The 41,664-nt window shown below is 60.7% G+C and carries 39 protein-coding genes; 21 read left to right on the top strand and 18 right to left on the bottom strand.

Annotated elements, in window-relative coordinates; translation table 11 throughout:
- The first annotated feature begins 160 nt into the window (after window positions 1-160).
- Together ACHHRT_RS11330 and ACHHRT_RS11325 are read left to right on the top strand one after the other, a co-directional pair.
- Window positions 161-973: a SagB/ThcOx family dehydrogenase gene (locus ACHHRT_RS11330; RefSeq protein WP_395499885.1), complete on the top strand. Its 813-nt coding sequence runs from the start codon at window positions 161-163 to the stop codon at window positions 971-973.
- Window positions 974-985: 12 nt separating this feature from the next.
- Window positions 986-2,479: an SDR family oxidoreductase gene (locus ACHHRT_RS11325; protein ID WP_395499884.1), complete on the top strand. Its 1,494-nt coding sequence runs from the start codon at window positions 986-988 to the stop codon at window positions 2,477-2,479.
- Window positions 2,480-2,553: 74 nt separating this feature from the next.
- On the opposite strand, the gene ACHHRT_RS11320 is transcribed toward ACHHRT_RS11325, so the two are convergent.
- Together ACHHRT_RS11320 and ACHHRT_RS11315 are read right to left on the bottom strand one after the other, a co-directional pair.
- Entirely contained in the window at window positions 2,554-2,925 is a 372-nt protein-coding gene (locus ACHHRT_RS11320) for a GGDEF domain-containing protein (protein WP_395499883.1), read from the bottom strand.
- Window positions 2,925-3,407: a c-type heme family protein gene (locus tag ACHHRT_RS11315; RefSeq protein ID WP_395499882.1), complete on the bottom strand. Its 483-nt coding sequence runs from the start codon at window positions 3,405-3,407 to the stop codon at window positions 2,925-2,927. Before ACHHRT_RS11315 ends, ACHHRT_RS11320 begins: the two co-directional genes overlap by 1 nt.
- 80 nt (window positions 3,408-3,487) lie before the next feature.
- Here ACHHRT_RS11315 and ACHHRT_RS11310 point away from each other — a divergent pair, with 80 nt between their 5' ends.
- From ACHHRT_RS11310 to ACHHRT_RS11300, 3 genes are all read left to right on the top strand, one after another.
- Window positions 3,488-6,604 carry an eCIS core domain-containing protein gene (locus ACHHRT_RS11310; RefSeq protein ID WP_395499881.1) on the top strand — a complete coding sequence of 1,039 codons (3,117 nt, stop codon included), beginning with the start codon at window positions 3,488-3,490 and terminating at the stop codon, window positions 6,602-6,604.
- Between the two features lie 739 nt (window positions 6,605-7,343).
- The gene (locus ACHHRT_RS11305; RefSeq protein ID WP_395499880.1) at window positions 7,344-7,781 is read left to right on the top strand and encodes an ADP-ribosylglycohydrolase family protein; all 438 of its coding nucleotides are present in this window, start codon (window positions 7,344-7,346) and stop codon (window positions 7,779-7,781) included.
- Between the two features lie 12 nt (window positions 7,782-7,793).
- A complete protein-coding gene (locus ACHHRT_RS11300; protein WP_395499879.1) occupies window positions 7,794-8,894 on the top strand; it encodes an amidohydrolase family protein in 1,101 nt (366 codons plus the stop codon).
- Window positions 8,895-8,916: 22 nt separating this feature from the next.
- On the opposite strand, the gene ACHHRT_RS11295 is transcribed toward ACHHRT_RS11300, so the two are convergent.
- From ACHHRT_RS11295 to ACHHRT_RS11265, 7 genes are read right to left on the bottom strand one after another with little or no spacing between them, the layout of a single operon-like run.
- The gene (locus ACHHRT_RS11295; protein ID WP_395499878.1) at window positions 8,917-9,507 is read right to left on the bottom strand and encodes a DUF6448 family protein; all 591 of its coding nucleotides are present in this window, start codon (window positions 9,505-9,507) and stop codon (window positions 8,917-8,919) included.
- Window positions 9,508-9,531: 24 nt separating this feature from the next.
- On the bottom strand, window positions 9,532-10,782 hold the full coding sequence (gene dsrP / locus ACHHRT_RS11290; protein ID WP_395499877.1) for a sulfate reduction electron transfer complex DsrMKJOP subunit DsrP: 1,251 nt from the start codon (window positions 10,780-10,782) through the stop codon (window positions 9,532-9,534).
- Window positions 10,783-10,814: 32 nt separating this feature from the next.
- Window positions 10,815-11,777, bottom strand: a complete 963-nt coding sequence (locus tag ACHHRT_RS11285; RefSeq protein WP_395499876.1) for a 4Fe-4S dicluster domain-containing protein — start codon at window positions 11,775-11,777, stop codon at window positions 10,815-10,817.
- A 7-nt stretch (window positions 11,778-11,784) separates the two neighbouring features.
- Window positions 11,785-12,411, bottom strand: a complete 627-nt coding sequence (locus ACHHRT_RS11280) for a cytochrome C (RefSeq protein WP_395499875.1) — start codon at window positions 12,409-12,411, stop codon at window positions 11,785-11,787.
- Between the two features lie 17 nt (window positions 12,412-12,428).
- Window positions 12,429-13,085, bottom strand: a complete 657-nt coding sequence (locus tag ACHHRT_RS11275) for a hypothetical protein (RefSeq protein ID WP_395499874.1) — start codon at window positions 13,083-13,085, stop codon at window positions 12,429-12,431.
- The gene (locus tag ACHHRT_RS11270; RefSeq protein ID WP_395499873.1) at window positions 13,085-15,403 is read right to left on the bottom strand and encodes a molybdopterin-dependent oxidoreductase; all 2,319 of its coding nucleotides are present in this window, start codon (window positions 15,401-15,403) and stop codon (window positions 13,085-13,087) included. The genes ACHHRT_RS11275 and ACHHRT_RS11270 overlap by 1 nt, the downstream gene beginning before the upstream one ends.
- On the bottom strand, window positions 15,400-15,660 hold the full coding sequence (locus ACHHRT_RS11265; protein WP_395499872.1) for a hypothetical protein: 261 nt from the start codon (window positions 15,658-15,660) through the stop codon (window positions 15,400-15,402). The genes ACHHRT_RS11270 and ACHHRT_RS11265 overlap by 4 nt, the downstream gene beginning before the upstream one ends.
- Window positions 15,661-16,011: 351 nt before the next feature.
- Here ACHHRT_RS11265 and gdhA point away from each other — a divergent pair, with 351 nt between their 5' ends.
- From gdhA to ACHHRT_RS11240, 5 genes are all read left to right on the top strand, one after another.
- A complete protein-coding gene (gene gdhA, locus ACHHRT_RS11260) occupies window positions 16,012-17,346 on the top strand; it encodes an NADP-specific glutamate dehydrogenase (RefSeq protein ID WP_395499871.1) in 1,335 nt (444 codons plus the stop codon).
- 74 nt (window positions 17,347-17,420) lie between these two features.
- Window positions 17,421-20,135 carry a PEP/pyruvate-binding domain-containing protein gene (locus ACHHRT_RS11255; RefSeq protein ID WP_395499870.1) on the top strand — a complete coding sequence of 905 codons (2,715 nt, stop codon included), beginning with the start codon at window positions 17,421-17,423 and terminating at the stop codon, window positions 20,133-20,135.
- Between the two features lie 12 nt (window positions 20,136-20,147).
- Window positions 20,148-21,281 (top strand): class II glutamine amidotransferase domain-containing protein, encoded by a 1,134-nt coding sequence (locus tag ACHHRT_RS11250; RefSeq protein WP_395499869.1) that lies wholly within the window; start codon window positions 20,148-20,150, stop codon window positions 21,279-21,281.
- Window positions 21,242-22,897: a glutamate synthase-related protein gene (locus ACHHRT_RS11245; protein ID WP_395499868.1), complete on the top strand. Its 1,656-nt coding sequence runs from the start codon at window positions 21,242-21,244 to the stop codon at window positions 22,895-22,897. Before ACHHRT_RS11250 ends, ACHHRT_RS11245 begins: the two co-directional genes overlap by 40 nt.
- Window positions 22,898-22,916: 19 nt before the next feature.
- On the top strand, window positions 22,917-24,944 hold the full coding sequence (locus ACHHRT_RS11240) for an FAD-dependent oxidoreductase (protein WP_395499867.1): 2,028 nt from the start codon (window positions 22,917-22,919) through the stop codon (window positions 24,942-24,944).
- A gap of 17 nt (window positions 24,945-24,961) precedes the next feature.
- Here the strand turns inward: ACHHRT_RS11240 and ACHHRT_RS11235 are convergent, their stop codons facing one another.
- The gene (locus ACHHRT_RS11235) at window positions 24,962-25,147 is read right to left on the bottom strand and encodes a hypothetical protein (RefSeq protein ID WP_395499866.1); all 186 of its coding nucleotides are present in this window, start codon (window positions 25,145-25,147) and stop codon (window positions 24,962-24,964) included.
- Window positions 25,148-25,311: 164 nt separating this feature from the next.
- Here ACHHRT_RS11235 and ACHHRT_RS11230 point away from each other — a divergent pair, with 164 nt between their 5' ends.
- Window positions 25,312-25,788 carry a hypothetical protein gene (locus ACHHRT_RS11230; RefSeq protein ID WP_395499865.1) on the top strand — a complete coding sequence of 159 codons (477 nt, stop codon included), beginning with the start codon at window positions 25,312-25,314 and terminating at the stop codon, window positions 25,786-25,788.
- 102 nt (window positions 25,789-25,890) lie between these two features.
- The gene (locus ACHHRT_RS11225) at window positions 25,891-26,304 is read left to right on the top strand and encodes a PA2779 family protein (RefSeq protein ID WP_395499864.1); all 414 of its coding nucleotides are present in this window, start codon (window positions 25,891-25,893) and stop codon (window positions 26,302-26,304) included.
- 51 nt (window positions 26,305-26,355) lie between these two features.
- Here the strand turns inward: ACHHRT_RS11225 and ACHHRT_RS11220 are convergent, their stop codons facing one another.
- Window positions 26,356-26,604 (bottom strand): hypothetical protein, encoded by a 249-nt coding sequence (locus ACHHRT_RS11220; protein WP_395499863.1) that lies wholly within the window; start codon window positions 26,602-26,604, stop codon window positions 26,356-26,358.
- Between the two features lie 141 nt (window positions 26,605-26,745).
- On the opposite strand from ACHHRT_RS11220, the gene ACHHRT_RS11215 reads away from it, so the two are divergent.
- Window positions 26,746-27,795: an Lcl C-terminal domain-containing protein gene (locus ACHHRT_RS11215; RefSeq protein ID WP_395499862.1), complete on the top strand. Its 1,050-nt coding sequence runs from the start codon at window positions 26,746-26,748 to the stop codon at window positions 27,793-27,795.
- Between the two features lie 48 nt (window positions 27,796-27,843).
- Here ACHHRT_RS11215 and ACHHRT_RS11210 read toward each other — a convergent pair whose 3' ends face one another.
- Window positions 27,844-28,536: a response regulator transcription factor gene (locus ACHHRT_RS11210; RefSeq protein WP_395499861.1), complete on the bottom strand. Its 693-nt coding sequence runs from the start codon at window positions 28,534-28,536 to the stop codon at window positions 27,844-27,846.
- Window positions 28,537-28,859: 323 nt separating this feature from the next.
- Between ACHHRT_RS11210 and ACHHRT_RS11205 the strand changes: the two genes are divergently transcribed.
- The 4 genes from ACHHRT_RS11205 (at window position 28,860) to ACHHRT_RS11190 (ending at window position 33,790) form a co-directional block, all read left to right on the top strand.
- Window positions 28,860-30,014: a hypothetical protein gene (locus ACHHRT_RS11205; RefSeq protein ID WP_395499860.1), complete on the top strand. Its 1,155-nt coding sequence runs from the start codon at window positions 28,860-28,862 to the stop codon at window positions 30,012-30,014.
- A 567-nt stretch (window positions 30,015-30,581) separates the two neighbouring features.
- The gene (locus ACHHRT_RS11200) at window positions 30,582-32,336 is read left to right on the top strand and encodes a CehA/McbA family metallohydrolase domain-containing protein (protein WP_395499859.1); all 1,755 of its coding nucleotides are present in this window, start codon (window positions 30,582-30,584) and stop codon (window positions 32,334-32,336) included.
- A 215-nt stretch (window positions 32,337-32,551) separates the two neighbouring features.
- Window positions 32,552-32,785, top strand: coding sequence for a hypothetical protein (locus ACHHRT_RS11195; protein WP_395499858.1), 234 nt, complete (start codon window positions 32,552-32,554; stop codon window positions 32,783-32,785).
- A gap of 228 nt (window positions 32,786-33,013) precedes the next feature.
- Window positions 33,014-33,790, top strand: coding sequence for a diguanylate cyclase domain-containing protein (locus ACHHRT_RS11190; protein ID WP_395499857.1), 777 nt, complete (start codon window positions 33,014-33,016; stop codon window positions 33,788-33,790).
- 24 nt (window positions 33,791-33,814) lie between these two features.
- On the opposite strand, the gene ACHHRT_RS11185 is transcribed toward ACHHRT_RS11190, so the two are convergent.
- A complete protein-coding gene (locus tag ACHHRT_RS11185) occupies window positions 33,815-34,675 on the bottom strand; it encodes a glycosyltransferase family 4 protein (protein WP_395499856.1) in 861 nt (286 codons plus the stop codon).
- An 11-nt stretch (window positions 34,676-34,686) separates the two neighbouring features.
- The gene (locus ACHHRT_RS11180; protein WP_395499855.1) at window positions 34,687-35,571 is read right to left on the bottom strand and encodes a UDP-2,3-diacylglucosamine diphosphatase; all 885 of its coding nucleotides are present in this window, start codon (window positions 35,569-35,571) and stop codon (window positions 34,687-34,689) included.
- A 215-nt stretch (window positions 35,572-35,786) separates the two neighbouring features.
- Between ACHHRT_RS11180 and ACHHRT_RS11175 the strand changes: the two genes are divergently transcribed.
- The 4 genes from ACHHRT_RS11175 to ACHHRT_RS11160 all read left to right on the top strand — a co-directional run bounded on the left by ACHHRT_RS11175 (window position 35,787) and on the right by ACHHRT_RS11160 (window position 38,095).
- A complete protein-coding gene (locus ACHHRT_RS11175; RefSeq protein ID WP_395499854.1) occupies window positions 35,787-36,194 on the top strand; it encodes a diacylglycerol kinase in 408 nt (135 codons plus the stop codon).
- A gap of 84 nt (window positions 36,195-36,278) precedes the next feature.
- Window positions 36,279-36,485 carry a hypothetical protein gene (locus ACHHRT_RS11170; protein WP_395499853.1) on the top strand — a complete coding sequence of 69 codons (207 nt, stop codon included), beginning with the start codon at window positions 36,279-36,281 and terminating at the stop codon, window positions 36,483-36,485.
- A gap of 7 nt (window positions 36,486-36,492) precedes the next feature.
- Window positions 36,493-37,512, top strand: coding sequence for a polyphosphate kinase 2 family protein (locus ACHHRT_RS11165; protein ID WP_395499852.1), 1,020 nt, complete (start codon window positions 36,493-36,495; stop codon window positions 37,510-37,512).
- A gap of 28 nt (window positions 37,513-37,540) precedes the next feature.
- Window positions 37,541-38,095 carry a polyphosphate kinase 2 family protein gene (locus ACHHRT_RS11160; RefSeq protein WP_395499851.1) on the top strand — a complete coding sequence of 185 codons (555 nt, stop codon included), beginning with the start codon at window positions 37,541-37,543 and terminating at the stop codon, window positions 38,093-38,095.
- Between the two features lie 20 nt (window positions 38,096-38,115).
- Here the strand turns inward: ACHHRT_RS11160 and ACHHRT_RS11155 are convergent, their stop codons facing one another.
- The 4 genes from ACHHRT_RS11155 to ACHHRT_RS11140 form a co-directional block, all read right to left on the bottom strand.
- Window positions 38,116-38,616, bottom strand: a complete 501-nt coding sequence (locus ACHHRT_RS11155; protein WP_395499850.1) for a SixA phosphatase family protein — start codon at window positions 38,614-38,616, stop codon at window positions 38,116-38,118.
- Between the two features lie 44 nt (window positions 38,617-38,660).
- The gene (locus ACHHRT_RS11150; protein ID WP_395499849.1) at window positions 38,661-39,413 is read right to left on the bottom strand and encodes a ParA family protein; all 753 of its coding nucleotides are present in this window, start codon (window positions 39,411-39,413) and stop codon (window positions 38,661-38,663) included.
- A 2-nt stretch (window positions 39,414-39,415) separates the two neighbouring features.
- On the bottom strand, window positions 39,416-41,014 hold the full coding sequence (locus ACHHRT_RS11145) for a CHAD domain-containing protein (RefSeq protein ID WP_395499848.1): 1,599 nt from the start codon (window positions 41,012-41,014) through the stop codon (window positions 39,416-39,418).
- A gap of 120 nt (window positions 41,015-41,134) precedes the next feature.
- A partial coding sequence (locus tag ACHHRT_RS11140) for a HipA domain-containing protein (protein WP_395499847.1) occupies window positions 41,135-41,664 on the bottom strand: 530 nt, incomplete at its 5' end.

Below are 41,664 nucleotides of genomic sequence, written 5' to 3'. Positions count from 1 at the left end.
ATCCATAATTGATGTTGACATCATCAGTTACCAAAGGTAGACCATTACTATGATAATTTTTCCTATCCTTAACTTCTGACCAAGAGATAATCGAGCCACGGCCAAGCCGGAAGAGATGTATTAGTGTCAAAGCTCATCCTGGCCAGTCAGGAGGATTGTGATGATTGACGACCAACTGCGGGCCCACCGCTTGTTTTTGACCGACCATCTCCGCAAGCAGACCGATTTTTCCCAAACGGACCAGAGCCGGGGACTCCCCCCGCCACCGGTGCAGAAGCCGGTCCCTCCCGATGCCCGGAGAGTCTCGCTGCCCGATTCCACCCAATGGCAGGAATCCATCGGGCAAACGTCCCTGGTCGAGGCCATTGCCCGGAGGGAGAGCCGACGCCGGTTCGCCGAGGAGGAACTGACCCTGGCCGAGCTGTCCTTTCTGCTTTGGGCCACCCAGGGCGTACGCCGGATGCTCGGCCATGGTAACGCCCTGCGCAACGTGCCCTCGGCCGGGGCCCGGCACAGCTTTGAAACCTATCTGTTCATCCGCAACGTGTCGGACCTGGCCCCGGGACTGTACCGCTATCTGCCCCTGGAGCACGAACTGGTTCATCTCCGGAACGTGCCGGACATGGAAGCGGCCCTGACCCGTGCCGCCTATGGTCAGAAATTCGTTGGGCGGTCAGCGGTGACCTTTGTCTGGGCCTGCATTCCCGAGCGCATGGAATGGCGTTATGGCCTGACCGCCCACCGAGTGATCCTGCTGGACGCGGGGCATGTCTGCCAGAACCTCTATCTGGCCTGCGAGGCCGTGGCGGCCGGAACCTGCGCCGTGGCCGCCTACGACCAGGCGGAGATGGACCAGCTGCTGGGGGTGGACGGTGAGGAGGAGTTCGCGGTCTATGTCGCGCCGGTTGGGAAGAGGGGGGTACTGCCGTTCCTCAAAAAAGCGAAAAATATTTCGCGTTATCATGGGAGTTGAAGCGCCCCGACCATGTCTTGCCGCCCCCACTCTCACCCCAGGGTACTGATCACCGGCGCCACCGGCTATATCGGCCGGCGCCTCGAAGAGCGCCTGCTTGCCGATGGGAACTGCTCGGTCCGCCTGCTGGTCCGCAACCGCAGCAAGGTGCGGCCGGAGGTGGCCAGACGAACTGAAATCATCGAGGGCGACACTTTCAAACCGGCGGCCCTGGATAAGGCGCTGGCCGGGATCGATACCGCCTACTACCTGATCCACTCCATGGGCTCCGGACCAGACTACGACCGGCTGGACCGGCAGAGCGCGACCAACTTCCGGGGTGCCGCCATCCGGCAGGGGGTCCGGCGCATCGTCTACCTCGGCGGTCTAGGTGAGAAAGAGACGGCCAGCAAACACCTGCTGAGCCGGATCGAAACCGGCGAGATCCTCTCGGCCCGGCCGGATCAGATCCAGACCATCTGGTTCCGGGCAGGGGTGATAATCGGTTCAGGGTCGGCCAGCTTCGAGATCATACGCAACCTTGCGCAAAAACTGCCCCTGATGCTGACGCCCCGCTGGGTCAGCACCAGGACCCAGGCCATAGCGGTCAGCGACGTTCTCGCCTATCTTGCTGCCGCCCGCAGCCTGGAGCAGGATCAAAACCTGGTTGTCGACATCGGCGCCGAGCCGATGCGATTCCGGGACATGCTGACCCAGGCGGCGGCGGTCATGGGCCTCCGGCTTACCATGATCCCGGTACCGGTGCTCTCGCCCAAACTTTCCTCATACTGGCTGGTGCTTTTTACGCCGGTGCCCTTCCGCATCGCGGCGGCCCTGGTGGAGGGGCTCCGCTCGGAAACCCTGGTAAAAAACGATCTTGCCGGCCGCTATTTCCCCCAAATCAAGCCGCTCTCCTACCGCCGGGCGGTGGCCGGTGCCATTGCCGAAATCAAGAGGGATCAGGTGTTGAGCCGCTGGTGCGACAGCAGCGGCGGCTCAGCCTGCGACATTGCAAACCAGGACGACGTCGGTTCCGCCATCCTCCGCGACCGGCGAGAGGTGATTTTTACGGGTACCCCCGCCAGCCAGGTTTTCACTGCCGTTACCGCCATCGGCGGAGAACGGGGCTGGTTTACCTACAATTTTCTCTGGCGGCTGCGCGGCTTTCTTGATAAGGCGATCGGCGGCTACGGATTAAGCCGCGGCCGGCGCAGCGGCACCAGTTTGCGAGTCGGCGATGCCCTTGATTTCTGGAAAGTTGCGGACATTAAGCCGGGCAAAAGAGTGCTGCTCCTCGCCCAAATGCGGCTGCCGGGCAAGGCCTGGCTGGAGTTCGACATCCGGGAGGACAGGCTGGTTCAGACCGCCCATTTTTATCCGCAAGGTGTTTGGGGAAGGGTGTACTGGTACAGCGTACTGCCCTTCCACCACCTGGTTTTCCGCGACCTGGCCAAAAATATCGTCAAGCAAGCGCAGGGGATGAAACCAGACGCCGATCGGCAACCGCCAAATACTCCTTCGCCTTGATCGCCAACTGGAAGCAACAGGTCCCGGAAAACATGGATTAAGTGCATTGACAAAACCTTGGCCCTGCCCCCCCGTCACACGATGCGATTTCTGCCTCTCCGCTTGGCCTCGTATAGTTTGTCATCGGCCCGCCTGAGCAGGCTATCGACGGTGTCTTCATTCTCCAACCGGGCAACGCCACCGCTCATCGATATCGGCACCTGCTCCCCTTCGGCATAAATAGTCATCTGCATTGTCTTTTCTCGAATGCGCTCTGCCAGTTGACGGCGGTTATCCAATGTTGAACCCGGTAACACCAGCAGGAATTCTTCCCCGCCGTAACGGCAGACGATATCGTAATCCCGGACACTCTGCCGCAGCAGCTTGGCAAATTCCACCAGCACCTTATCTCCCACCAGGTGACCAAAGTTGTCGTTGATCTTTTTGAAATAATCCAGATCAATCATCAACACGCAAACTCCCGGCGCTGGCGGGATACCTCCTGCGCCAACAGCTGCAAGCCATAGCCACGATTGTACACACCGGTGAGAAAATCGGTAACCGCATATTCAAGGATCTTGCCCTCGGCTTGCTTGATATCCCGGATAAAATAACGGGCGATATAAGCGATAAGAATAACGACGAGAACCATAACCAGGAGCGCTGAGATAACGCTGTAAATCGTATACATATTTACTCGATTCCGAACATCAGTAGCCGGAATCGTAACACTGATACCGCCCCGGACATCTCCCACCGAGTAGCCCTGAGCGGCATGACAGCGCAGACAGACATCTTCGGTCGTCAGTGGGGCCATATAATGTTGACCCTCTTTATCTTCGAATGAAGAGACCTCCGCCAACCCCTCCGCGAAAGCCTTAAGGGCCTCGGCTTCAAACTGGTCGGGAATAATATAAGTGACAGCAATCGCAAATAGCAGCAAAATCAAAAATATATACCGCTTCACATGGCGCGTGCCGGAAGTTATACCAAGATCTGGTTAGTGGGGGTGGGGTTGGGCCATGGCATTTGCCCTTTAATTCTTTAAACAGCTCTAAGCTAAACACAAAGCGGATTTTCTGGCTGAATACGTTGACAGGCTGGCAGCCATTGCCACATGATGTAGAAGGTCCATACCGTCAACGCTACGGTCAATTTTCCTATTTTGCGGGATTTGAATCTTCAAAGCAGGCGATCATACACCCCATGCAGCTCTCGGTAAAAACAAAAAAAAATGAACGGCTAAAAAATCAAACGGTCGAGCCATCTTCTCCGCAGGAGAAACGTGGGGATGCTCCTGACCAAAACCCCTTCGTACCCGCCACCCCCATCTTTTTACGGCGATTGGCCGTTTCACCTCTGCCGCCGCCGATGCCCCGCCAAATCGAAGAGCGCGCGGACCAGGCTACAGGGCCCATCATGCTCAAAGCCATAATCGGCCACCCCGATGACGAGTATGAAAAGGAAGCCGAGCAGGTTGCCGGCACGCTGACGCGAGCCCCGGAGCCGCAAATATCCCGGGGCATCGCAGATGTGCAGGCCCAAGCATTCGGCAAGATGACAGCCTTACCCAAAGTGAATCAAGCGCTCCTGGTCAGGAGTGGCGGCAATCCGTTATCTGAACGCATCAGGGCAAAAATTGAACCGGTTTTAGACCATGATTTAAGCCATGTTCGGGTCCACGCGGATACCCAGGCCCAGGAAGCGGCCCGGGCCATTCACGCCAAAGCCTTCACCCACCATAACCACATTTTTTTGGGCAAAGGAGCGCGGGCGGACGATCTGGGTCTGATGTCGCACGAGGCGACCCATGTGGCGCAGCAGGGCTACGCCGGTGGACCGCCGGCCGCCGGTGCCCCCCCAATTCAACGCAGCCCCCTGTCGGACGAACTGGAGTTGTTGTGGGAAACGGAGGGCAAGGGGGCGCTGTTTGACCGGCTCCGTCGCCTATGCGTAACAGACCCCGATGTCCACCATTTTATCGAGCTCAACTTGGTGGGAGACGATCTCTGGCTGGCCCGCAACCTGCTGACCTATGGCGCCGAACCCCACTGGCCCATTCACCTGCGGGTGGAACGGGAGATGAAAGGCTGGGGAGACTCGGGCGGCAAAGGGGTGGTGTTCGACATCCTAAGGGGCGCCAACGGTACAGAGTCCGGCAACACGGACCTGACTCTTTCTCTTCTGACTGTTTTTGCCGGCCAACCCGATGACCTCTGGCTTTCGGAAAATCTTCAACAGTATGGCCCGGAGAATAATTGGCCGATCCATCTGCGGGTCGAGCGCGAGATGAAAGGCTGGGGAGACTCGGGCGGCAAAGGGGTGGTGTTCGACATCCTAAGGGTCGCCAACGGCACAGAGTCCGGTAACACGGACCTGACTCTTTCTCTTCTGACTGTTTTTGCCGGCCAACCCGATGATCTATGGCTTTCGGAAAATATTCAGCAGTATGGCCCGGAGAATAATTGGCCGATCCATCTGCGGGTCGAGCGGGAAATGAAAGGCTGGCCTGATTGCAGAGGTGAGAGTGGTGTTTATGAGGTTCTTCGGACAGCGAACGGTTCTGAGGCCGGGAATGCAGATCTCAGAGCGTCTCTCGACGTCATATTCACAGGCAAGCCTGAGGAACGATGGTACGCGAACCACTTGCAAGAGCATCGGTACGAAGATCAGAAGGCGGGAACCGGCGCACTCACTAGCCAAATGATAAGTGATATACGGAGGTCGTTGTTCCCAACTTCAACTTCGAGTACTGGCGCGTCGCTAGACTGGGATGGGGGAAGTGGGAGCACCCTGTCCGCCGCGGATAAAATCCGCGTACGTGCCGACCTTGTCACCCGGGTCCAGCAAGCAATGACCGTTCATCTCAACAACGCGATGACAGAGATCAATCAGATTGCGGCTCGTCCCCGACTCCCTATCTCGCAGTTTCAAGGTGTGGGCAATGCCGCCAAAAGGGTTGTCGATGATAGGTACGGTTCGTATACCACTGCGGCTGCTCCAACTCCTTCGCAACCGACCGGACTCACTGAGTTCCAAATGCGGACCTCGAATCCAGGTCAAACCCTTTTTGACGCATTCAATCCAACGCAGCGGAGTGTCGCAGGCTGCCCCATCGACGAGTTTGATCTCGCAAGGTGGATCGCTAATAATGATCGCCACTCTCGAAACGTCCAATCCAGCCATTACTTCGACCCAAATCGATCGGCCGAGGAGAGAATATTCCTCTGGGACGAAATCGTCGTTCCATTCGCTAGTCTGGCAGATAACGCGACGAAACTGCGACGGTATGATCAGTACGGATTCGGCATATCCACCGAACGTGGAATTGTAATGCCCACCGGCATAAGCGAGGGTTATTCAACAGCACCGGGAATCGCTGGCGCACCGTCCGAGGCGGTCCGCGCGACGAAGTGGTCCGGATGGAAACTGCTTGTTCACGAGTACCTTCATCGTTTAGAACACTCAGGGTTTACGCAAGCAGCGCGGAGAAATCCCAATCTAGTGGAGGGCTTCTGTGAAATGTTTACAAAAGAAGTTCTTCTCCATGAGATTCCTACCGCGCCAGCAAACGCCACTTTGATCGGTGAGGTTGAAGGAGGAATATACTCGCCAGCGACAACCGCCTCCCTTGTTGGTTCTTACAGGACTCCTTCGACATATGTTGAAAACTTGGCGCACGCGGAATACGTCCGCGACAATGCCATAGGTCCCGGTCATGGAGGAGAAAGCGCTGTAAAGGCGGCTTATTTCCTGGGCCATGTCGAACTTATCGGATTGGCTCAAACGGGCGGGATGTTGACACCCGCGCCGGGGAGCACCATCAACTCCGTGCGGATACCAACTGGCATTACGACTTTAGGCGAACTCTCCACCGCTTCAGGCCTTTCCACGGCAGAGATCACGAACGCCAATCCGACGCAATCCTTAACCGGCGCGCTACCCGCGACACTATCCCTCCCGGGGTGCAGAAACCACGTCGTCATCGCCTCAATCGATCCAGCAACGGGGGTCGAAACCATTGAATCGAAGGGCAGGGTCGCGATACAAAATGGGATTACTCCGATCGAGTTGGAACTAGCAAATCCAGGCGTATCTTGGACGGCTCTCACCGTCGGTACCGTTTTATTGATACCACGACACTAGCAGTAGTGCCATATCACGTAACATCGAGGGCACCGCATGCCATTAGTGCTGAGCAATAGACCGGCTGACAAGAGACAAAGACACTATGACCCCAACCTTTCAAGGCACACGAGACTAGAATCATGAAAGAACACCCGGCAGTTAAGGCTCTTCGCTCTTTTTCAGAGGGTGAACTGAACCAATGGTATGGTTTGCCCCCCGATAGTATGCGCGAACACGCCGAGGCAGCCTTGGGACCAAGCGCGGAGGGTCCCGATGGGACAGGGACGCTGGAGGGAGGATTAATTAATTTCAGGGACTACCATGCGACCGCATTTGCGCCATACGGCGTGACCATCTGGTGGGGAATTAAGGATACTATCGAAATGGTCCAGATAAATGAGCCGACTCTTACGCTCGAAGCGATCAGTGCGTTGGGCCCCCCGGAGCGTGTGGTGTCCTCTTTGCTCCATTCAGAGGGGGAGCAAATGGTGTTTGCTTATCGGGGGCTGACGATCCATATGGTGAGGAGACCCTTCCGTGTCTTGCGGCTTTACGGCTACGTGCCTCGATCGATCGATTCTTTCCTCGAATGGGCTTTTAGCCGCGTAACTATACGGAGGGAATTGCGCGGTAAGCTCCATGCAACTCCCCGTCGCTTTGTGAGGAGTTTTCGGAAATGGCCACAAGAATCTCCACCCACTGATGCGTATGAAACAGAGGGCAAGGGGGCGCTCTTTTCGAAATAGGAGGCAGATTATTGCTTGGAGCCATAGCCGGTGACATAATCGGGTCGATTTACGAACGCCGACCGATCAAGTATAAGGATTTCCCGCTCTTCGATGATCGATCCCGTTTCACCGACGACACCGTCTTAACGGTCGGGATAGCGGATGCCATTCTGACCGGCAAACCCTATTGGCAAGCCCTCTGGGAGATCGGCAGACGTTATCCCCGGGCCGGCTACGGCAGTTCGTTCACACGGTGGCTGCAATCCGCCGCGCCCCAGCCGTACAACAGCTGGGGCAATGGTGCCGCCATGCGGGTCAGCCCGGTCGGTTTCGCCTTCACCACGGAGGAGGAGGTCTTGCGCCAAGCGAAGATGACCGCCGAGGTTTCCCACAACCACCCCGAGGCGATCACCATGGAAGTGGGGGCCCGCCTGCCATCGGCAGTATTTGCTGATAGAACCAGCTAACCATCTGAATTGATGCCTGTAAACAATAACAAAACTCTTTTCATCGTGGCGGGGAGTTTTATCGACGGCCTGGGCGGGGCCGTGCGCCGGAATATCGCCTTGACCATAAGGGAGGGCATCATCACCGCCATCGCTCCCGCCGCCGAGCTGCCCTGCCGGGACCAGGCGATCATCACCGACTTGTCCCACTGCACCCTCTTACCGGCCCTGGCGGATTGCAGCCTCTCCCTGGCGCGCTCGCCGTCGGTGGACAAACGCGCCGCCCCGGCACAGGCCACCCTGATTAAACGGCATATCCACTACTGCCAGATTCATGGGGTGCTGGGGGTGGCCGACGGCGGGGCGCCAGCCGGCCGGGTGGAAGCGGCGCCGGGAGAGCTGGTCGAGATTCGCGCCGCCGGGGCTGACTTTCTCAAGATCGCCGGGTCGGCGGACATTGAGGAGGAGAACGCCTTCTCTCCCCGACTCACCCGAGCCGAGCTGGACCGCCTGCTGCAACAGCGGGGCGACCGCAAGGCGGTGGTGGTGGCCAATGGCCGCCCGGCGGTGGCCGAAGCGCTGGCCGCCGGTTGTGACGCCATCGAACAGGGCTACGGCATGGGCGAAGACAATCTACGCCGAATGGCGGCCGCCGGGGTGCTGTGGATTCCCGGCCTGCTGCGGGCCAAAAACGCTTTAGATGCCGCCCGCGGCGGCGGCGATGTCTGCTGCCGCTTCTCCCAGCGCTATGTGGCGCCGGGCAAGCCGCTCCCCGGCGCCGAGGCCCTTTGGCGGCAAACTCTGGCCGCACAACTGGCCCAACTGCGGCTGGCCAAGAAACTGGGGGTGAACACGGCGGTGGGGACCGGGGCCGGCAGCATGGGCATCATCCATGGCGAGGCGGTGGCCGAGGAGATCAAGCTGTTCATCAAGGCCGGCTACACGCTGACCGAGGCCATTGGCTGCGCCTCGACCAGCGGCGCCGCCTTCTTCGGCCTGCAACGGCCGGGCCCGCTGACGGTGGGCCGGCCGGCCACCTTCCTGATGACCCGGGGAACCCCCCAACAGTTGCCCCGCAAACTCTCCTACCTGGAAGGGCTCTATATTGACGGCGCCCCGTCAGCTTCACTATAAATTGCCGCCGAGCCGATTCAGCTCAATGGGCGTGCTCGCCGTGTACCACGGCCACGATGCCCTCAACAAAATGCACATACTGCACATAGGCCTCGACAAACTCGCGGCCCGCTTCCACGCTTTGGCCGGCCGTCTGTTTTTGAGCCAGGGCCCGGTTGAAACGCTCCCGCATTTCCTGGCCGACATGGTTGGCGACAACCGTTGCCAGTTCATCGACCGAACCTTCCTCCAGGGCGGCATCGGCCCGGGCGATGGGGCCGGGAATCTGGCCCGCCGGCTTTAACCCGGTGTACGGAGCCCCCTCTCCGGCCCGATGGATCCGCACCAGGGTTTCCAGGAAGTAGCGATCGGCCAACTCGCCGGCGGCGGAACTCAGCCCCCTGACCTGCAGGGTGCGGGCAAAAGCCTGGCGAATCTCCTCCTCATGTTCCGGCATCACCCATTTCAACAGGGCATCAGGATTCCCCTGTTCGAGGGCCTGCCGGGTCTCAAGGGCCACCGGGCCGTCCAGGGCGTCGCAATGGGCGGCCGCCGTTTGCGGCAACAACAGCGCGGTTGCCAGCCCCAGGGCCAGGGTCATCTTTTTCCAGCTTGCCATTTTTTTTGCTGCCATTTGCTCACACTCCTTAATTCATGATTAGGATTCGAAGGGCCGGTTGCGCTCCCGGTAACGGAGCAGAATGGCCAGGGCCGGCTTGATCAGGATGGTCACCACCAGCATGCCGGTGGCCAACACGCCGACGGTCACCATGATCTCGGGGGCGGTGGGCAGATAGTCCACCACCTCGCCCATGGGCGAGGGTATGAAGCCGGGGACGATCAGCCCCATCCCCTTCTCGATCCAGATGCCGAAAAAGAGCAGCAGGGCGGCGGCCATCAGGTAGCGGGGCCGGTACTGCCCGGGCGCGAAGGCGAAAAGCAGGGTGCCGATGATATTCATGCTGATGGCGGTCCAGATCCACGGCACCAGGGAGTTGTGCCCGTCCAGGCCGAAAAAGAGGTACTGGGCCGACAGGCTGTGGTGGGTGAAGGCGTAAAACTCCTTGAACACCTCGGAGAAGAGCATCACCAGGTTGATCACCGCCGACACCACGATAATCCGCTTCAGCTTCTGGAGGATGGCCGGGTCGATGGGGTAGCGGGTGTTCTCCTTGATGGCGATCAGCACCATCATGATCACCGCCGGGCCGGCGGCAAAGGCCGAGGCCAGAAAACGGGGCCCCAGCAGGGGGTTGTTCCAGAAGGGGCGGGCCGGCAGGCCCTGGTAGAGAAAGGCGGTGGTCAGGTGGATGGAGACCGCCCAGAAGATGGCCAGAAAGACGAACGGCTTGTACTTCCAGCCCACCGGCGCGCGATCATGGTAGTTGCACCAGAGGATATAGAGCGGCACCAGGGTATTCAAGGCCAGGTAACCGTTGAGCACCAGCACGTCCCAGGTCAGAATCGAGGAGGGCCAGTTGAAGAGGCCGATGCCGGGGATCATGTGCCAGACCTTGTGCGGCGCCCCCATATCGACGGTGATGAACAGCAGGCACATGACCAGGGCCCCGACCGCCACGCATTCGCCGATAATGACCACCTCGTGGAAATCCTTGTCCTTGAGGATATAGGCCGGCAGGATCAGCATCACCGCCGCGGCGGCAACCCCGACGAAGAAAGTGAAATTGGAGATATAGAGCCCCCAACTGACGATATCGGACATGCCGGTGACCATCAGGCCCCGGCTGAACTGATGGGTGTAGGCCACCGCTCCGGCCACCATCAGCGCCAGCAGGGAACCGAGGAAGATCCTGTAGCGCACCCCGCCGGCCAGGGACCAGCGCAGACAGTCGGCGAAAAAACCCCGGAAGGAGGAGGCGGCGGGTTCCTGTTTATTGGCGGCAGTCATCGAATTGGTATCCTCAACAAGTTTTCCAACGATTAATCCATGAAATACCAGAACTTGGGATCGGTATGCAGCTCCTCCTTGAAGCGGAAGACCTTCTTGTTTTTCAGCACGTAGCGGATCTCGCTGTCCGGATCGAGCAGATTGCCGAAGACCCTGGAGCCGGTGGGACAGGCGTCGGCGCAGGCCGGCAGTTGGCCCTGGCGGGTCCGCTGGATGCAGAAGGTGCACTTCTCCATGACCCCCCGCATCCGCAGCCGGTTGCCCAGGTAGTGCTGCTTGCGGTTGATCTCCTCCTTGGGCACCTGGGGATCGCCCCAGTTGAAGCGCCGGCCCCAGTAAGGGCAGGCGGCCAGACAATAGCGGCAGCCGATGCACCAGTCGTAGTCAACCACCACGATGCCGTCGGGTTCGCGCCAGGTGGCCTTGGTGGGGCAGGCCTTGATGCAGGGGGCGTCCTCGCAGTGGTAGCACTGCACCCCCATGTAGAACTTGTTGGCCGCCGGCACCTGGTGGAAGAACTGGCCGTCGCCGGCGGTGGGGTCCAACTGGCCGGGGTCCATCTCGAAGATGCGGATGTACTGGGTCTTGCCGCGTCGATCCAGATTGTTCTCCCGGACGCAGGCCTCGACGCAATCCATATACCCCTTGCAGCGCGAGATATTGAAGGCGTAGCCGAACAGCACCTGCTCCCGGGGCTCCTGGTTGGAGATCTGGACATCCAGGCCGTGCCGCAGTTTGGCCAGCCGCACCAGCCGGGCCACGGTGGCGTCTTTCTCCTCCTGGGTCATCAGCCGGTAGTTGCTTTTGAAATACTCTTCCCACTTAAGCTTGATCTCCTCCGGGACCAGCCCGGAGCCGCTGCAACCGGTCATCAGCCCGGCCGAACCGGCTGCCGCCGCCAGGGAAAGCCCCTTGAGGAAAGAGCGGCGGCTGGTTCTGGCGGCCATAATGCCGCCGCCGGCAACCTCCCCTGCTGTTTTTTTGCTGGTGTCCATGACGCTCCTATCGATCAAGAGGCAGAGAGTAAGTCTCTGGCATTTTTACCGGAAAGGCCGGGGCGTGGGGATCGTGGCAGGTCGTGCAGTTCTTGACCACCCGTTCTCCGGCCCAGGAGGCAACGCGCTTGCCGTGGGCCCCGCCCAGCCAGTCGCGTTTCTGGCGGAAGTGGCACTGGCCGCAGAGCTGGTAGCTGTGGTCGAAATCGATCTGCTCGCCTTTTTTGTCCACCAGAAAATCGCGGTTGGTCTGATCGTGGCACTCCAGGCAGGCCAGCCGGTTCTCGCCGCTGCCATGGTTGACCGTGATGTCGCCATGGGTGAAAAGGACTCCGTCCCGGGCCAATGATTCAACCGGCTCCTCGGTATGGCAGGAGCTGCAGCGAAAGCGGCCGATCTCCCCCTTGCGGGCCAGCACCTGGAAGGTCCCTCCCGGCCCCGGCTCCAGGGCCGTGACCTGCGGGGCCGGAACGGCGTGGGCGGACTCGATGGCCAGGGGGTCGAAGGGCTCGACCGCCGCCTCGATCCGCTCCCGCACCGAGCCGCCGCCGGCCGCCCAAACCGCCGCCGGGCCGGCCGACAGCGTCGCCGCCAGCAGCAGTGCGACGGCGGCAATCTCTCTTTTGCTCTTCATAACGGTTCGCATCCCGCTTATTTCGCTCGTTGAAAGATCAGGAGCGGTTCGGTGGCCACCAGCGGGACATGGCACTGGCGACAGTTGCCCCGGGAGGCATGCTCCACTCGAAGCTCGGCCACCGCCGCCGGCCCGGCATGGCAGGCCAGGCAATCTTCCCGCAGTTGCAGGGCGTGGGGCACCGGCGGCGGCGAACCGCCCAGCTCGGAGCGGCCCAGCAACGGCGGCGGAATCGACCGCCAGTCGCTGGCCACAAACGGCTGGTCGGTTTTGGGCGGCAGGTGGCACTGGTTGCAGAGTTCGTTTTCCGGATGGGGGGTTACCGGCGCGTAGGCGTCCTGAGTGGGATCGTAACCGCCCCGCTCGTGGCAGGCCAGGCAGGGCGCCCCGCCGGCGGCGGCAAAGGAGGCGGGAACCTCGTGGGGAATGATCGGCGGCGAGCCGGGGTACTGGCGCAGCTCATAGTAGCTGTTCAGGGTGCGCCGGCCGTCGGTGCCGGTGGTGGCGGCCAGGGGGGTCTGCTGATAGCGCTGATAAATTTTCTCACCCTGGGCGTCGAACCCGGCCGGAATATCGGGAGCGGCCACCGCCGGCTGGCTGCCGGCCAGCAGCAACAGGCCCAAAAAGAGCCCGGCCGGCCGCAGCAGATCGCGTGGCGTTTTGCTCTTTTTCATCATGCTTTCTCCAGGCGTACCGCGCATTTTTTGTAGTCAGGCTGCTTGGAAATGGGGCAGAAGGCGTCCAGGGTGACCTCATTGATCTTGTAGCTCTCATCGAAGAAGGGCACGAAAACCATGCCCCGCGGGGGGGCGCCCCGGCCGTTGATCGCCGCCTTCATCACCACCGAACCCCGCCGGGAGACGATCTTCACCTTTTCACCCTCCACCACCCCCAGGGCGGCGGCGTCGTCGGGGTGGAGTTCGACGTAGGATTCCGGCACCGCGTTGTGCAGCACCGGGACCCGGCGGGTCAGCGAGCCGGTGTGCCAGTGTTCGATCACCCGGCCGGTGTTGAGCCAGAAGTTGTACTCCCGGTCCGGCGACTCGGCAGCCGGCTCGTAGGGCCGGGCCCAGATCCAGGCCTTGCCGTCCTTTTTGCCGTAAAAATCAAATTCCGAACCCGGCCGACAGGCCGGATCATACTTGGCGTTGAAGCGCCAGCGGGTCTCCTTGCCGTTGACGAAGGGCCACATCACCCCCGATCTGGCCTTGAGCAACTGATAGGGAGCCATATTGTGCTGGGGATTGTCGTGGAATTTGCGGTACTCCTCCCAGATCTTCCCGATATGCTCCTCCTCCGACCAGGGGAACTGTTTTTCAAAGCCCAGCCGCCGGGCCACCTCGATCAACTGCCAGGTGTCGGACATCGCCTCGCCCGGCGGCGGCACGATCCGGTCGAAATGCTGGGTGCGGCGCTCGGAGTTGCCGAACATCCCCTCCTGCTCGACCCAGAAGGCGGCCGGCAGGATGACGTCGGCCACGTCGGTGGTGGGAGTGGGATAGACGTCGGAGACCACGATAAAGCGATCATCCTTCAGGGCGCCGTTGCGGTAGCGGGTCAGGTTGGGCATGGTGATCATCGGGTTGGTCACCTGGATCCACATGAATTTGATCTCGCCGCGATCCAGGGCCCGGAACATCTCCACCGTGTGGTAGGTCGGCTTGGGGTCGATGTTGGACTCCGGCACCCCCCAGATTTTAGCCGCCTTCTCCCGGGCCGCCTTGCTGGTCACCTCTCCGTAGGGCAGCCGGTTGGTCAGGGTGCCCACCTCGCGCACCGTGCCGCAGGCGCTGGGCTGGCCGGTGAGCGAGAAGGGGCTGTTGCCCGGGGTGGAGATCTTGCCGGTGAGCAGATGGATGTTATAGACCAGGTTGTTGATCCAGGTGCCGCGCACATGCTGGTTCATCCCCATGCACCAGAACGAGGTCACCTTTTTGGTCGGGTCGCCGTAAAGCGAGGCCAGGTACCTGATATCCCGGGCCGAAACCCCGGAGATCCGCTCCACCTTTTCCGGGGTGTAATCATTAAGGAACTCCCGGTACCGGGCCAGGCCGATCTCCTCCGGCTGGTCGGTGAAGCTGAAGTGGTCCTCGGTGCCGTAGCCGATATTGGTCTTGCCCTGGTAAAAAGCGGTGTGCTGCTTGACGAAATCCCAGTTCACCTGGTTGTTCCGCAGCAACTCGTAACAGATGGCGTTGGCCACCGCCAGGTCGGTATTGGGTTTGAACAGGATCGACTTGTCCGCCGCCTGGCTGGTGCGGGTGGTCCGGGTGGCGAAATCGATGATCACCACATCCTTGCGCCGCTTGCGGCTGGCCAGCATGCGGGAGAAGAGCACCGGGTGCATCTCGGCCATGTTGTTGCCCCAGGTGACGAAGACATCGGCATGCTCGATATCCTCATAACAGCCCATGGGCTCGTCGATGCCGAACGAGGTCATGAAGCCGGTGACCGCGCTGGCCATGCAGAGGCGGGCGTTGGCCTCCAGGTTGTTGGTCCCCAGGCAGCCCTTGAACAGCTTGGAGGCCACATAGCCGTCGGGAATGGTCCACTGGCCGGAGCCGTACATGGCCACCGCGTCCTTGCCGTGCCGGGCCATGGTCTCCTTGAGCTTGGCGGCCACCAGGTCCAGGGCCTCGGCGATCGGCACCTCCACCATCCGGCCGTTTTTACGGACCTGGGCCTTGGTGATCCGATCACGGCCATAGAGGGCCTGGATCGAGTGGTAACCCTTGACGCAGCAGAGCCCCTTGTTGACGCTGCTGTTGGGATCACCCTTGACCGCCACCGCCCGGTCGCCGGAGACTCCGATCAGCACCCCGCAGCCGGTGCCGCAGAAACGGCAGGGGGCTTTGTGCCAGCTGAGCCGGCCGGAGGCATCTTCCTGTTGCTGCCAACCGGCGAAGGTGATACCGGGAAAAATCGATTCGGCGGTGGCAATGGCGCTGCTCAGGGCCGCCGTTTTAATGAATGCTCTGCGGTTCAGCTTCATGGTTTCCTCTCCATCTCCCTGTTTTCAGGTTCTGCCGTATGGCCAAATACCATACTGAGTGCTTGCAGGGAGTTAAGTCTCTTCAACTCCCTTTGGAGCCGTTTTTCCGCCTCCTGGTCCGGAGTGTCGGTCACCAGCAGGACCACCTCCCGGTTGTCCGAAGGCACCGCCTCGCAATACCTAATGGTCGCCAATTCATCGCACAACTGCGCTTTTTTCCCCGCCGCGGGAAGCGCCAGATAGCCTAAAATCGCCATATTGATTCCTTCGCTCCTTTACCCTGATCAAGAGGGGGGGGCTCCGACCCCGGCCAATCACTACGTAGTAGTAGTGCACAAAATATTAACGAGGGTCAATGTTAATAAAATGTTTAGTTTTTTTAGGACAATAGAATCCGCGAACCCCTTAAACCCCGGACCGACCACCAGGCCAAAAGAACGGTACTCAGCAGCCGCAAGGCGTTGGCCGAAAAAAAATGGCCCCACCCACATAACCGTTTGCGCTGACCGTTAATAGTTGGTAAATTCCCTGCCCGCTGTTTTTTATCGATCTTTATGGGCATAGGGCCGGAGCAGTCGCCAACCAACGGAGAGGAGCAAGGGACGCAAATGGAACAAGTAACTGAATTCATGCGAAAAGTTATCGAGAAAAACCCCGGCGAAAGCGAGTTTCACCAAGCGGTGCTGGAGGTGGTTGAAACCCTGATGCCCTTTATCGAGGACAATCCCAAATACAAAAAGGCCAAGATTCTGGAGCGGCTGGTGGAGCCGGAGCGGGTTATCATCTTTCGAGTCCCCTGGGTTGATGACAAGGGGGAGATTCAGATCAACCGCGGCTACCGGATTCAGATGAACAGCGCCATCGGCCCCTACAAGGGCGGCCTGCGTTTCCACCCCAGCGTCAACCTCAGCATTCTCAAGTTCCTGGCCTTTGAGCAGGTCTTCAAAAACAGCCTGACCACCCTGCCCATGGGCGGCGGCAAGGGCGGTTCCGATTTCGACCCCAAGGGCAAGAGCGACAACGAGGTGATGCGTTTCTGCCAGAGCTTCATGACCGAACTGAGCAAGCATATCGGGGCCGAGACCGACGTACCCGCCGGCGACATCGGGGTGGGCGCCCGCGAAATCGGCTTCATGTTCGGCCAGTACCGCCGGCTGAAGAACGAGTTCACCGGGGTCCTCACCGGCAAGAGCCGCAACTGGGGCGGCAGCCTGATCCGCCCGGAGGCCACCGGTTACGGCGCGGTCTTCTTCGCCGAGGAGATGTTCAAGGTGCGGGGCGACAACCTCTCCGGCAAGATCTGCCTGGTTTCCGGCTCCGGCAACGTGGCCCAATTCACGGTGGAAAAGGTCAACCAGTTGGGCGGCAAGTGCGTCACCCTCTCCGACTCCGCCGGTTTTATCCACGACCCGGCCGGCATTGACGCCGAGAAACTGGCCTACGTGATTGAACTGAAGAACGTCAAGCGGGGCCGAATCTCCGAATACGCCGAGAAGTACGGCTGCAAATACTACCCCGGCGAGCGCCCCTGGGGAATCAAGGGCGATATCGCCTTCCCCAGCGCCACCCAGAACGAGATCGACGCCAAGGATGCCGAAACTCTGGTGGCCAACGGCTGCGTCTGCGTTTCCGAAGGAGCCAACATGCCCTCCACCAGTGAGGCGGTACGGGTCTTCCTCAAGGCCAAGATCATGTACGGTCCCGGCAAGGCGGCCAACGCCGGCGGGGTGGCCACCAGCGGCCTGGAGATGAGCCAGAACAGCCTCAAGCTTTCCTGGCCCCGGGAAGAGGTGGAGGAGCGGTTGCGGCAGATCATGGAGGGGATCCATGAAGCCTGCTACAAGTATGGCAAGGAAGGCGATTTCGTCAACTATGTGAAAGGTGCCAATATCGCCGGCTTTGTCAAGGTGGCCGACGCGATGATCGAGCAGGGAGTAATCTAACCCGTCAAACCGTTGCCGATGCGCGGACGGATACGCCGTCCGCGCATCGGTTGCTTGTCCTGCGGACAGGATGCATGTCATACAACTACAGTCATCTCTCCACCGGCCTCAAAGGGCTGGACCGGGTTATCAAAGGGCTGATGCCCGGCGACAACATTGTCTGGCAGGTGCAGGGGATCGACGATTACCGCTATTTCGTGCAGGCCTACGCCCGGTTTGCCGATCTCAAGAATCAACGGCTGGTCTATTTCCGTTTCGCCTCCCACCCGCCGTTGCTCGACCCCGAAGAGTTTCCCCACGCCGAGATCCATACCCCCGATCCGGAAGCGGGCTTTGAGCCCTTCATCAACCAGGTCCACGAAACGATCAAGAACAACGGCCGGGGCGGTTACTACGTTTTCGACTCCCTGAGTGACCTGGCCAACTCCTGGTACAGCGACCGGATGCTGGGCAACTTCTTCATGCTCACCTGCCCCTATCTCCTGGATATGGAGGCCCTGGCCTACTTTGCCCTGATCCGGGATCATCACTCCTTCAACGCCCTGACCCCGGTCCACAACACCGCCCAGGTGATCTTCGATGTCTACAAGAACCGGGAGAATATTTACGTTCACCCCTTGAAGGCCCAGCAGCGCTACTCGGCCACCATGTTCATGCTGCACACCCACCGCGACGGCCAGTTCAAACCGGTGACCAACAGCGCCCTCAACTCGGAAATTCTCTCCTTCACCCCCTTCAAAAGCACCGATCACGCCTTCGAGGAGCGGGACCGCTGGAACCGCTACTTCCAGGAGGCGGCCCAGATTTTCCGCGAACTGGAGAAGCGGGAGACGGCGACGGAGGCAACCACGGCCCCCCGACCAGGGCCACGGCCCAAGAGCCCGGAGGAGCTGAAACATCTGCGCCGGCTGCTGGCGATGATGGTGACCCGCAACGAGCGGATTCAGGAGCTGGCCGCCCGCTATTTCAACATCGACGACCTGCTCGATATCGGCAAGCGGATGATCGGCACCGGCCTGATCGGCGGCAAGGCCACCGGCATGCTGCTCTCCCGGGCGATCCTGCGGGAGGAGGCCCCGGAGCTGCGCGACGTGATCGAGGTCCACGACTCCTTCTATGTCGGCTCCGATGTTTTTTACACCTACATGGTGACCAACGGCTGCTGGTGGATCCGCCGCCAGCAGAAGGATACCGAAACCCTGCTGGGGGTGGCGGAGTACGCCCGCCGGGTGATCCTGACCGGCCATTTCCCCGACGATACCGTCAAGAAGCTGGCCGACATGCTCGACTACTTCGGCCAGTCACCGATCATCGTCCGCTCCAGCAGCCTGCTGGAGGATAATTACGGCAACGCCTTCTCCGGCAAGTACGAATCGGTCTTCTGCCCCAACCAGGGCTCCAGCGAGCGGCGGCTGGCCAACCTGCTCACCGCCATCAAGCTGGTCTATGCCTCCACCCTCAGCGAAAAGGCCCTCCACTACCGAGAGCAGATGGGGATCCTGGACAAGGATGAGCAGATGTCCCTGCTGATCCAACGGGTGAGCGGCGATCTCCACGGCAACTACTTCTTCCCGGCGGTGGGCGGGGTGGGCTACTCCTACAACCCCTACGTCTGGAACGAGGCGATTGAGCCGGAATCGGGGGTGATCCGCATCGTTTACGGCATGGGCACCCGGGCGGTGGACCGCTCCGACGACGACTACACCCGAATCGCCGCCCTGAACGCCCCCGACAAACGACCGGAAAGCGGGATCGATGAGTTGCGCAAATTCTCCCAGAAACGGGTTGATGCCATTGACCTTGACGCCAACCGCCTGCTGCCGGTGGATTTTTCCGAGATCTCCCGCTTCAGCCCCAAGCTGGAGCTGGAGATGGCCGCCTCCCGCGATCAGCAAGGGGACTCCCACTACATCAGTTTCGACGGGCTGTTCAAGAAAACGCCCTTTGTCGAACATATGCGCAAGATTTTAAGCACCCTGGAGCAATCCTACCAGTACCCGGTGGATATCGAGTTCACCCTCAATTTCACCGGCGAGGAGGGCTGCCGCACCCTGGCCGATGCCAAACTGGCCCGGGGCGAGGAGGTGCCGCCCTGCGACCTGGCCAACTACCGGATCAACCTGGTCCAGTGCCGCCCCTTCGAGGTGCGCAAGGATGAGGGGGAAACCCTGGCCCCGCTGGAGGTCCCCGAACACCAGTTGCTGCTGGCCACCGAGCGGGGCACGGTGATCGGCCGCAGCCGCACCATCAACCCCCGCCGGGTGGTGCTGGTCTCCCCCGCCGCTTACGGCCCTCTGGGGGTGCCGGACAAGCACCTGGTGGCCCGGGCCATCGGCAAGATCATGCGGGTGACCCCCGGGGAGACCCCGACGGTGCTGATCGGACCGGGGCGCTGGGGCACCAGTTCGGTGTCGCTGGGAATTCCGGTCAATTTCTCCGAAATCTGCGAGGCCGCCTGCGTCTGCGAAGTGGTGGCGATGCATGAAGGGCTGATTCCCGATGTCTCTTTAGGCACCCATTTCTTTAACGATCTGGTGGAATTTGATATTCTCTACCTGGCCTTCTACCCCGGCCGCGAGGGCTCGGCGTTGAACCAGGAGTTCATGGCCGGCTTCCGCAACCGTTTTGTCGAACTGGTACCGGAGGCGGAGTATCGCAAACTGGAAGGAATTATCACGGTGGCCGATTTCGCCGAGCGGGAACTGGTACTCTCCGCCGACATCGTCCACCAGAACTACCGCCTCTTTCGCACCATCACCGCGGGCGGTGAATTTGAAAACGTCCCGTAAACGGAGTCTGATATGTGTCGATTAAGCGCCATCAGTTCGGGGGAGTACACATCGGTGATGGATGCCATCATCGCCCTGGATACCATGAAGGAGGGGCATGACGGCTCCGGCCTGGGGGTTACCCTCAAGGATCTGGGCGGCGAGTTTGAACATCTCAAGGAGTATCCCATTCTCTCCGGCATCTGTACCGATGTGGGCCGGCGCCGGATCGACGAGTACATGGAGCGCTGCGGCTTCAAGGTCAAGTTCATGTGGGAGCCCCGGATCACCGAGGGACCGGGAATCAACGTCAGCCGCCGGGGCCACTACCTGGCCACCGCCTATCAGTACCCCGACGGCTATCTTGACCGGCCCCAGGCGGAGAAGGAGGAGCTGCTGACCCGGACCCGCCTGGAGCTGCGCCGCCAGGGGGCCGACGACGACTCTCTTTATGTTTTCTCCTTCTGGCCCGACGTGATCACCCTGAAGGAGGTGGGCGATCCCCTGGAGGTGGGCCGCTTTTTCGGCTTCGAGGAGAAACCGCTTACCGCCAGGGTGGTGTTGGCCCAGGGGCGGCAGAACACCAACTATTCAATCCAGCTCTACGCCTGCCATCCCTTTTTTCTCCAGGGCTACTGCACCATGACCAACGGCGAAAACACCGCCTTCGTGCCCAATCGGGACTTTCTTTCCGGCCGGGGTTTTAGCGGCTACACCGGCTACAACTCCGACTCGGAGGTGTTCTGTCACACCCTGCATTATGTCCATCACCGGCTGGGTTACCCCCTGCCCTACTACAAGGATATTGTCACCCCGCTCAAGGATAACGAGTTTTCCGGCCGCCCCGACGCCGCCGCCCTGGGCCTGCTCAAGCGCTCATTGCGGCAGCTCTGCATCGACGGCCCCAACTGCGTCATCGGCTTTCTTCCCGATGGTACCGTCTTTCTGACCCAGGACTCCAAAAAGCTGCGCCCCGGCATTGTCGGGGGGGTGCCCGGCCGCGTCGGGCTGATGAGCGAGGAGTGCGGGCTGGATCAGGCTCTGCCCCAACGTCAACGTCAAAACGACATCATTCCCATGCGCTACGACCTGGTGATCATTCCGCCGGGGGCGCAGGAGGTCAAGGTATGGAATCAGCGCAACGGCTCGATCACAACAGTGAATTGACTCTGCTGGAGTTTCCCTTCATCATCCGCTGGCGCGAGGATCGCTGCAGCCGCTGCGGCCGCTGCACCGCGGTCTGCCCCACCAAGGCCATCGAGGCCTCGGTGCTGGCCCAGCGGATCGTCCGCTCCGAGGGGGAAGATCCGCTGCCGGCCACCATTCGCCGGGTCAGCCAGGTTATCCGCCAGGTCAACGATATCGACCGCCATTGCGTGGGCTGCGGCACCTGCAGCCTGGTCTGCCCCAACATGGCGATCATGCCGGAATACAACCCCAACCACAAGTTCCTCTTCCACAAGAACCGGGGCGGTATCCCCTACGCCCGAGGGGGACGGCGCAATGATCCCTCCACCTCCACCCTGGACAAGCTGAAGTTCACCAGGATCTCCATGCTGACCGATCCCTCGCTGGACGCCGGTCGCCACGAGTTTCACATCCGCACCCTGATGGGTCGCAACCTGGCGCCGGAGGCCCTGCCCCTGGAGGAGCAAAACGGCCTGCTGCTGCCCAAAGCCGGCGGCTTCATCCCGCCGGTGCGGGAGATCTTTCCCATCCGGATCGGCGGCATGTCCATCGGGGCGCTGTCGCCGCCGATGTGGGAAGGGATGGCCATGGGGGTGGCCTACCTCAACGAGGTGGAGAATATCCCGGTGGTGATGTGCTCCGGCGAAGGCGGCCTGCCCCCCCGGCTGCTCAAATCCCGTTATCTGAAATATTTCATCCCCCAGATCGCCTCCGGCTATTTCGGCTGGGACGAGATCATCCACGCCCTGCCGGAGATGATCGAGGATCCAGCCGCCATCGAGATCAAGTACGGCCAGGGGGCCAAGCCGGGGGACGGCGGCCTGCTCATGGCCTACAAGGTGCTGAAGCTGATCGCCAAGATCCGCGGGGTGCCGATGTATGTCGATCTGGCCTCGCCGCCCACCCACCAGACCAAGTACTCCATCGAGGAGGCGGTGGCCAAGATGATCCAGTCGGTGAGCATGGCCTGGGGCTTCCGGGTGCCGGTCTACCCCAAAATCTCCGGCACCAAGACGGCCCTGGCGGTACTCAACAACCTGGCCCGCAACCCCTACGCCGCCGCTCTGACCATCGACGGCGAGGATGGCGGCACCGGGGCGGCCTACAACGTCTCCCTGGACAAGATGGGCCACCCCATTGCCAGCAACCTCCGTGACTGCTATCTGGAACTGGTCAAGGCCGGCAAGCAGAACGAGCTGCCGCTCTTTGCCGCCGGCGGGGTGGGCAAGGAGGCCAACCTGGCCGCCAACGCCGCCGCCCTGATCCTGCTGGGGGCCTCCGGGGTGGATATCGGCAAGTACATCATGCAGGCGGCGGCCGAGTGCTACGGCGATGAACGCAACCGCTGCAACCTCTGCAACCTGGGCCGTTGTCCCCGGGGGATCACCACCCAGGACCCCCGCCTCTACCGCCGGCTGGACGCCGACCGGGTGGCCGAACGGGTGGTGGATGTCTTCAAGACCGCCGAAACCGAACTGAAAAAGATCTTCGCCCCCATGGGCCGCAGCACCCAGTTGCCCATCGGCATGTCCGACGGCCTCGGGGTGGGCGACCGGGCCATCGCCGATCGTTTGCAAATCAGCTATGTCTGTTAGAGGGATGGATACCACAGTGATGAAGATACCAGGCAGTATTGACGATAAGCGGGTCTCCTCCCAGGAGTTGGAAGAGCGGGTACAGAACGCCCTGCGGGAGGGGGCTAAAGAGCTGGAGATCGAGGCCCGGGGGCAGCATGGGATCGGCGGCCGGATCTGGCCCAAGTACGCGCCGGTGAAGATCCGGGTCCATGGCCCCATCGGCCAGCGTTTGGGGGCGATGGGGATGTTCGGCACCGAAATCGTGGCCGAGGACGGCGCCTCCGATGATGTGGGCTGGCTCAACTGCGGGGCCCAAATCACCGTGCTGGGCGATGTCACCAACGGGGCCCACAACGCCGGGGCCCAGGGCATCCTTTACGTCCAGGGTTCCGGCGGCGCCCGCTGCGACACGATGACCAAGCACAACCCCCGCTTCGAGCCCCTGCAATCCTGGTATTTCCGTGATGTCGGCGACTCGTTTGCCGAGTTCAAGGCCGGCGGTATCGCCGTGGTTTGCGGGGTCAATCCCCGGCGACCGGAAAATATCCTGGGCTACCGTCCCTGCGTGGGGATGGTGGGCGGCACCATCTACTTTCGCGGCCCGGTGGAGGGCTACAGCGCCAAGGATGTCCAACTGCTGGAGCTCAACGAAGCCGACTGGCAGTGGCTCTGCGACAACATCAAGCCCTATCTCGCTGCCATCGACCGCCTCGATCACCTGGCGGAGCTGACCCGGGAGATCGCCGCCTGGCGCAAGCTGGTGGCCTATACCCCGGCCGAGAAGAAGGAGCGCGACAGCCGCCGGATGGCCACCTGGGAGTTCCGCCGCAGCCACTGGGAGCCGGCGGTGGGCAAAGGCGGGATCTTTGCCGAGATGATCGATCAGCCCTTCAGTCTGCTGCCCTTCATCACCCACGGCAAGGAGCGCCGTTTCGCCCCGGTCTGGCACAATGAGCGGCAACTGGCCCCCTGCGTGGCGGTCTGCCCCTCGGATATCCCCTCCCACCGCCGCTTTCAACTGCTGCGCCAGGGCCGGGAGGAGCAGGCCGTGGAGCTGGTCCTGCAATACAGCCCCTTTGCCGCCACGGTCTGCGGCGAATTGTGTCCCAACATCTGCATGAAGGCCTGCAGTCGCAAGATTGTGGACCGGCCCCTGGATATCAAGGGACTGGGCCGGGCCGGGCGCCGAATCGCCGCCCCCAAACCGGCGGCGGCCACCGGCAAGCAGATCGCCATCATCGGCGGCGGTCCCGCCGGCCTTTCCGCCGCCTGGCAGCTGATGCTCAAGGGCCATGGGGTTACCGTTTACGAGCGCGCGGCCCGCGTCGGCGGCCGCCTCTGGCAGAGTGCCGAACAGGGCAAGGTGGATCCGGCAATCCTGGAAGATGATCTGGCCCGACTCACCGGCAGTCCCATCGCCATCAAACTTGACACCCCGGTGGAGCAGAAGCTTTTCCGGCAACTCCGGCAGGAGAACGACGCGGTGATCATCGCCTGCGGCAGCGGCGACAAAGAGGGTGAGGAGCTGGCCTTTCTGCCCCCGGAGGTGGAGCGCCGCAAAGGCAAGATTATCGTCAATCGCTTGGGCCAGACCGGCGACCTCCAGGTTTTCGCGGTGGGCGATCTGGTCAGCCGCGGCCTGCCCACCCATGTTATCGGCAGCGGCCGCCGGGCGGCCCTGGCGGTGGATGCCCTGCTCACCGGCAGTCAGTACGAACCGGAAAGCCGGCCCACCATCCCCTACGCCAAGCTCAAACTGGAATATTTCGCCTTCCAGCGGGGCGAACTGCGCGATCCGGCGGCGGGGATTCCCGGTGGAGCGCCCCAGCCCCTGGCCGCCCTCAACGGCACGGTGGATATGGCCAGCGAGGCCCAGCGCTGCATCTCCTGCGGCTTCTGTCGCGATTGTCATATCTGCGAGCACACCTGCCACTACGGGGCGATCTCGCGGGAGGATCTGGGGGAGGGCAACTTCCGCTATCTGGTGAACGAGGAGCGCTGCATCGGCTGCGGCTTCTGCGCCGGGGTCTGCCCTTGCGGAGTCTGGGAGATGCGGGAGTTATAAGCGGGTTCCGGGCCGGCTTATAACTCCTCGTCGGTGAGATAATCCTTGAGCTTGGCCAGCATGGAGTCGGGCAGCTCTTCGTCGTGGATGAAGGCGCTGGCCTCCTCGCCGGTGATCTGTTGTTTGATCTCCAGCGGCAGGGCCCTGAGAATGGCCACCTTCTGGGGATTGGGTTTTTTCCTGTGAGATTCTTGCTCGACCATGTTCATCCTCGAAATCGGTTGGGGTTGAGTTTCAATTACAGCCCGCCACCCCTCGGCTGTCAAGGAAAAACCGAGCAACTTTTACCTTGCCAACCCCAGAACTTCGCTCCTATAGTCAATAATGGGCCGTTCGCCCAACCAACCTTAACCGGGAGATGATTCCGATGATCCGCGTAGTTGTGCTGTTACTGCTGCTGCTTGCGGCCCTGCTGGCCGGCTTCGTGATCCTTAACTGGGCCGCCTTCCTCACTGTTTTTCCCCTCTCCCTGGGGGTCACCGAAGTGGACGGCCCCCTGGGGCTGATCATGCTGCTGCTTGCGGCCCTGCTGGCCGGGCCGAGCTTGGTTTACGCCATCTATGTCCGTCAGAGCAGCCTGCTCCGGGCCGGCCGCACCGCCGAGGAGATGCAGGAGCTGCGCAAGCTGGCTGAGCGGGCCGAAACTTCGCGTTACACCGCGCTCCGCGAGTTCATGGCCGCCGAAACGCAAAAACTGAGCGAACAGAACCATCAGCTGCGGGCGGAACTGCGGGCCGATCTGGAAAAACTGGCCGCCCGCCTGGAGGCCCCGGCTGGCGCCCCTGCCCCTGCCGACGAGGAAGAGGTCCTTGATCTCGACCTGAACGAAAGGGAGTCAAATTAGCTTTGACGCCCGCCCCTCTTTTGGCTAGAATTGGTGGGATTACTGAATTTTAAGCAACCCGCCTGACCCGACCACGACAAATGCTCCCCCAAGGAGGACACCATGCGCAAATTGATCCGTTATTTCGGCAAACCCCTCTGCCTTCTGCTGCTCACCGCCTTTGTCCTGCTGGACCTGAACGTCTATTCGGCAAAAGCCGGCCTGATCGGCACCGAGGCGATCCTGACCGTTCAGGCCAACGACGAGGCCCGGGCCCGGGTGGCCCTGTTCCTGGAAAGAGACGAGGTGAGACAAGCCCTGGCCCGGCATGGGATCAGCCCGGCGGAAGCCGGCAGCCGGGTAGCCGCCCTGACCGACGCGGAGGTGCTGCGGCTGGCCGAAGAGATCGACCACCTGCCCGCCGGGGCTGGAGTCGGCACCATCGTGGGCGCGGCGGTCTTTGTCTTCATCGTGCTGTTGGTCACCGACATTCTCGGTTTCACCAAGGTGTTCCCCTTCACCCGCTCCGTCCGCTAGAGGCAAGAAAAAGGCGCGGAGGTTATGGCCTCCGCGCCTTTGATCAGACCGCTACAGCTCCTCGATATTTTTCCGCAACTGCCCAATCTGCAGGCCCAGCGAAACGCACTGCTTGCCCTCCATGCACTGCTGGGCTTCGGGCTCCTCGAGGTAGGTCTTGAGTTCGTGGTCGCCCTTTTTCAGGTCAACCACCCAGGCCTTCTCGGAATCGTCATAATCAACCTTCAAGTCGATACCGCAGGAGCCGATCTCCGGGAAAACCTCCTTGATCTTGTTGCACAACTCTTCCTTGCTGGGCATGAGGTACCTCCTGTTTTCCTTATTTGTCACTTTGTAACACCGATTTGTTACTTTCGATTGTAGGTACGGGAAGAGTGATTGTCAACACGAAGCGCAAAAGCCCGGTTGCCTCCCCGGGCCCACTCGCGGTATGGTACTAAAATGAACAATCCCACCGAAACCGGCCCCTGGGCCACTCCCATCGCCACCGGCCTGACGGGTTGCTTCGACACCCAGGGCAATGAGATTCCCTGCCCAGGCAGCGGCCAGGACGGGGAAACCAGTTACGGTCTGCCCTGGCCCCACCCCCGTTTCCAGGCGGGTGACGGCCTGGTGCGGGACAATCTTACCGGCCTGACCTGGAGCCAAAACGCCAACCCCAACGATTTTCCCATCGACTGGTCCGAAGCCCTGGAACTGGTGGCGGCCATGAATGAGGAGCAGGCTTTGGGCCATGACGACTGGCGGCTGCCCAACCGCCGCGAGCTGCTCAGCCTGATCAGCTACCAGGCCAGAAAACCAGCCCTGCCCATGGGCCATCCCTTCAGCAACTTTTTCCTGGGCTGGTACTGGACCTCCACCACCGCCGCCATCAACCCCGCCTACGCCTGGTATATCCACCTGGAGGGCGGTCGGATGTTTTACGGTCGCAAGGATCAGCAATATCTCTGCTGGCCGGTGCGGGGCCAGAGCCCGATCCTGGCCGCGACCGGCCAGACCCTCTGCCATGACCAGGAGGGCAGGGTGATCGACTGCCTGGGCAGCGGCCAGGACGGCGAGTTCCGCCACGGCATCCCCACCCCCGCCCCCCGCTTTCTGGTTGACGGAGCCACGGTCCGTGACCGCCACACCGGCCTGATCTGGCTGCGGGACGCCAACCATTTCCAGACCCCGCTGAGTTGGCAACAGGCCCTGGAGGCGATGGTCCAAATAAACCGGCAGGGGCTCGGCGGCCGACGCGCCTGGCGATTACCCCCGATCAACGCCTTGGAATCACTGGTTGATTGCAGCCGGCACAGCCCGGCCCTGACGACCGATCATCCCTTCCTCAATCTCCAGGAGGTTTACTGGTCGGCCACCACCAGCTACTTTGAAACCGACTGGGCCTGGGCCCTGTATCTCCACAAAGGCGCCCTGGGGGTCGGCCACAAACCTTCCACCCGTTTTGCCCTCTGGCCGGTCTGCCTGCCAGCCCGGTTGGAACAAGGTTGATCCACCCTGAACGCGAGATACCTGCCGGTTTGGGGACAGAATCAGCCCTTAAGACGATACCCCAGCCCCCGCACCGACTCGATCATCCGCCCCGCCGGGCCCAGTTTTTTTGCGCAGGCTGGACATATGAACATCCACCGTCCGCATGCTGATGCTGTACTCGTAGCCCCGAACATCGTCGATGATCTGGGGGCGGGTAAAGACCCAACCAGGCCGGCGGGCCAGAAGTTTCAGGATGTCGAATTCGGTGAGGGTAAGCACCACCGGCTTGCCCCCGACGGTGGCCTCGAAACGGGCCGGATCAAGAAAAAGATCTCCCAGCTGGATGGGTTCCGCCTGTTCATTATCCCCTTCGGTCCCGGTGGCCCCTCGCCGCCGCAGGTTGGCCAAGATCCGGGCCACCAGCACTTGGGGACTGAAAGGCTTGGTCACGTAATCGTCTGCTCCACCGGCCAGGCCGGAGATGATATCATCCTCCTCGCTTTTGGCGGTCAGCATCACCACCGGAATATTCTTTAACTTTTCGGTTCGGCGAATGGCCTGACAGACCTCCTGGCCATTGATTCCCGGAAGCATCATATCCAGCAGGGCCAGATCAATCGGTTCACCGCCAAGTTTCTCCAGAGCTTCCTCGCCGGACTGGGCCAGGATCACCCGAAAGCCCGCCTTGGTCAGGGTATAGCTTAACAGTTGCAGAATATCCTTCTCATCCTCAACCACCAGCAGGGTTTTGCGCCGCATTCTCCACCTCGTCAAACACTCTCCGCCCACCGGCCGATTCCACCCTGAAACCCACCGTCGGCGTGACGAATTAAATGTTCGCAAGCCGTTGATCCACCAACACCGGATTATGCCGCCCACAACCCACTTGCGTTCTTTAACATTTAGTCCCGATCTGTTATGCTCGGGTCAGCGTTTGATTAGATAAATGCGCCAAAAACTTACCAAAACATAACCAAAAGCTAACCCGGGACCGCTAGGCTGGCACAATACCGGCCAACCATGGACAACCCACTTCACAGACCAGGCAGCGGCTGGAGCCGGCAATCAAACAGGACCGCACAATGAAGCTGATCAAAGGCAAGAAGGTTTCGCCCCCCACCCCCATGGAAGAGAGCCCCGAAGTAACCCCCGAAGATGAGGCCCGCTTTGCCGCCATCACCAACATCGAACTGAGCCCGGAGCAAGAGCGGCGGATCACCGAGCCCCCCCAAATCTTCCCCCGCCAGAAAAGTGTGCTGGCCGTCCATTGGCACCCGGAGTTCGTGGAGATGGATTTGATCAGGCAACGGGTGGAAAACCTGTACCCTCGAGCCATCGAAAAGCTGATCATCCCCACCCAGCACAACCGGATCACCGCCTACGACGAATACTGCGGGGTGGAAGTTGACTGCTACTCCCGGGGCTTCCAGCGCAAGGTACAGCTGTTGCTCCATTTCCACCGGGACCGGCTGGAGAAAACGGGGGTGCTGCAAGGGGCCTTGGAGCATACCTTCCAGTACAGAGCCTCCCAGCTTTTCGATCTGCTGACTACCCTCACTAAGCCTGACTCCGAGCGGGTCAACCGGGCCGCCCGGGAAACCGGCGCCGAAGACAGCACCATCGAGTTTGTCCGCATCCAGGCGGCCAAACTGGAGGCCCTGCTGGAGCAGCACTACGACACCCTGCCCCCGGATGTGATCAAGAATCGCCTGGCTCGCAACTTTCTCGACACCCTGCGGGGGGTTTACGACAACAAAACCATCAACCGGGCCCAGGTTTTCCTGCGCCAGGTCAAGCAGGATGTCAAGGGAGCCTTTCCCCTCAACTTTTTCTACCGCACCTCGGAGATCATCGAGGAGGCCCGCGGCATTGGCGCCGGGATCGTCATCCCCCATCCCGAAGAGTTCTGGCCGGTCCTGCTGGCCGATTATGATGTGGATGGTTACGAGGTCTGGAACCCGCAATCCCGGGAATACACTGACTTTCTGATCACGGTTCTAGCCGGCAAGAATCGGCGGCGGGGGCAAAAAGAACGGCCCCTGCTGGCCTTCATGGGCGACGACACCCATTTCAGCGAAAAGATAAAGGCCCCGGAGGATCAGGATAAAAGCAAGCGGGACCGGGAGATCGGCCTGCAACCCCCTTGGGATGATTTAAACCTGCGCAAGAAGCTGATTGTAACCGAAATGGACCGGGAAACGGTAATTCAGGAGTATAAAGCCCGCCTGGATTCCTGAGCGAACAGTCACCCGCCCCCCCCTGCTGCCGGACCATCCCCTTTCACCCTTCCTTCACCCACTCCTTTTCGTTACCTGATTCTTTTTTAACCCACCCTTAACAATAGGCTACTACCCTGCCGGGAGATGAAAACGGGTTGCCATCGGCAATCTTTCTTCATCCGGACCGGCGGGTTTCCCCTCCTCCCCTCCCCCGGTCCTTTTTTGGGCAATTAAGCGGCTGCTCCATGCTTGCCTGGCGGGCTGCAGCGGCGACGACATAACCCATATTGTCGCCAGCAACCATAACAGTCCGTTGAAAAAACCATCCCTGGCTTTTTCAACTAACGGTTGGCCAAAGATGGCTTTGGCCAACCTCACGAATTCATTGCCACTTTCAGTGCCAACGAATTCGGCGGCCCGTCCATGGGCCGCTAACAGCCCGTTTTTCAACGGGCTGATAAGCTAGGGGCAGATGCTCCAGCCCGGCCTTATCCAGCTTACTAACACTGGGACGACCAGTAAGACTCATCAATTTCAGAGAGGGACAATGTCATGCGCAAGAAAAGTATCGGACTCGGTTTTAGGATGAAGAAGACAGCGCTGCTCATAGCCGGCGCCGCCGCCTTGGCAACCGCCGCCCCGGCCCTTGCCGGGGAGTACCTCCCCGGTGATTTCCACCAGCACACCCTGTACACCGACGGCAGCCACAAGTTCTTCGACAGCATGGCCGCAAACAACCATTTTGGCCTCCACTGGTGGGCCAACAGCGAGCACGGCGGCAAACGCAACCGTGATGGGAACGGCAATTACTGGGACGACCCCACGGTCTACCCCGTGAACCCGATCCTCGGCGATTACAATGAGAGTAGCGGCCACCAGAATATGTGGCGGTGGCAGGGCCTGCGGGACTACGTGTTCCCCGACATCCTGAAAGCCCGCGCGCTCTACCCCGACAAGGTCATCATCAGCGGCTTTGAGTGGAACCCGCCGGGCCACGAGCACACCTCCACGGCCATCCACCAGTACGACGGAACAGCCACCGCCATCAGTGAGTTCGAATTCCGCTTTGACCGCGGCGACGACGACAACAGCCGTAACGGTGAACCCAGCCTGCTCGCGAATTACGGCTGGGGGCCCCTGGCAAAGACCAACGGCTACATTTATCCTTGCGGCATGAACGACTGCAGGGAGAGCAAAGATCGCGAGTCTGCCAAGCTGGATGCCATCGAAGCCGTCCGGTTCATGCAGGCCCTGGTGGGCAACGGCATCGCCGACGCCTGGGTGGTCCCGGCCCACGTGGAGCGCGCCCACGCCTACTTCATCGAAGACTTCCGCAACTGGATGGACGCCGGTCCGGAGGTGGCCATCGGCTTCGAGGGGGCCCCAGGGCACCAGACCTCCGGTGACCGAGGCTTCAGCCGGACCTCCCTGGGCGGCGGCACCTACGGCGGGACAGGTTTCTATGCCGCGACGATCGGCGGCCTGTGGGATGGCCTCCTGGCCGAGGGGCGCCAGTTCTACAAATTCGCCAGCTCGGACGACCACCGCAACTGGCGCCAGGGCGGCAGCGACTTCGCGCCCGGCGAGTACCAGAGGAACTACACCTACATCGACACGGATGCCGCCGACCCGATCCAGGCGGTGTTCGACGGCGTCAAGTCCGGGAACTCCTGGAACGTCCAGGGCGATCTGATTGACGAGCTCGAGTTCACGGCCCACGGCCAGGGCAAAACCAAGGCCATGATGGGTGAGACCCTGGAAGTGAAGGCCGGCAACATGGTCACCCTCAAAATCAAGGTCCGCGACCCCAACACCCCCAACAACTGCCCCCTGGACATGGACAACCCCTCCCTGGCCCAGATCGGCATCTATCAGCCCCTGAACATGCCGGTGTTGGACCACATCGACCTGATCGCCGGCACCATCACCGGCAACGCCCCGATGACCGACCTTTCGGACGTGGCGAATCGTAGCTACGAGAATACCGACTACGGCACCGACACCGCGGTGGTGACCACCTTCGAGCGCCGCGGCGGTGCCGACAAGGACGGGTACATGACCTACGTGTACAAGTTCAGGGCCGACAAGGACATGTTCTTCCGCCTGCGCGGCACCAATTTGCCGGCCAACGTGCCCTTCGAGACCGACGCGGAAGGCAACCCTCTGGCCGACTCCCTGGCGCACGACAACATCTACGCCAGCATGGACCCGGCAGTCCTGGAAGCCCGTCTGCTCGAAGGCGTGGAGATCGACACCAACAGCAAGCTGGCCGAGGTGGCCGAGGCCTATGCTGACCTGTGGTTCTACAGCAACCCGATCTTCGTAAAGGTCGTCGAGTAGAAGCGCTCACCACCCCACCGTTGCCAAGGGAAGGGGGGCTTCACCCCCTTCCCTTGTTCCGTTCCTGGTGTTGATGACCGGACCGGCAGGGCTACACCCAACACCCTGCCGCAATCCTGATCCTCATTTTATTAACCCTTAACAATATCCACTTAAAATGGAGACAGACCCTGCAGCCCGCCCTTATCCAGCTAACAATACCAAGGAGAATGACCATGCCCTGCCATCAATTACGAACCCACTCAGGCCGGGACTCAACCTGGTCGGTATCAACCTGTGGCGCCGACAACAGCCTCTATGTGCCCAGCCTGGCCGAACAGGCCCGTTACTGCCGCTCCGGCTCCCATCGGGACTGCCCCCTCTACTGTCAGGCCAGGGTTTACGAAAAGCCCCTGCGGCCGGCGGAATACGGGCGCTGCTCCTTTTCTCCCCTGCTCCGCGCCGCCTGAACCAGGGCCCATGGGACCGGCTTTTTAACGATCACCAAACGAGACTACCCCGTGTTTCCGGAAACCAGCGAAGAGCCCGCCGCCCTTAAGCAGCCTTTTACACCGGGGTTTGTGATGGGTGTGAGGCCCTGCTCCGCAACAGCGGCGAACTGGGTTTTGCTTCCATCCCCGAACTTTTCAACACCGCCCACCGTGACGGGATGCTGGCCGAGGTGGAGCCAGCCCTGCGTGCCATGGCGATCCGCAAATTCATGGAGATCCCCTTTCGGCAAGGACATTCTCCGCAATCGGGCCACCGCCACCGGCAACATCAGCCAATTCATCACCCGAATTCCGGTAACCGAAATTCGCCCCAAGGTTGAGAACATTCTGGAGATATTCTCCCTCAATCCCGAGTGCGAGGGCACCCTGGTCACCGACGACGGCAAATATCGGGTTTTTTTGAGCGCCAACGCCCTGCTCAGGCTGCTCTTTGAAAAAAATATCGAAGAGGCGCGGGACCAGAACCCGCTGACCAAATTGCCCGGCAATTTCCAGGTCAGCCGCTTTGTCTCGGAAGGCAACAGCGACAGCGACCACATCCACGTTTACTGCTACTTCGATTTTGATAACTTCAAGCCTTTCAACGATAAATACGGGATGCGCACCGGTGATCGGGCCATCCTGATGTTCGCCGATATTCTCAAGGAAACCACCAACCGGATCCGTTGTTTTGTCGGTCATGCGGGCGGGGATGATTTTTTCCTGGGGTTCAAACTGGACCGGGAAAATATCACCATCGCCCATTGTCGGGAAATTGTCCGCGAACTGAGCCGCCGTTTTCCCCTGCTGTCGGTGAGCGCCGCCATGCTCACCCTCTTCAAGGAAGGGGTAAAACTTTATTCGCTGGAGGAGATTTTCACCGTTCTGGCCGAACTTAAGAAACAAGCCAAGCTCTCCCCGCAGAAGTTTGCGGCCCTGGACCTGAACGAAAAGGAGGGCAACGAGTCTAACCGTGAGCTTTGAAAACAACCTTCCGAGGAACCGCGCTTACGGAATCAGACCATGGGCCCAGCCGGTGCAGGTTGTCCAGAAACTGGCCGCCACCGGAACCCCGCAGGCCATGGCTTCCAACATCACCAGGCCAAAGGTATCGGTACGGCTGGGAAAGACAAAAACATCGGCCGCCGCCAGATGGGCCGCCAGCTCCTCCCCCTTCTTGTAACCCGGGAAAACGACCTCGGGATATTCACGCCGCAAACGCTCAAGGTCGGGGCCGTCTCCAATCACATATTTGCTGCCAGGCAACTTCAACCGCAGAAAGTCTTCAATACTCTTCTCCGCCGCCACCCGGCCGGCATAAAGGAAAAGCGGTCGGGGACCGGCGAGAAATTTTTTATCCCGGGGCTTGAACAGCTCGGCATCCACCCCCCGGGACCAAATTTTCAACGAACCAAAACCGCGGGCGGCCAGTTCGGCGGCCAAGGGGGCAGTGGCCACCATGGTGGCGGCGGCGGCGCCGTGAAAACGGCGCATAACCCCATAGGACCAGGCGGTGGGAATCGGCAACCGCAAACGGATATATTCGGGAAACCGGGTGTGATAGGAGGTGGTGAACCCCAACCCCCGCCGCCGGCAATAACGGCGGGCGGCCCAGCCCAGAGGCCCCTCGGTGGCGACATGGATGGCCTCGGGCCGGAAATTATCCAGCAGCCGGACCATCTTGCGGTATGGCAGCAAAGCCAGCGGGGTTTCGGGATAACCAGGGCAGGGCAGGGTCTGAAAAAGATTGGGGGTGACGGTAAAAACCCGATGCTGCCAGGATTCCAGCTGGGCGATGGTTCGGGTCAGGGTGGTCACCACCCCGTTGACCTGGGGGTGCCAGGCATCACTAACGATGGCTATTCTCATGGCCAGCGCCCTCAATCAAGAACCGGAGCCAGCGCGGAAGGGACTTCCCGGGCGGCAACCGGCCCGACCGAGGGGACAGCCCCCGGACCCTGGCCGGCAAGCCCTTTAACCGGGGACTTTACCGGCACGGCCACGTCCACCGGCAGGGGCTGCAGCCCGGCCGCGGTCCAGCGGACCAGGGCGAGATCACCGGCATGATTCTCGGTGAGGGCGGTATTGCTCTCCACCCAGTCGCCGATATTGCCGTAAAAAAAACCGCCCATCTCCTTGATGACGGCATGGTGGACATGGCCACAGATCAGACCCGAAACCCGCCGGCGGCGAATTTCGGCCAACACTGTCTCCTCGAAGCGGCCAACGAAGTTCACCGCCCGTTTGGCCAGGTTTTTCAGCCAAGCCGAAAGCGACCAGTATTCCAGGCCCAACAGCCGACGGCCACCATTATAAAACCGGTTGAGATAAAGGAGGTAGTCATAGGCATATCCGCCCAGGCGGGCCAGCCAGCGACGGTTACTGGTTACACAGTCGAACTCGTCGCCGTGCTTGACCAGCAGCCGCAGCCCGGCGGCGGTTTCATGAACCGCGTCGGCCCGCAATTCAACCCCGCCGATGGAGCCGCCCACATAGTCCCGCAGGGCTCCGTCATGATTGCCCGGAATATAAAAAATCCTGGTCCCGTTAGCGGCCTTGGCCAGAATCAGCTCCACGATCCGGTCATTGACCGCCGGCCAGTGCCAGCCCCGCCGTACTTTCCAGAGATCGATGATATCACCCACCAGGTAAAGGTACCGGGATTCGGTACGCTCCAGAAACCGGTAAAGCGCTTCCCCGTCGGCTCCCCTGCTGCCCAAATGGGTGTCCGATAGCCAGATGGTGCGAAAGGTGTGTTGCTGCATCAGCCGCCTCCTTAGAGATTCATGTTGATCCTGATTGCGACCATGCCGTAAATCGATCCAGCCTGGCCAACCAAATCGGGGCAACCACATGATGGAGGTTAGAGAATGATTATTTTGATTTTATGGGGGGGTTGGTCTATTTTTAATTAATAAAAAAAAGGTTTATTTCCAGGTAATTATCAGCTAGGCTGAGGGCGAAAAAGGGAGAGTGCGTAATGTCGAGTTCAGAGGCCAACCACCCCGGAAAGGCAACCCGCAAAAAACCAGGGGCGCCATTGACCAGATTGTGGCGGGCCTGGGGCTATTCCCTGGCCGGCCTGCGGGCCGCCTGGGAGGAAGAGGCGGCTTTCCGTCAAGAGGTCACGCTCTGCCTGATCCTGGCCCCCACCGCCCTCTGGCTGGGCGCTTCCGGTCTGGAAAGAGCCCTGCTCATGGGCAGTCTCTTGCTGGTGCTGCTGGCCGAACTGTTCAACAGCGCCATCGAGGCGGTGGTGGATCGTCACGGCAATGAGTACCACCCCCTGGCCGGCCGGGCCAAGGATATGGGCTCGGGCGCCGTGTTGATCGCCCTGCTCAACGCCGGCTGTGTCTGGGCCCTGCTCCTGGTCGACAAATTTGTCTGATCATCGCCCGGGCGTTAAACAGAGGTAATGGAGCTTGCCTTGCCTCCGGCAAAACATTAGGCTTATCAATAAAAACCGTTAACGGTGGAGAACCTGACCATGGGCGATGACAAGAAAGGAAAAAAGGATAAAGAACTGGACAAAAAACTCTGCAAACTGGCCAAAAGCGATTTTTTGACCGACTCCCTCAAGGAGTATATAGGTCTGGTCAGCAAAGGCAAATATCTCTGCCGCAAATGCGGCCGGGTGGCCGGCCGGAAAAAGAATCTCTGCAAGGCGGAGGCCTTATAGGGTTTTTATGGCGGCAAGCAACTCAAACGATGGGCCCAAAGGGGAGACCGAGCCGACGGAGCTGGCTCCGTTCGTTGGCCCCAAAATCAAAAAATCTTCCCTGACCTCCACCAGCGCCATCCAGCGGGCGGTGGGCCGGATGGACTCCAAGATCAAGGCCATGAGCGTGGAAGGCCGGGTCAAAAAGATCATGGAGTTGATGAAGCGGCAGGACAAGGATCGCCTGATCCGGGAAATTCTGCTGGAATACTACGCCGATGAGGAGCTGAAACCCTACCAGGCCGAGTTGATCAAGCTGCAGCGGCACCTTGAAAAAAACAACATGAAGATGATCATTCTCTTCGACGGCCGCGACGCCTCGGGCAAGGGGGGCACCATCCGCCGGGTCACCCGCTACATGAACGAAAAACGCTACCGGGTGGTGGCCCTGGGCAAGCCCAGTTCCGACCAGAAGACCGAACTGCACATCAAGCGCTACATCCAGCAGTTCCCCCATGCCGGCGAGATCGTGCTCTTTGACCGGAGCTGGTACAACCGGGCCATGGTGGAGCCGGTGATGGGATTCTGCACCGATGAGCAGTACAAGCGTTTCATGAAAAAGGTGGTTACCTACGAGAAAAATTTTCTCGATGACGGCGGCAAGACCATCCTGATCAAACTCTACTTTTCCGTTTCCAAGGAGGAGCAGCAGCGCCGTTTCGAGCGGCGCAAAAACGATCCCCTCCGCCAGTGGAAGCTCAGCGAGGTGGATCTCCAGGCCCAGGAACTCTGGGATGAGTTCACCAAAAAGAAATTCCTCCTGCTCAAGAAGACCAATACCCCGAAAACCCCTTGGTTCATCATCCGCTCCAATGACAAACACCTGGCCCGACTGGAAACCATCAAGCTGATCCTCGGCCGGGTCCGCTACCGGGGCCGCAACCGCAAGCTCGACTACACCCCCAACCCCGACGTTGTCATCCCCGGAAACAAGGAGTTGAAAAACATGCAGCAGGAGTTCAAGCAATTTGGCAAATTCCTGAGCTGACCGGAAGCGATCCCCCCCGCTCAACGAAATGACCGCCCTTAAAAATAAGGACAGGGGTAATGGCAAGAAGTTGGCCGCCTGCCAGCGGGAGGTCTGGGATGATAAGCACCGAGCGGTCTGGGTCAAACACGAAACCCTGACCTATGAAAAGGAGTTGGTCAAGCTGCAGATTGAACTGCTCAAGTACCAGACCCATATCAAACGGCAGGGGATGCGGGTTATGATCCTGTTCGAAGGCCGGGACGCGGCGGGCAAGGGCGGCACCATCCAACGGATCATGCAGCATCTCAACCCCCGGGGCGCCCGGGTGGTGGCCCTGGAGCAGTGGGACAACTACACGGTACGCAAGTTTCAGATGCTCAGTGAAACCAACCGCAGCCTGAGTCCCTGGACCATCATCCGCTCCAACAACAAGAAAAAGGCCAGGATCAACTGCATCAAGCATATTCTCTCCATGGTTGACTATGCCGACAAACTGTCGGCCGAGGAGTTAACCATCGATCCCAAAATCGTTATCTCGGGAATCGATGAACTCCGCTTCATGGAGGAAAACCTGATGAGCGGCAACACCCTGCCGGGCTGACCGCGGGGAAAATCGAAAGATCAAGACTGCCGGGGTTTCTTGGGATAATCGTAAAAAAGCGGGCGGCCGCCGGCCTGCTCGATTTTCCCCCAGGAAAGTACCGAAAAATCCAGGGCCAGCAGGCCGCAGGTGGGGATGTTACCGATCCGCTCGCCGCTGAGCCACTCGGCCAGGATGGTGAGAGCGGGGTTGTGACCGACCAGCAGAACCCGCGCCATGCCGTCTTCGATCCCCCGCAGGATGGAAAGCAGACCCTCCAGGTCGGCGTGGTAAATCTCCTCGACCCAAACGATCTTCCCCGCCGGGTAGCCCAAGGCCGCGGCAAAGATCTTGGCGGTCTTGCGGGTTCGGCGGGCGGGGCTGGCCAGGATCAACTCGGGGATGAAGGCCCGCTCGCGCAAACGGCCGGCCATCTCCGGGGCATCCCGTTTGCCCCGCTGGTTCAGAGGGCGCTCAAGGTCGCTCAACCCCTGCTCCTTCCAGCTTGACTTGGCGTGACGCAACAAACAGAGAGTTTTCATTCTTATCTTACCCCGACCCCTTTCAGCCAACTAACCATAGGCGCTTATCTCGCGGCGATCAGCCTTGCCAGCTCATCCCAGAGCTCCCGATAGGCCCGAGCGGCGGGGGAGCCGGCAAAGCCGGCCGCCACCGGCGAACGGGTCAGGCCCATGCGTTCGATTTCAGCCAGGTAAGGGATAGCACTTTGCAGGAAACGGTATTCTGGGGCGCCGGCCAGCTCACTCATCACCTCCCGATGCAGGCGCTTGCGGCCCTCCACCATGGAGAAGAAGGGCACGATCTTGTTCCGGTCCAGTTTTTCGGCGGCGAAAAAATCCAGCAGTTTGGTTAAGGTCAAAGTGGAAAGGGTGGTGGGAATGCAGGGAACCACCACGTAATCCGCCGCCCGGAAGATGTTTTCCGACACCAGGGTGATGTTGGGTGGACAGTCGAGAAAGATGTAATCATAGGCCCCGGCTAAACGGCGAAAAATATCTTTCAGAGCCTTGCGGGAGTCGGTATCCCCCAGGGACAGATCCAGCTTGCGATAGGAAAAGGCGGCCGGCAGGATGTCCAGGAACTCATAGTCGGTGCCCTTGATGTTTTTCTCCATCTCCTTGCCGCCCTGGAGCAGCTTCTTGCGACCGAACTTGCGGGCCGGCCGCACCCGGAAATAGTAGGAAGCCGCCCCCTGGGGGTCCAGGTCGCAAATCAGGGTGGCATGCCCCGCCACCGCCGCGGCATGGGCCAGATTAACCGTGGTCGCGGTCTTGCCCACTCCCCCTTTGATGCTGTACAGAGCGATGGTTTTTGCCATGGTCACTCTTCCGGGCAGAATTTTTTACGATGACCGCAACCCTCGAACGCCTTGAAGGTTTTGGCGAAATCCCGACGCACCCGGCCCTGCTCCCGGCTGAGCTGGGTAATCAAACCGCCGATGGCCGCCGCCGCGGCGGTGATCCCGGCAGCGCGTCTGGCCCCGCTCCGGCCCAGATCGGCCAAAAAGTGTCGCAGGGCCTCCTGTTGAACGAAAAGATCATTGAACGCGCCCAGGTTGTCCTGCAGCTTCTTGGTTCGGCTGATCAGGGGGGTGATCTCCTCGGGGGGAAAGATGGCGGCAAAGAATTCAAAAAGATAACGCAGTTTTTTACAATCCAGCCGCAGGGCATGCAGGGCCTCATCGGGGGAATCCGGCCCAATGGCCCGGCCATGTTTCAGCAGCCGGGCACAGGCGGCGGCGATCGCCTTTTCCGCCAGGGGCAGTACCGGAACCAGGGCGTTGGCCGGAGCGGCGACGCCATCCTCTCCCTGCCAGGGGTCGTGGCCGGCCAGGAATTCGCCCCACCTGGTCATGATCCGGCGATAATCGGCGCCTTTCATCCAGCGCGCCAGCTTTTTGAACTCCCGGCCCCGCTCCTCGGCCAACACGGCAAAAATTGGCTCCAGACCCTCATGGAGGCCGGAGGGCAGCATCTGCCGATACTCCTCCCTTTGCAGCAGATAAACATCAAGATCGCGCAGACGGTTGCTCCTTCTGGCCAGGTCGGCCAATTGGGAGCGAAAATGTTTGGCGGAAGCGGGCAGAACTTTCTTAATTTGGGCCATGGCCGCCCGGCTGCGGCGCAGAGCCACCCGGAAATCGTGGAGAAACTCACTGTCCAGGTCGGCGATGATCCCCGCTTCGTTGAGGCGCATCACCCGGTACTGATGGCGCAGGATCTCCAAGGCCGCCTTGGCCGCCGGCCAATCCGGTCCCAGTTGGGGAACTGTTTTCTTCCCCGCTTCCAGGTCGAAACCGGCATGGCGGTATAGATGGGCCGCCAACCGGCTCACCGGCGGCAGGTTTTGTGGCTCCAGAATCGCCAGCGCCTCACGCTCCGGCTTGCGATAACCGGTAACGGGCTCCAAGACCAAGGTGTGCAAGGGCTCCGGAGCCACCCCTTTTGCCGGTCCAGGTTGGGGATCGGAGCGCCAGGCAACCCGGCGGACCTCCATTCGCCGCCAACGGCAACGCAAAACCAGCTTGTCATCGCGGTTACGAATTTCCCAGGACCGGCTTTGGGCACGCAGATCAAGCAGGGGCAACACCGCCCGCATGGCGATGACCGGGGCCAGGTGCTCCCGCAGGGGGCCGGCGGGGAAATCATGGCTGAATTTATGGCCGCCGCCCTTACCCGGGGCGCGGGCAAACTCCCGGCCGTCATCGGCACCGTAAAGCTGATAACCGTCCCGCCCATGGACCAGGAGCAAACCACGGCCGAGCAGCCGCCAGTCGAAGGTATCAAAGAGGCGGCTTTTGTGAGTCAAAGACCGCTCCTCAATCACCCGGTAGCCCAAACTGGCCATCTCCTCCGGCAGATATTCCGGGGCCAGGTCGGGGGGAACCAGAAATTCTTTGCCACTTTTCTGCTTGTTCATAACCAGACAGTCAAGTCAGATCGGGGAGGGATGTCAACCTAAATCGAACGGCCAAGCAGCTCAGAGGATCGTGAAAGCAGCAGGAAGAGTTGACGAAAGCGCTATAACCCGCGCCAGGGATCAGGGACGGGCGAGCAGGCACGATTTGCGGGCGATGCTTGCCCGCAGGGCCCGGGTATGCTCCATGGGGACCCGGCACTCCTCGAAGACCTCGAGCCAGCGGGCCAGACCAGAGCGGACCTGATCATAAAGGCGGGCAATTTTGCGGGACGAAAGGCCGAATCTCCTGCCCTCGGCCACCAGATCGGCATATTCCACCTCCCGGTGCTTGCCGTTGACCAGCAGGATATGCTCGGTCTGGAAGATGTTGGGCACGATATCGTAGGCCGGTGAGAGCCGCCACCCCTCCCCGGTGTGGAGGCAGGCGAAATTCTGCAGATGATCGTCGGTATTCTGCAAATGGAGGTTGACCGCGAGCTGCCGGAACAGCATCGCCAGATCCCGCTCCGGCTGAAAGGAAAAACGGCGGAGGATGCCGGCCATCTCGTCGTAGGAGATCACGAAGGGATCTTCGGCGCCAGTCAGGGTACGCATACTGACCAGGGCGTTGCGCCCCCCCTGGGGGGTGGTATCGAAACGCTCCACCAGCA

It is taken from the genome of Desulfurivibrio modestus (assembly GCF_044068625.1).
Classification (GTDB): domain Bacteria; phylum Desulfobacterota; class Desulfobulbia; order Desulfobulbales; family Desulfurivibrionaceae; genus Desulfurivibrio.
This window is presented reverse-complemented; position numbering and strand designations above follow the sequence as displayed.

What these genes read in the sequence shown, in the direction of transcription:
- ACHHRT_RS11165 (WP_395499852.1), top strand. Translation starts at nt 36,493, where the DNA reads ATGGCGGCAAGCAACTCAAACGATGGGCCCAAAGGGGAGACCGAGCCG.
- ACHHRT_RS11265 (WP_395499872.1), bottom strand. Translation starts at nt 15,660, where the DNA reads ATGGCGATTTTAGGCTATCTGGCGCTTCCCGCGGCGGGGAAAAAAGCG.
- ACHHRT_RS11155 (WP_395499850.1), bottom strand. Translation starts at nt 38,616, where the DNA reads ATGAAAACTCTCTGTTTGTTGCGTCACGCCAAGTCAAGCTGGAAGGAG.
- ACHHRT_RS11250 (WP_395499869.1), top strand. Translation starts at nt 20,148, where the DNA reads ATGTGTCGATTAAGCGCCATCAGTTCGGGGGAGTACACATCGGTGATG.
- ACHHRT_RS11220 (WP_395499863.1), bottom strand. Translation starts at nt 26,604, where the DNA reads ATGCCCAGCAAGGAAGAGTTGTGCAACAAGATCAAGGAGGTTTTCCCG.
- ACHHRT_RS11185 (WP_395499856.1), bottom strand. Translation starts at nt 34,675, where the DNA reads ATGAGAATAGCCATCGTTAGTGATGCCTGGCACCCCCAGGTCAACGGG.
- ACHHRT_RS11240 (WP_395499867.1), top strand. Translation starts at nt 22,917, where the DNA reads ATGAAGATACCAGGCAGTATTGACGATAAGCGGGTCTCCTCCCAGGAG.
- ACHHRT_RS11330 (WP_395499885.1), top strand. Translation starts at nt 161, where the DNA reads ATGATTGACGACCAACTGCGGGCCCACCGCTTGTTTTTGACCGACCAT.
- ACHHRT_RS11235 (WP_395499866.1), bottom strand. Translation starts at nt 25,147, where the DNA reads ATGGTCGAGCAAGAATCTCACAGGAAAAAACCCAATCCCCAGAAGGTG.
- ACHHRT_RS11195 (WP_395499858.1), top strand. Translation starts at nt 32,552, where the DNA reads ATGCCCTGCCATCAATTACGAACCCACTCAGGCCGGGACTCAACCTGG.
- ACHHRT_RS11285 (WP_395499876.1), bottom strand. Translation starts at nt 11,777, where the DNA reads ATGGACACCAGCAAAAAAACAGCAGGGGAGGTTGCCGGCGGCGGCATT.
- ACHHRT_RS11255 (WP_395499870.1), top strand. Translation starts at nt 17,421, where the DNA reads ATGTCATACAACTACAGTCATCTCTCCACCGGCCTCAAAGGGCTGGAC.
- gdhA (WP_395499871.1), top strand. Translation starts at nt 16,012, where the DNA reads ATGGAACAAGTAACTGAATTCATGCGAAAAGTTATCGAGAAAAACCCC.
- ACHHRT_RS11200 (WP_395499859.1), top strand. Translation starts at nt 30,582, where the DNA reads ATGAAGAAGACAGCGCTGCTCATAGCCGGCGCCGCCGCCTTGGCAACC.
- ACHHRT_RS11275 (WP_395499874.1), bottom strand. Translation starts at nt 13,085, where the DNA reads ATGAAAAAGAGCAAAACGCCACGCGATCTGCTGCGGCCGGCCGGGCTC.
- ACHHRT_RS11205 (WP_395499860.1), top strand. Translation starts at nt 28,860, where the DNA reads ATGAAGCTGATCAAAGGCAAGAAGGTTTCGCCCCCCACCCCCATGGAA.
- ACHHRT_RS11295 (WP_395499878.1), bottom strand. Translation starts at nt 9,507, where the DNA reads ATGGCAGCAAAAAAAATGGCAAGCTGGAAAAAGATGACCCTGGCCCTG.
- ACHHRT_RS11175 (WP_395499854.1), top strand. Translation starts at nt 35,787, where the DNA reads ATGTCGAGTTCAGAGGCCAACCACCCCGGAAAGGCAACCCGCAAAAAA.
- dsrP (WP_395499877.1), bottom strand. Translation starts at nt 10,782, where the DNA reads ATGACTGCCGCCAATAAACAGGAACCCGCCGCCTCCTCCTTCCGGGGT.
- ACHHRT_RS11270 (WP_395499873.1), bottom strand. Translation starts at nt 15,403, where the DNA reads ATGAAGCTGAACCGCAGAGCATTCATTAAAACGGCGGCCCTGAGCAGC.
- ACHHRT_RS11320 (WP_395499883.1), bottom strand. Translation starts at nt 2,925, where the DNA reads ATGATTGATCTGGATTATTTCAAAAAGATCAACGACAACTTTGGTCAC.
- ACHHRT_RS11245 (WP_395499868.1), top strand. Translation starts at nt 21,242, where the DNA reads ATGGAATCAGCGCAACGGCTCGATCACAACAGTGAATTGACTCTGCTG.
- ACHHRT_RS11210 (WP_395499861.1), bottom strand. Translation starts at nt 28,536, where the DNA reads ATGCGGCGCAAAACCCTGCTGGTGGTTGAGGATGAGAAGGATATTCTG.
- ACHHRT_RS11325 (WP_395499884.1), top strand. Translation starts at nt 986, where the DNA reads ATGTCTTGCCGCCCCCACTCTCACCCCAGGGTACTGATCACCGGCGCC.
- ACHHRT_RS11160 (WP_395499851.1), top strand. Translation starts at nt 37,541, where the DNA reads ATGACCGCCCTTAAAAATAAGGACAGGGGTAATGGCAAGAAGTTGGCC.
- ACHHRT_RS11230 (WP_395499865.1), top strand. Translation starts at nt 25,312, where the DNA reads ATGATCCGCGTAGTTGTGCTGTTACTGCTGCTGCTTGCGGCCCTGCTG.
- ACHHRT_RS11215 (WP_395499862.1), top strand. Translation starts at nt 26,746, where the DNA reads ATGAACAATCCCACCGAAACCGGCCCCTGGGCCACTCCCATCGCCACC.
- ACHHRT_RS11180 (WP_395499855.1), bottom strand. Translation starts at nt 35,571, where the DNA reads ATGCAGCAACACACCTTTCGCACCATCTGGCTATCGGACACCCATTTG.
- ACHHRT_RS11150 (WP_395499849.1), bottom strand. Translation starts at nt 39,413, where the DNA reads ATGGCAAAAACCATCGCTCTGTACAGCATCAAAGGGGGAGTGGGCAAG.
- ACHHRT_RS11280 (WP_395499875.1), bottom strand. Translation starts at nt 12,411, where the DNA reads ATGAAGAGCAAAAGAGAGATTGCCGCCGTCGCACTGCTGCTGGCGGCG.
- ACHHRT_RS11145 (WP_395499848.1), bottom strand. Translation starts at nt 41,014, where the DNA reads ATGAACAAGCAGAAAAGTGGCAAAGAATTTCTGGTTCCCCCCGACCTG.
- ACHHRT_RS11225 (WP_395499864.1), top strand. Translation starts at nt 25,891, where the DNA reads ATGCGCAAATTGATCCGTTATTTCGGCAAACCCCTCTGCCTTCTGCTG.
- ACHHRT_RS11300 (WP_395499879.1), top strand. Translation starts at nt 7,794, where the DNA reads ATGCCTGTAAACAATAACAAAACTCTTTTCATCGTGGCGGGGAGTTTT.